Annotated in this window: 50 protein-coding genes; 28 read left to right on the top strand and 22 right to left on the bottom strand. The window is 37.2% G+C overall.

From position 1 onward, the window contains the following. From VIH09_RS03515 to VIH09_RS03495, 5 genes are all read right to left on the bottom strand, one after another. Window positions 1-687: CHRD domain-containing protein (locus VIH09_RS03515; RefSeq protein ID WP_331577938.1), on the bottom strand; the 687-nt coding region annotated here is incomplete at its 3' end. An 858-nt stretch (window positions 688-1,545) separates the two neighbouring features. Beyond that, window positions 1,546-2,019 carry a 23S rRNA (pseudouridine(1915)-N(3))-methyltransferase RlmH gene (gene rlmH / locus VIH09_RS03510; protein WP_331577936.1) on the bottom strand — a complete coding sequence of 158 codons (474 nt, stop codon included), beginning with the start codon at window positions 2,017-2,019 and terminating at the stop codon, window positions 1,546-1,548. Window positions 2,020-2,023: 4 nt separating this feature from the next. Next, window positions 2,024-3,442 (bottom strand): adenosine deaminase, encoded by a 1,419-nt coding sequence (locus VIH09_RS03505; protein ID WP_331577934.1) that lies wholly within the window; start codon window positions 3,440-3,442, stop codon window positions 2,024-2,026. Window positions 3,443-3,655: 213 nt separating this feature from the next. After that, complete coding sequence (locus VIH09_RS03500; RefSeq protein ID WP_331577932.1) at window positions 3,656-5,614, bottom strand: mechanosensitive ion channel family protein; 1,959 nt, start codon at window positions 5,612-5,614, stop codon at window positions 3,656-3,658. Window positions 5,615-5,654: 40 nt separating this feature from the next. Continuing rightward, window positions 5,655-6,917, bottom strand: coding sequence for a DUF2254 domain-containing protein (locus tag VIH09_RS03495; protein WP_331577930.1), 1,263 nt, complete (start codon window positions 6,915-6,917; stop codon window positions 5,655-5,657). Window positions 6,918-7,143: 226 nt separating this feature from the next. Here VIH09_RS03495 and nadC point away from each other — a divergent pair, with 226 nt between their 5' ends. The 5 genes from nadC to priA all read left to right on the top strand — a co-directional run bounded on the left by nadC (window position 7,144) and on the right by priA (window position 12,592). After that, window positions 7,144-8,001, top strand: a complete 858-nt coding sequence (gene nadC, locus VIH09_RS03490; protein ID WP_331577928.1) for a carboxylating nicotinate-nucleotide diphosphorylase — start codon at window positions 7,144-7,146, stop codon at window positions 7,999-8,001. Window positions 8,002-8,086: 85 nt separating this feature from the next. Next, complete coding sequence (locus tag VIH09_RS03485) at window positions 8,087-9,013, top strand: YihY/virulence factor BrkB family protein (RefSeq protein ID WP_331577926.1); 927 nt, start codon at window positions 8,087-8,089, stop codon at window positions 9,011-9,013. A 125-nt stretch (window positions 9,014-9,138) separates the two neighbouring features. After that, a complete protein-coding gene (locus VIH09_RS03480) occupies window positions 9,139-9,576 on the top strand; it encodes a DUF2147 domain-containing protein (protein ID WP_331577924.1) in 438 nt (145 codons plus the stop codon). Window positions 9,577-9,658: 82 nt separating this feature from the next. After that, window positions 9,659-10,090 (top strand): DUF2147 domain-containing protein, encoded by a 432-nt coding sequence (locus tag VIH09_RS03475; protein ID WP_331577923.1) that lies wholly within the window; start codon window positions 9,659-9,661, stop codon window positions 10,088-10,090. A gap of 48 nt (window positions 10,091-10,138) precedes the next feature. Next, window positions 10,139-12,592 carry a replication restart helicase PriA gene (gene priA, locus VIH09_RS03470; RefSeq protein ID WP_331577922.1) on the top strand — a complete coding sequence of 818 codons (2,454 nt, stop codon included), beginning with the start codon at window positions 10,139-10,141 and terminating at the stop codon, window positions 12,590-12,592. A gap of 10 nt (window positions 12,593-12,602) precedes the next feature. On the opposite strand, the gene VIH09_RS03465 is transcribed toward priA, so the two are convergent. Beyond that, window positions 12,603-13,298 carry a LytTR family DNA-binding domain-containing protein gene (locus VIH09_RS03465; protein WP_331577921.1) on the bottom strand — a complete coding sequence of 232 codons (696 nt, stop codon included), beginning with the start codon at window positions 13,296-13,298 and terminating at the stop codon, window positions 12,603-12,605. Window positions 13,299-13,464: 166 nt separating this feature from the next. Here VIH09_RS03465 and rpsF point away from each other — a divergent pair, with 166 nt between their 5' ends. The 7 genes from rpsF to VIH09_RS03430 all read left to right on the top strand — a co-directional run bounded on the left by rpsF (window position 13,465) and on the right by VIH09_RS03430 (window position 21,344). Continuing rightward, window positions 13,465-13,806, top strand: coding sequence for a 30S ribosomal protein S6 (gene rpsF / locus VIH09_RS03460; RefSeq protein ID WP_331577919.1), 342 nt, complete (start codon window positions 13,465-13,467; stop codon window positions 13,804-13,806). A 4-nt stretch (window positions 13,807-13,810) separates the two neighbouring features. Then, window positions 13,811-14,107, top strand: a complete 297-nt coding sequence (rpsR, locus tag VIH09_RS03455; RefSeq protein ID WP_331577917.1) for a 30S ribosomal protein S18 — start codon at window positions 13,811-13,813, stop codon at window positions 14,105-14,107. A 65-nt stretch (window positions 14,108-14,172) separates the two neighbouring features. Beyond that, window positions 14,173-14,610 carry a 50S ribosomal protein L9 gene (rplI, locus tag VIH09_RS03450; protein WP_331577915.1) on the top strand — a complete coding sequence of 146 codons (438 nt, stop codon included), beginning with the start codon at window positions 14,173-14,175 and terminating at the stop codon, window positions 14,608-14,610. A 100-nt stretch (window positions 14,611-14,710) separates the two neighbouring features. After that, a complete protein-coding gene (locus tag VIH09_RS03445; RefSeq protein ID WP_331577913.1) occupies window positions 14,711-17,899 on the top strand; it encodes a TonB-dependent receptor in 3,189 nt (1,062 codons plus the stop codon). 187 nt (window positions 17,900-18,086) lie between these two features. Next, window positions 18,087-18,560 (top strand): DUF6495 family protein, encoded by a 474-nt coding sequence (locus tag VIH09_RS03440; protein WP_331577911.1) that lies wholly within the window; start codon window positions 18,087-18,089, stop codon window positions 18,558-18,560. A gap of 77 nt (window positions 18,561-18,637) precedes the next feature. Continuing rightward, window positions 18,638-20,635, top strand: coding sequence for an NAD-dependent DNA ligase LigA (gene ligA / locus VIH09_RS03435; RefSeq protein ID WP_331577909.1), 1,998 nt, complete (start codon window positions 18,638-18,640; stop codon window positions 20,633-20,635). 16 nt (window positions 20,636-20,651) lie between these two features. Next, window positions 20,652-21,344 (top strand): hypothetical protein, encoded by a 693-nt coding sequence (locus VIH09_RS03430; protein ID WP_331577907.1) that lies wholly within the window; start codon window positions 20,652-20,654, stop codon window positions 21,342-21,344. Here VIH09_RS03430 and VIH09_RS03425 read toward each other — a convergent pair. Both VIH09_RS03425 and VIH09_RS03420 read right to left on the bottom strand, forming a co-directional pair. Continuing rightward, window positions 21,330-22,241: a metallophosphatase gene (locus VIH09_RS03425; RefSeq protein ID WP_331577905.1), complete on the bottom strand. Its 912-nt coding sequence runs from the start codon at window positions 22,239-22,241 to the stop codon at window positions 21,330-21,332. The two genes, VIH09_RS03430 and VIH09_RS03425, sit on opposite strands and share 15 nt — an antisense overlap. Window positions 22,242-22,347: 106 nt before the next feature. Further along, entirely contained in the window at window positions 22,348-23,148 is an 801-nt protein-coding gene (locus tag VIH09_RS03420) for a 5'-nucleotidase (RefSeq protein WP_331577903.1), read from the bottom strand. Window positions 23,149-23,195: 47 nt separating this feature from the next. Here VIH09_RS03420 and VIH09_RS03415 point away from each other — a divergent pair, with 47 nt between their 5' ends. The 13 genes from VIH09_RS03415 to VIH09_RS03355 all read left to right on the top strand — a co-directional run bounded on the left by VIH09_RS03415 (window position 23,196) and on the right by VIH09_RS03355 (window position 35,955). Next, entirely contained in the window at window positions 23,196-23,714 is a 519-nt protein-coding gene (locus VIH09_RS03415) for a DUF6913 domain-containing protein (protein ID WP_331577901.1), read from the top strand. 6 nt (window positions 23,715-23,720) lie between these two features. Next, window positions 23,721-24,602, top strand: coding sequence for a 4-hydroxy-tetrahydrodipicolinate synthase (dapA, locus tag VIH09_RS03410; protein ID WP_331577899.1), 882 nt, complete (start codon window positions 23,721-23,723; stop codon window positions 24,600-24,602). Between the two features lie 136 nt (window positions 24,603-24,738). Continuing rightward, window positions 24,739-25,533, top strand: a complete 795-nt coding sequence (locus VIH09_RS03405) for an outer membrane protein assembly factor BamD (protein ID WP_331577897.1) — start codon at window positions 24,739-24,741, stop codon at window positions 25,531-25,533. 8 nt (window positions 25,534-25,541) lie between these two features. Beyond that, entirely contained in the window at window positions 25,542-25,859 is a 318-nt protein-coding gene (locus VIH09_RS03400) for a DNA-directed RNA polymerase subunit omega (RefSeq protein ID WP_026709525.1), read from the top strand. Window positions 25,860-25,866: 7 nt separating this feature from the next. Further along, window positions 25,867-27,078, top strand: coding sequence for a bifunctional phosphopantothenoylcysteine decarboxylase/phosphopantothenate--cysteine ligase CoaBC (gene coaBC / locus VIH09_RS03395; RefSeq protein WP_331577873.1), 1,212 nt, complete (start codon window positions 25,867-25,869; stop codon window positions 27,076-27,078). Continuing rightward, the gene (locus VIH09_RS03390; RefSeq protein ID WP_331577871.1) at window positions 27,071-27,955 is read left to right on the top strand and encodes a DUF4835 family protein; all 885 of its coding nucleotides are present in this window, start codon (window positions 27,071-27,073) and stop codon (window positions 27,953-27,955) included. Before coaBC ends, VIH09_RS03390 begins: the two co-directional genes overlap by 8 nt. A gap of 48 nt (window positions 27,956-28,003) precedes the next feature. Continuing rightward, a complete protein-coding gene (recN, locus tag VIH09_RS03385) occupies window positions 28,004-29,656 on the top strand; it encodes a DNA repair protein RecN (RefSeq protein WP_331577869.1) in 1,653 nt (550 codons plus the stop codon). A 106-nt stretch (window positions 29,657-29,762) separates the two neighbouring features. Continuing rightward, window positions 29,763-30,953 (top strand): enoyl-ACP reductase FabV, encoded by a 1,191-nt coding sequence (gene fabV / locus VIH09_RS03380; RefSeq protein ID WP_331577867.1) that lies wholly within the window; start codon window positions 29,763-29,765, stop codon window positions 30,951-30,953. Between the two features lie 110 nt (window positions 30,954-31,063). Beyond that, complete coding sequence (locus VIH09_RS03375) at window positions 31,064-31,870, top strand: enoyl-ACP reductase FabI (protein ID WP_331577865.1); 807 nt, start codon at window positions 31,064-31,066, stop codon at window positions 31,868-31,870. Between the two features lie 126 nt (window positions 31,871-31,996). Further along, the gene (locus tag VIH09_RS03370) at window positions 31,997-32,995 is read left to right on the top strand and encodes a glycosyltransferase (protein ID WP_331577863.1); all 999 of its coding nucleotides are present in this window, start codon (window positions 31,997-31,999) and stop codon (window positions 32,993-32,995) included. Window position 32,996: 1 nt separating this feature from the next. Then, window positions 32,997-33,593 (top strand): dephospho-CoA kinase, encoded by a 597-nt coding sequence (gene coaE / locus VIH09_RS03365; RefSeq protein WP_331577861.1) that lies wholly within the window; start codon window positions 32,997-32,999, stop codon window positions 33,591-33,593. 59 nt (window positions 33,594-33,652) lie between these two features. After that, complete coding sequence (locus VIH09_RS03360) at window positions 33,653-35,236, top strand: HAMP domain-containing sensor histidine kinase (RefSeq protein WP_331577859.1); 1,584 nt, start codon at window positions 33,653-33,655, stop codon at window positions 35,234-35,236. Between the two features lie 2 nt (window positions 35,237-35,238). Then, window positions 35,239-35,955 carry a response regulator transcription factor gene (locus VIH09_RS03355; protein WP_331577857.1) on the top strand — a complete coding sequence of 239 codons (717 nt, stop codon included), beginning with the start codon at window positions 35,239-35,241 and terminating at the stop codon, window positions 35,953-35,955. Window positions 35,956-36,081: 126 nt separating this feature from the next. On the opposite strand, the gene VIH09_RS03350 is transcribed toward VIH09_RS03355, so the two are convergent. The 8 genes from VIH09_RS03350 to VIH09_RS03315 all read right to left on the bottom strand — a co-directional run bounded on the left by VIH09_RS03350 (window position 36,082) and on the right by VIH09_RS03315 (window position 44,094). Continuing rightward, on the bottom strand, window positions 36,082-36,822 hold the full coding sequence (locus tag VIH09_RS03350) for an acyl-[acyl-carrier-protein] thioesterase (RefSeq protein ID WP_331577855.1): 741 nt from the start codon (window positions 36,820-36,822) through the stop codon (window positions 36,082-36,084). Between the two features lie 8 nt (window positions 36,823-36,830). Continuing rightward, window positions 36,831-37,757: a tRNA (adenosine(37)-N6)-dimethylallyltransferase MiaA gene (miaA, locus tag VIH09_RS03345; RefSeq protein ID WP_331577853.1), complete on the bottom strand. Its 927-nt coding sequence runs from the start codon at window positions 37,755-37,757 to the stop codon at window positions 36,831-36,833. A gap of 164 nt (window positions 37,758-37,921) precedes the next feature. Beyond that, window positions 37,922-38,749, bottom strand: coding sequence for an ion transporter (locus VIH09_RS03340; protein ID WP_331577851.1), 828 nt, complete (start codon window positions 38,747-38,749; stop codon window positions 37,922-37,924). 9 nt (window positions 38,750-38,758) lie between these two features. Next, on the bottom strand, window positions 38,759-40,120 hold the full coding sequence (locus tag VIH09_RS03335; protein ID WP_331577849.1) for an exonuclease domain-containing protein: 1,362 nt from the start codon (window positions 40,118-40,120) through the stop codon (window positions 38,759-38,761). A 79-nt stretch (window positions 40,121-40,199) separates the two neighbouring features. Continuing rightward, window positions 40,200-40,859, bottom strand: a complete 660-nt coding sequence (locus VIH09_RS03330; RefSeq protein WP_331577847.1) for a YggS family pyridoxal phosphate-dependent enzyme — start codon at window positions 40,857-40,859, stop codon at window positions 40,200-40,202. A gap of 28 nt (window positions 40,860-40,887) precedes the next feature. Continuing rightward, entirely contained in the window at window positions 40,888-42,108 is a 1,221-nt protein-coding gene (locus VIH09_RS03325; protein WP_331577845.1) for a DUF1015 domain-containing protein, read from the bottom strand. A gap of 73 nt (window positions 42,109-42,181) precedes the next feature. After that, window positions 42,182-43,069 carry a 3-hydroxybutyryl-CoA dehydrogenase gene (locus VIH09_RS03320; RefSeq protein WP_331577843.1) on the bottom strand — a complete coding sequence of 296 codons (888 nt, stop codon included), beginning with the start codon at window positions 43,067-43,069 and terminating at the stop codon, window positions 42,182-42,184. Window positions 43,070-43,128: 59 nt separating this feature from the next. Then, on the bottom strand, window positions 43,129-44,094 hold the full coding sequence (locus VIH09_RS03315; protein ID WP_331577841.1) for a Gfo/Idh/MocA family oxidoreductase: 966 nt from the start codon (window positions 44,092-44,094) through the stop codon (window positions 43,129-43,131). 143 nt (window positions 44,095-44,237) lie between these two features. Between VIH09_RS03315 and VIH09_RS03310 the strand changes: the two genes are divergently transcribed. Beyond that, on the top strand, window positions 44,238-44,879 hold the full coding sequence (locus VIH09_RS03310; RefSeq protein WP_331577839.1) for a protein-L-isoaspartate(D-aspartate) O-methyltransferase: 642 nt from the start codon (window positions 44,238-44,240) through the stop codon (window positions 44,877-44,879). Between the two features lie 37 nt (window positions 44,880-44,916). Here VIH09_RS03310 and VIH09_RS03305 read toward each other — a convergent pair whose 3' ends face one another. Together VIH09_RS03305 and smpB are read right to left on the bottom strand one after the other, a co-directional pair. After that, the gene (locus tag VIH09_RS03305; RefSeq protein ID WP_331577838.1) at window positions 44,917-45,963 is read right to left on the bottom strand and encodes a Fic family protein; all 1,047 of its coding nucleotides are present in this window, start codon (window positions 45,961-45,963) and stop codon (window positions 44,917-44,919) included. 89 nt (window positions 45,964-46,052) lie between these two features. Then, the gene (gene smpB / locus VIH09_RS03300) at window positions 46,053-46,505 is read right to left on the bottom strand and encodes an SsrA-binding protein SmpB (RefSeq protein WP_331577837.1); all 453 of its coding nucleotides are present in this window, start codon (window positions 46,503-46,505) and stop codon (window positions 46,053-46,055) included. A 70-nt stretch (window positions 46,506-46,575) separates the two neighbouring features. On the opposite strand from smpB, the gene VIH09_RS03295 reads away from it, so the two are divergent. After that, complete coding sequence (locus VIH09_RS03295; RefSeq protein WP_331577836.1) at window positions 46,576-46,806, top strand: VF530 family protein; 231 nt, start codon at window positions 46,576-46,578, stop codon at window positions 46,804-46,806. Between the two features lie 2 nt (window positions 46,807-46,808). Here VIH09_RS03295 and VIH09_RS03290 read toward each other — a convergent pair whose 3' ends face one another. The 3 genes from VIH09_RS03290 to VIH09_RS03280 all read right to left on the bottom strand — a co-directional run bounded on the left by VIH09_RS03290 (window position 46,809) and on the right by VIH09_RS03280 (window position 48,890). Continuing rightward, complete coding sequence (locus VIH09_RS03290; RefSeq protein ID WP_331577835.1) at window positions 46,809-47,360, bottom strand: DUF3575 domain-containing protein; 552 nt, start codon at window positions 47,358-47,360, stop codon at window positions 46,809-46,811. A 103-nt stretch (window positions 47,361-47,463) separates the two neighbouring features. After that, window positions 47,464-48,015: a GNAT family N-acetyltransferase gene (locus tag VIH09_RS03285; RefSeq protein WP_331577834.1), complete on the bottom strand. Its 552-nt coding sequence runs from the start codon at window positions 48,013-48,015 to the stop codon at window positions 47,464-47,466. 20 nt (window positions 48,016-48,035) lie between these two features. Next, window positions 48,036-48,890: an aldose 1-epimerase family protein gene (locus VIH09_RS03280; protein ID WP_331577833.1), complete on the bottom strand. Its 855-nt coding sequence runs from the start codon at window positions 48,888-48,890 to the stop codon at window positions 48,036-48,038. 180 nt (window positions 48,891-49,070) lie between these two features. On the opposite strand from VIH09_RS03280, the gene VIH09_RS03275 reads away from it, so the two are divergent. Next, window positions 49,071-51,338 carry a M1 family metallopeptidase gene (locus VIH09_RS03275; protein ID WP_331577832.1) on the top strand — a complete coding sequence of 756 codons (2,268 nt, stop codon included), beginning with the start codon at window positions 49,071-49,073 and terminating at the stop codon, window positions 51,336-51,338. A 71-nt stretch (window positions 51,339-51,409) separates the two neighbouring features. On the opposite strand, the gene VIH09_RS03270 is transcribed toward VIH09_RS03275, so the two are convergent. Further along, window positions 51,410-51,742, bottom strand: a 333-nt coding sequence (locus VIH09_RS03270; RefSeq protein ID WP_331577831.1) for an agmatine deiminase family protein, incomplete at its 5' end; no start/stop codon positions are given.

Raw genomic sequence — 51,742 nt, 5'->3', positions numbered from 1 at the left:
TGTATAAGCTATTGGAGAGGTTAAGCTAGTAAGAGGGAATACAATTGGCCCGTTAACTCCTATAGCTCCTATATGAATATGTCCACCAGTGACAGAAACTACGTTGTGGTTTACTGTGATGGTGAATGCCTTTGTGGTGTTATTGAATATAAGTGTGGCAGTTCCAGTTGCTGTTGAAGTATTTGTTGGTACCTCACTTGCACCATTTAATGTAGCGTAAAAAGTTATTAAGTTTGGTGGCGGATTTGTGCTAAGTTGACCTCTTATCTCTCCTTCGGGAAATGCTGTACTGTGTAAATTTACGTAATAGCGGCCTTCTTTAAGATCTGCTTCCTGTGCAGTAGTTAATGCAGGACTTGTATAAGCTATTGGAGAGGTTAAGCTAGTAAGAGGGAATACAATTGGCCCGTTAACTCCTATAGCTCCTATATGAATATGTCCACCAGTGACAGAAACTACGTTGTGGTTTACTGTAATGGTGAATGCCTTTGTGGTGTTATTGAATATAAGTGTGGCAGTTCCAGTTGCCGTTGAAGTATTTGTTGGTACCTCATTTGCACCATTTAATGTAGCGTAAAAAGTTATTGTAGTTGGAGCTGGGGTTGGAGCAGGGTCATCATCATCATCGCAAGAAAGCAAACCTGATAAAATGATAAAAACAGCTAAAAATCGAATGGAACGTTTCATAATATAATATTTTAAAGGTTAAAAAATTGAAACTAATTCTATGAAAAAGTCATGTTATCTCGTAACGTTTTATATTTATTTAGGTTTAGGAGAAAACCTTGCTATTAGAAACTATAAAATTAAATTTTTAAAATTTTAAATTCACCAAATTTAAGTTAAAAGCCTGTTTTTCAACTCATTATGGTTTTGTTAAGAAGATTTACCTGTGTGAAAGCAGAAGAAATTCTACAAGATTATAGTAAATTATCAAGGAGAAACTGAATTAAGATATCTTTTGCTTTGATAAATATTTAGTTTTGGAATTTAAGTATTGTTGCTTAATAATCCCAATAACCTCCAACAAGTTGTCGTCTTATTTCTCCTCCGGGAAATGCTGTACTATGTAAGTTTACATAATAAAGATTAGAGCAAGAGCAGGAGCAGGGGTTGGATTGGGAGTTGAAGGATCATTATTACTATCACATGAGGTAAATAGAAATAGTAAAAATATTATTGCTGAAAATCTAATTACATGTTTCATAATAAAAAGGTTTTAAGTTTTAAAAACCAATTCAGATCAATAAAATATACCTTCCGGTATAACTATTTAACCGACGAAAATAAAATACAAGACAAACCACTGATTAACATATATATAGACGTAATATATGTTGAAAACATTATGGTGTAAAATTTTCATAAATTACTTTTCAAAAAAGGAAAAATGTAACGGTTGTGATTAATCTTCTGATATAGCACATGGCTGAAATTGTTGAAGGGCTTCCAAAACAAATATTGTCTATGGTAATTGTAAAATGAGGGTAAGTGAGTTTTTTTTTGAGTCTAAATTGATAGCAATTAAAACCTAATTAAAAAAGACTATTGATGGTGGTACGGTTCATTTTTCAAAATGGTGAAACCGCGATACAATTGTTCGATAAAAAATAGACGCACCATTTGGTGAGAAAAGGTCATCAGAGAAAGCGAAATTTTGCCTTGAGCTTTGGCATACACCGTATCCGAAAAACCGTAAGGGCCTCCAATGACAAATACTAAAGTCTTTACGCCCGAATTCATTTTCTTTTGCAATTCTTCAGAAAATCCCACACTGGAGAAATTTTTCCCGTTTTCGTCCAATAAAATAAGTTGGTCCGTCGGAGTGATTTTAGCCAATATCAATTCGCCTTCTTTTTCCTTTTGCTGGTTTTCAGATAAATTTTTCACATTTTTGATATCAGGAATGATGTCCAAATCGAATTTGATATAAAAGGACAAACGTTTGGTGTAATCGTCAATTAAAGATTGCAATGCTTTATTATCGGTTTTGCCGATAGCGATTAGTTTGATATTCATTCTTTTATTTTATTGGAAATTTAGATTCAAAAGTTTTGAATCGAAGTTCAAGATCTTTCAATAACTGTTTCTTAACTGATTCATCTTTTATAAAACTGTATTTGATGCTGTTGAATACGTATTGCTTGATGTTCGCGTATGAGACGTTTTGGTACCTTTTGGCCAATAACACATACTGCTCGGTCATATTGGTTCTTAATATGCCCGCATCATCAGTGCTGATTACGATGGGAACTCCAAATTCTTTGTACAGCAAAAAAGGATGGCGGTTTTCTTTTACCTTTAAAATGAACTCATTGCTCACTAAATTGATTTCGATGGCAATGTCGTTTTTCGCCATGTAGCGCAACAGCTCATACGGCTTTTCTTCGTAGGCAAGGTCCACCCCGTGGCCTATTCGGTGGGCTCCCGCCGTATAGACAGCTTCTCGGATATGCCAAGTAAGATCTTCGGGTTGCACCAGTCCTAATGTGAGTTCGCCCGCATGCATCGAGTATTTGACATTAGGATAACGGCTATGGCAATAGTCGAACATAACCATTTGTAGCCAATAGTCTTTCATCGAAGTTTCCCCGTCTTCAGGAGAAACGATATTTACACCCGCCATAAGTGGGCTGCTGTCAGCTGAAATGAAGGCGACTACCAAATTTTTGAACAAATCTACCGGCTCCATAAATCGCAACACAAAATTTTGGTACCGCATCGTAAAACGGGCATCGTCGATTTTATTTTCATTATGGAGTTTGGCAACAAAATTGGCGTTGAAATTTTCCGCACAGGACGGAGCACCTTTTTCAAGCAAATTCCCATAAATGGAATCCAGCAATTGTTTAATTCCATTTTCATCTTTGCTGAGGGCCAAAAGTCTCAATTTCCGGTTGTAATTAGTCAGCCCATCGAGATTGATATCACAAGGTATTGTCGATAATTGTGTTTCAATATAGCTTACATTTTCTTTGATGGCCCTGTTTTTCAATTCTAACAGACCTTCTCCAAAGTGACCAACTAATGCCGGACTAAACTTGTCAAAGGATTCGAAAAACAATTTGTCGGACGGATAATCAACATTGTTATAATCCTTAACGGACCATTTTTCCATTATTTTTTGCTTGTAACGCTCTAATTGTCCCTGACTTTTTAATGTTGAAAACAATTCCCAGTTTCCATTGGACGGTTTTTCCTTAAGTACCTGCATCGTCGTGGTATTCAGGTAAAAATCTTCCGTTATGGCATCTTCCAAAACAGGCTCCGCATAAATGGAACCGCTGTAATGGTGGTGTAAATCGCCCCCTTTAGGCATTTGCGAAAAAAATGCGGTTAGTTTCGCCTCGTTATTTCGGATTTGCTCAAAGTAGGTGTTTGCCGTTTGTGAGTAGCCAAAATTCAGTATAGCGGAAAAAAGGAAGACAAAATATATTTTCATAGGTTAGGTTTGGTGAGCAATAGCTATGTGTTTTTGTAAGGGCGTGGAACTGATTATCTGTTTAGTATAATTCTGTAACTTTCAACTCACTGTAAAAACGGTGGCAAAGATAATGGATTAAAAGATTAAAAAAAATTTAGCGCAAAAGTCGCTTATAAAACGTTGAATAACTAAGTCGCTATTTTAAGTCATTTGCCAATACATTTAGTTCGTTTATTGTTTATCCGGTCCGGAACTTTTGAAGTCCACATTAAAAGAGGGGGCCTTATAATCTTTGCCCAAGTACCTTGCAGGAATCGTCGAAGCGTTGCCGTCTCTGGCGGAACGGTAATGCGGCGACATGATTTCAATGCCTCTTTCATTGCATACATCCTGAATATTTTGGTGCAGCATTGAATAAATTACCGCCTGTTTATTGGATTCTTTTATGTAAGCGTTAATTTCATAGGATACATAAAAATCATCCAGACTGGTTTGCAATACAAATGGTTTTGGCTCCTGCAGAACTAAATCTGTTTTTGAGGCGGCATCAATCAAAGCCTGATGCATATCCTTCCAAGGAACATCGTAGCCAATGGTGACAGTAGAATGAATAATCAAACCTTTTTCAGGGGCGTCACTGCTGTAGTTTATGGTATGACTGCTCATCACCGTTGAGTTAGGAATGGAAATGATTTCGTTTTTAATGGTTCTGATTCTGGTCACCAATAACGATTTCTCGATCACGTCGCCTACCACGTCGCCAATTTTCACACGGTCGCCAATTTTGAACAGTCGCATGTAAGTTAGAATTAAACCGGCAATGATATTAGAAAGGGAGCCGGCTGAGCCAAAAGTAAAAAGAAAACCCAAAAAAACGGAAACCCCTTGAAATACTGGGGAATCGCTTCCCGGTAGATAAGGAAAGATCACCACTACCATAAATGCAAAAACAATCACCCGAATGATTTGGTATGTGGGGTTAGCCCAATCGGGATAAAAACCGGACAATTCCAAATTTCCTTTCTCTATTTCTTTTTTAAGGAAACGAATGCCTTTAAGCACGTAACGGAAAACGAAAATGATGACCAATATTGTGATCAGGTTAGGCAAATAATTCCAAAATCCAAGTAGAATTTTTTTTAAGGGATTTAAGATGTAACCAAAAAGAGTGTTGGCAAAACCTTTTGTCCAGGGAAAAATGCCAAACAGAATTGGTAGAGCGATATAAACTAATAATAGTATAAGTATCCATTTCAATACCGTATTTGCATTAAGTAACGCATTCACTTGTTGATTGGCATCGAACAAAGTGAAATTCCTAATTTTTATTCCGTGGATGCGTTTGCCTTCCTGATTTTTAATTTTGGTTGCCGTCCAAAAGAAAAAATTTCTTACATATTTAATTAAAGCACCCATTATGATCAAAACGAGCAACGTTAATCCAATTTCTTTTGCCAAGCTCGTTAAACTGGTTTCTTTCAAGTACCGGACCACCGCATCACCAATGAGTTTTTGATATTTTTTAGCCACTTCCGCTTTAGTGGAGTTGTTCCACAGGGCATCATTTTCCGAAATACTCATGATGATGGTTTCCCCATATACTAAATCGACCGTTGTTTCTGACTCCGTAATTTTTATGGAATCAGTTTTAAAACTATAATTTTCGGAGAGATTCTTTATTCGTTCACTGATTGCCTCGGCTCTCTCTTTTGCTGAAAAGCTTCCTAATTTGGTGTACACGGTAAACAAAGTATCGTTAAAAAATCCCGTTACGGGATATCCTTTAGCGGTGAGTCTCAATGAATCAATTTCTGCTTTTTTTTCAGCCAAACGTTTGGATTCCTTCTCATTCAAGGTTTGCAATTGCGTTTGCAGTTCCTCCTTTTTAAGATTGTCGGATTTTTTTAAAGACAAGATTTGCGATTCAAGTTCCGCCCTTTTGATTGAATCGCTAATCCGCTGTCTTTCTATTAGACTCAGCTTTTTATTGAATGATTGGATGAGGGAATTGTTAACAGAATCATTTTTTTTGGTGATGCTTTCCTGTTGTGCAAATGAGATACTCGAGAAAAGTAGCGCTAAAAGAAAGATAATAACCCTTTTTTTTCTAGCAAAAAGCGGTGGTCGATTACCAAAATCCGACATAAAACAGCTTCTTTTATTTTGAGAAGGATTGTATTTTTTTTTCATCTAAATATTCAGTTTAAGTGATTAAAACTGGCGTTTGATTTTATAATTCTTTTGTAAATAGACATTCTCTTTCTAATGCTATGATATCATTTTTGTATTTCATTTCCAGTTGTGCCCTTTCAAAGGCTTGACGTGAATGCAGCAAACAAGCTTTTTTCAATTCAAAATTAGCAATAGATGCAATGCTGTTGAATGCTTTTTGAAGACGGATCATGACCTCAATATTTCCCGCTCCGTCACGCGCAATAGGTCTAAAAGCATCCTCAAATAAATCAGGAATGCTTAGCGCAGGAACGGCTATTCGATTAAAAACATTTTTTTCCGAATTACTTATGCTAGTCGATTTATGCCATAATGAAAATATACGAACGTAGCTTCCGATGATTTGGATCGCCGTGCCGGGATCATTCACCGCTGGAGACAAAGCTCTGCTGGCAATTTCACTCAAAGTAATAAGTCCAAAACGGGGATCTTCGTCGAAATAGCGCATATCGCCAATGGTAAATGCTTTTTTGGTTTCTTTAAAATCTGGGATTTCCGAACCTGTATTTTTTAAAATTATGTAATATAACGGTTTGTCTAAAGTTGCAAAATTTCCCGGAACGGTATTTATCGTAATGACAGCATCAAGCGTTTCAGCAATTTTTTGCAGTTTAGACATATTTATTTGCTGCACATAGCCTGAATAATCACTGTAGACAGCTGATCCTTTTTCTTGATTGGGTTTTATCGCAATGCCGTTTAATGTGGGCGATTCTAGCCAGAATTCTATTGCATTGGCAGTTGTATCTTCCACTAATTTTATGGTGTGGCCCATTCGGCCAAGCTTTGAGATTCGTTCGACCCAACGCAAAAAAGTGATAATTACTAAAGCAAAAAAGAGCAAGGTGAAAAGAAAAAGGACAAAGTGACCCGCTTTTCCATAATAACCATTTTTTAATGCAACCATGGCAACAATGCTATAGATAAAGGACCCTATGAAAACAGAAAGTGCGTTTTGGGAAACATCATCGGCTATAATCAGTTTGAAAGAGCGCGGAGTAGCAGTATTGCTCGCTGCCGAAAAAGCCGATATCATTGAGCCTACCGCAAAAATTGAAATTACTAGCATGCTTCCCGAAATGGTACTTAACAATTGTTCCAGTGATTCTGTTTTAATCTGCGGAACTACCTCATACAAATTGCTATCGTCAGATATCTGGGCAAGTAATGCCCCAAAAACAGAAAGGACGCAAAAGATTAATGGTCTGAACCATAGTTTTTCTTTCAAGCGATTCAGAGCAAAAAGGATATTTTGTTTCATGAAATTATGGTTTGGCACTAAATTAATGTTTATTTCTTACAATTACTACAGGATTTTTTTAATATAATGCTTAAAGCAAAGTTTCAGCCCGTGAGTTTTTGCAGAAAGTAACCATGTAAATTTTTAAGCAAATGGAGGCAATCTTACAATCCGAAATGCTTATTAAACAAATTTTCCAAAAGACAAAAAAAAAGCTACTTTAGCATTATATAAATTTCTGATAAAAATGATTAGCGAAGCCCAGTTTCAAGATGAATTACAAATTCTAATATCTAACGCTATCCGCGAAGATGTTGGCGATGGAGATCACAGTTCTTTAGCGTGTATTCCGGTTTCGGCGCAAGGGAAGGCGAAACTGCTGGTCAAAGACGAAGGGATTATTGCCGGAGTGGAATTTGCCAAAATGATTTTTCATTTTGTGGATCCCCAACTTCAAATTGAAACTTTTATTAAAGACGGATCAGCAGTGAAGTATGGCGATGTTGTTTTTCATGTTGCTGGAAGTTCGCAGTCGATTTTGAAAGCGGAAAGGTTGGTGCTGAATTCCATGCAACGCATGTCAGCTATTGCCACAAAAACCAGCAGTTATGTCAAATTATTAGAAGGAACTAACACAAAAATATTGGATACCCGCAAAACGACTCCCGGGTTTCGTGTTGCCGAAAAATGGGCGGTCAAACTGGGCGGGGGTGAAAACCACCGTTTTGCACTGTACGATATGATTATGCTCAAAGACAACCACATAGATTTTGCCGGAGGAATTACTTTGGCCATTGCCAAAACTAAGGAGTATCTCAGGGAGCAGAATCGGGATCTGAAAATCATCGTTGAAGCCAGAGGTATTGACGAAGTCAAAGAAATTATTATCTGTGAAGGGGTTTATAGGATCCTTTTGGATAATTTTGATTATGAGACTACTAGGGAAGCGGTCGCTTTAATAGGCGATAAATGTTTAACCGAATCGTCAGGCAACATCAATGAAGATACGATACGAAAATACGCCGAATGTGGCGTCAATTATATTTCTTCGGGAGCATTGACGCATTCCATTTATAATATGGATTTAAGCCTGAAAGCAATTTAATTTATCTTACATTATCTTTGTGTTGGTTAGCGGCTACGGCTGTACAATTTCCGTACTGAAGATGCTTAATGAAAATGTGTAATCAATGTCAGCAGAGATAGAAGAGCGAATAGAAGAAATTCCAATATTGAGAGATTTGGCCCGTTACCTAAAAGGGGTAAAATTGAAATGGTTAGAAGGATTGTCTCTTTACGATTTACTGGAGTTATATATCATCGGTATTGCCGAAGGGGCTTTGTCAAATAGAGCTGGGTCTATTGCATTTAGTTTTTTCATGGCATTATTTCCCTTTGCGCTGTTCATTCTCAACCTCATTCCGTATATTCCAATTGAGGGTTTTCAGCAGGATTTTTTAAAATTTGTTTCTGAAGGAGTTCCGCCAAATACGTATTACGCCATCGAGAATATTGTAGATGACATTCTGCATAACAGTAATTCAGGTTTGCTGTCTTCTGGATTTTTATTGTCTATTTTATTGATGGCAAACGGACTAAATGCCATTTTAGGGGGATTTGAAACCTCGCGGCATGTTTTGGTAAAAAGAGGTTTTTTTCAACAGTATTTTGTGGCATTAGGAATGTCGATAATATTGAGTTTGTTGTTGATTTTAACCGTTGCTATTATTGTGGTATTTGAAATTTTCATTCAAAAATTCACAGTTCATAGTGTGCTAAATGAGCAAATCCCCTTAATTGTGGTAGGCCGCTATGTGTTTTTGCTGCTGATGATTCTTGTCACAACCTCGATACTTTTCAAATTTGGAACTAAACATGACAAAAGCAGGTCTTTTATATCTATCGGTTCCGTGTTTACGACAATTTTGACGATTATAATTTCCTATTTTTTTGGTATTTGGGTAATACGATTTTCCCAATACAATCAACTTTATGGTTCTATAGGGACGTTGCTGATAGTGATGTTTTACATTTGGATCAACTGCATGATTTTGCTTCTTGGTTTTGAGTTAAATACAGCCGTAAACCGCTTGAAAAAGCAAAAGAAATTGGCGTAAACTAAATGATTTCACTAATTTTATAGTAAGTTTGGTAAAAATTAGGAGCTATTTCCTGCTGTTCGCTATATCCACGCAAAAAAAGCGTGGGATGCCGCTACCATCAGGGCTAAAATATATGGATCATGAAAAAGATTGTTACTTTAACAGTATTATTCTTCTTTACGATTATTTATGCCCAGGGTCAGGCAGTTATTGGGAAATGGAAAACTATCGACGACGAAACGGGAAAGCCCAAATCAATCGTGGAAATTTACGAGGAATCCGGGAAAATCTATGGAAAAGTAGTCGAGATTCTGGACGAAGAGCATAAAAATAGCGTTTGCAGCGAATGTACAGGAGCGGATAAGGGCAAACCCATTTTGGGGATGATTGTCATAAAGGGACTTTCAAAAGTGGGTAATGAATATAGAAAAGGCAAAATATTGGATCCCAAAAACGGAAAGATGTACCAATGTTTCATAACCTTAGCGGGAGATAATAAACTAAAAGTTCGCGGATATATCGGTATTTCTTTATTAGGACGGACGCAATATTGGTATAGGGTTGATTTTTCAAAATAAGGTGTAACTAATGATTATCTGATTGTTTGGGAATGATGCGCTGAAATGGAGTAATTAAAAACATATTTTAATTTATAAAAAGATGAAGAAGAGTAATATATTAGGTCTGGTGTTATTTTTCATGGCGACTCTCTGTATGGAGAGTCAAAATGTTGTTGGAAAATGGAAAACTATAGATGATGAAACCGGCCAGGCTAAGTCAATTGTTGAGATTTACGAAAAATCGGGAAAAATTTATGGAAAGGTATTAGAAATTTTTGATGCTGCGCATAAGAAAGACTTGTGCCGTGACTGTTCCGGTGAAGATGCCAATAAACCAATTTTGGGGTTGACCATTATAAAAGGGCTTTCTAAGGATGGAGATGAATACAATTCCGGAGAGATCATGGATCCTAAAAATGGACGTCATTACAAATGCACAATCGTGTTGCAATCCAAAGACAAACTGAAAGTTCGCGGATATATAGGGTTTGCATTATTGGGCAGAACTCAATACTGGTATAGAGTTAAATGATTTTTTCTGCTCCCCAAAAACTAATTCTATTCACACAATATTCAAAGAATGCCTTTTTTTGCTGAAGTAATTTTACCGCTTTCTCTTGCCAAAACATTCACTTATAGGGTTTCGGAAACCGAATATAATTACATAAAAAAGGGAATGCGTGTCGCAGTGCCTTTTGGCAAAAGCAAAATTTATACGGCATTAGTTATTGATACCCATCAAAACCAACCCACATTATATGATGCCAAGGAAATTCATCAAATTCTTGATGAAAAACCTATTGTAACCGAAGTCCAGATTGCGCATTGGCAATGGATTGCGTCCTACTACATGTGCGCAATCGGTGATGTGTATCGCGGCGCTATGCCAAGCGCACTATTGCTGGAAAGTGAAACGACAATTACCCAAAAAACAGATGTTTTCGTTGATGAAAGTCTGCTTTCTGACGACGAATACTTGATTTATCAGGCATTGCAACAGCAATCTTCGTTAAAAATACAAGATATAATCGCTATTCTTAATAAGAAGAATATTTTTCCGGTCATTCAAAAACTGATAGACAAGAATGTGTTGGTTCTTCAGGAAGAAATGCAGGAAAGCTACAAACCCAAATTGATCCGATACATTCGATTGCATGCTAAATATGAATCGAATCAGGGATTAAGTGAATTGCTGGAAAAATTAAAAAGCGCCAACAAACAAAAGGAAATTGTACTGACATTTTTTCAATTGACCGCCTCTGAAAAGAAACCGGTCACCGTAAAAAAATTGGTAGAATCCGCCAATTCCACTTCGACAACCGTAAAAGCTTTAATCGAGAAAGAGATATTTGAAGATTATTTTATACAGGAAGACAGAGTGAATTTCTTTGGGAATTCTAAAGAGGAGCAATTGCAATTAAGCGAAGCGCAACAAAAAGCTTTTGATGGAATTAAGGCCAGCTTTATCCAGAAAGAAGTTTGTCTTTTGCATGGGGTGACATCAAGCGGTAAAACGGAGGTATACATCAAATTGATTGAGGAACAGCTCATCACTGGAAAGCAAGTGTTGTATTTGTTGCCTGAAATAGCGCTAACGACCCAATTAGTGGCAAGATTAAGTTCTTATTTCGGAAACAAAGTCGCCGTTTACCATTCGAAGTACAATAATAATGAACGTTTGGAAGTTTGGAAGCAAGTGTTGCAAAATTCTGAAAAGGCACAAATTGTAATAGGGGCAAGGTCAGCCTTGTTCTTGCCCTTTCATAACCTCGGACTTATAATTGTCGATGAAGAGCATGAGCAGACTTTCAAACAAGTTGATCCCGCACCACGGTATAATGCCCGAGACGCCTCTATAGTTTTGGCGAATTTCCATAAAGCAAAAGTTCTGCTGGGCTCTGCAACACCAAGTATTGAAACCTATTTTAACTCCAAATCAGGCAAGTATGGCCTTGTGGAAATTAGCGAGCGTTATGGAAAAGTGATGATGCCCGAAATCGAATTGGTAGATTTAAAAGACAAATATTTTCGAAAAAGGATGAAGGGGCATTTTAGCGATTCCTTGATTGAGGGAATAGCCAATGCCTTGTCCTTAGGGGAGCAGGTGATCTTGTTTCAGAATAGGAGAGGATACTCGCCTTTGTTGGAATGTATGACTTGCGGGCACGTTCCGCATTGCCAGCAATGCGATGTCAGTTTGACCTATCACAAACATAAAAATCAATTGCGCTGCCATTATTGTGGTTACTCGATTGCAAAACCTACGCATTGCCACAGCTGTTCCAGCGTCGATTTGACAACCAAAGGATTCGGTACAGAGCAAATCCAACAAGAATTGATGGAGCTTTTTCCTGAAAATAAGGTAGGCAGAATGGATCAGGATACCACCCGAGGTAAATTTGGGTTCGAAAAAATCATTGAAGGTTTTAAAAACAGGGAAGTTGACATTTTAGTGGGAACTCAAATGCTGGCCAAGGGACTTGATTTTGATAATGTAAGTTTGGTGGGAATAATGAATGCCGATAATATGCTGTATCATCCCGATTTTAGGGCTTTCGAAAGAAGCTTTCAGATGATGGTGCAAGTGTCGGGCCGCTCGGGCCGTTCTGAAAAGCAAGGAAAAGTGATTATCCAGACCTACAATCCAAATCACAATACGATACAGCATGTGACAAACAATGATTATCAGGGTATGTATAATGAACAATTATACGACAGACAGATTTATAAATACCCCCCTTATTTTAGAATCATAAAATTGACGCTTAAACAGCGCGATTTTAACAAATTAAAGGAAGGCGCGATGTGGTTGTATCAGGTGATGAGCCTGAATTTGAATATGCCTGTCCTTGGTCCTGAGGAGCCGGCCATAAGCAGAATTAGAAATGAATATATAAGAACCATCATTATTAAAATTCCGCAAAACGTTTCAGTGGCAAGCACAAAAAAAACTATTCAGAAAATGTTGAATAGTTTTGATTCAGTGGCTCAATATCGAGCTATAAAAGTTTCGGTAAATGTCGATTTTTATTAAAAGTAGTTTTTTATGCAAATGATAGGGCTTTTACTAGGTCTTCTTTTTTGTTTCTGCTAAGCGGTATTTTGGTGACACCAATTTCTGCGAATTTGCTGTTGAAGCGTTCCACTTTGTCTACATTTATGATGTACGATTTGTGTACCCTGACAAATTTCTTTTTCGACAGGTCATTTTCAAAAGATTTCATCGTCGAAAGGACCAGGTTGCTGTCGTCATCGGTAACAACTCTTACGTAATCGCCAAAAGCTTCGATCCATTTGATTTTGGAAGTGAAAACTTTTAGTTTTTTTAAATTACTTTTAATGAAAATATGTTCTCCTTCTTCTTCCTTGGTGTCTTTTTTCAGCAGATATAAATCGATGGCTCTTTTTACGGAAGCATTAAATCGATCAATGGCGATAGGTTTTTGAAGATAGTCAGTGGCGTCATAATCAAACGCTTTCAGGGCATACTCTGCTTTAGAAGTGATAAAAATGATTTGCGGTTTTATTTTTAATCCATCCAGAAAATCAAAACCACTAATTACGGGCATCTCAATATCAAGAAATATTAAGTCTACATTATGGATAGACATACAACTTCTGGCTTCAATTGCATTCGAAAAATCCCCTATTAAATGTAAGTTAGGGTGATTGTTAACTAACTTTGCGATGATCATTCGTTGAATCGAACTATCATCCACTACGACACAGTTTAGTTTCATGACATTACCATTTAAGATTTGGATTAGTAAATATATTGTTTATTTTTCGATTTAACAAAAAATTACAATGAGATTTTTGTAGTTCAACGATTAAATCGAAAAAAACATTGGTAATTAAAAAATATTGGTTATTTTTGCAGCCAAATTAACAAATAAATAAATATTTATGAATCATTATGAAACTGTTTTCATTTTAAATCCCGTTTTATCTGAAGTCCAGGTAAAGGAAACAGTAAGCAAATTTGAAGATTTTCTTACTACTAGAGGAGCCGAAATGGTGTCGAAAGAGGACTGGGGCCTGAAAAAAATGGCTTACGAAATCCAAAATAAAAAAAGTGGTTTTTATCACTTATTCGAATTCAAAGTACCGGGAGAAGTTCTTATTGCTTTTGAAACTGAATTTAGACGTGACGAAAGAGTTATGCGTTTCTTAACTGTAAGTTTAGACAAACACGCTATTTCTTGGGCTGAAAGAAGAAGAACAAAATTAAAATCTCAAAAAGCTTAATATCATGGCTACATTACAACAATCTGCTTCAGGAAAAAAAGACGGGGATATCAGATATCTTACGCCTTTAAACATAGAAACTAACAAAACTAAAAAGTATTGTCGTTTCAAAAAATCAGGTATCAAATATATTGATTATAAAGATGGTGATTTTTTATTGAAATTTGTAAATGAGCAAGGAAAAATTCTTCCTCGTCGTTTAACCGGAACTTCATTGAAGTACCAAAGAAAAGTGTCTGTTGCCGTAAAAAGAGCACGTCACTTAGCGTTAATGCCATATGTGGCTGATTTACTAAAATAATATTTTAACTCAGTTGTTGGTTTTCTGAAATACGAAACCTAACTTCTATAAAAAAGGACAACAACATGGAACTTATACTTAGACAAGACGTTCAAAATTTAGGATTTAAAGATGATGTAGTAACTGTGAAAAACGGGTACGGTCGTAACTTTTTGATTCCACAAGGTCACGCACATTTGGCAACTTCTTCTGCAAAGAAGGTGTTGGCTGAAAACCTAAAACAAAGAGCGCACAAAGAAGCTAAAGTGGTAAGCGATGCACAAGCATTGGCTGAAACTCTAAAAGCGATCGAAATCAAAATTACTGCAAAAGCTGGTGGAGAAAAATTATTCGGTTCAATCACGAATATTGACATCGCTGATGCATTAGCAAAAGGCGGTCAAGTAATTGATAGAAAATTCATCACTAGCGGTATCGTTAAACGTACCGGTAAATACGCGGCTAGCGTTCGTTTGCATAGAGATGTAATTATAGAATTGCCTTATGAAATCGTTGCTGAATAATAACAATTTGTTAATAATTAGTTAATAAAATATTAAAATCACCCTCACGGGTGATTTTTTTTTGTCTATTTTCGCCGGATATAAACTCATATCTAAAGAAATGAAAAAAATTATTGTTTTATTGTTTTTTGTTTTTGGTCTTCATACGGTGACAGGTCAAACAACAACTTCCAGTATTAAGGGAATTGTAAAAAGTTCTGACACGGAGTTGCTTCCAGGAGCGATCGTTTATGCAACCCATACTCCAACAGGGTCTAATTATTCGGCACTATCAAATGCGGACGGTAGGTTTAACATTTTGAATATGAGAGTTGGAGGGCCATACAAAGTCACAGTGACTTATGTTGGGTTTCAAACGCAGGTTTTTAATGATATTTACCTAGAATTAGGGAAATCATTTAGCTTAGACGTTTTGTTGAAAGACGAAAGTCAACAACTAAGCGAAGTTAAAATTACAGGTTCAAAAAACAAAGTTTTCCAAAGCGGAAGAACAGGTGCTGAAACTACAATTGGTAGAAGGGAATTGACGGCTTTGCCAACTATCTCAAGATCAGCCGAAGATTTCACACGTTTGGAGCCTTCAGCTAGTGGTGGTTCTTTTGGTGGTAGAAATGACCAATACAACAGCTATTCGTTAAACGGAGCTGTTTTTAATAATCCTTTTGGATTAGACGCGGCCACTCCAGGTGGACAAACTGGTTCTCAACCAATTTCATTGGACGCAATAGACCAAATTCAGGTTGCAACCGCTCCTTATGATGTTACGTTGTCGGGATTTACGGGAGCTTCTGTAAATGCGGTAACAAAATCAGGTACGAATGAATTTCACGGTACTGCTTATGCTTTTTTTAGAAATCAAGATTTGACAGGAAGTAAGGTTAAGGGAGAAAAGATATTTGTTCCTTCATTAGAGCAAACCCAAGCTGGTTTCAGTATTGGCGGTCCAATTGTGAAAAACAAATTGTTCTTCTTTGCCAATTATGAAATTGAAAAAAGAAGTGATTTAGGATCTAATTTTGTTGCCAATGATGGTAACGGTACAACAGGAATTAATGAATCAAGAGTTTTAGCTACTGATTTAATTGCAGTTTCTGATGCTTTGTCATCTTTAGGTTATGATACAGGTGCTTATCAAGGTTTTACTCATAATTCGAACTCCAATAAAGGGATTATTAAATTTGATTGGAATATAGATGACAACAATAAATTAGCTGTTATATATAATTTCTTGGATGCTTCGAAAGACAAACCTGCACACCCAACTGCCCTTGGTTATAGAGGTCCTAATGCTTCTATACTTCAGTTTGAAAAGTCAGGATACCAAATAAACAATAAGTTAGATTCATTTTTACTTGAATTAAATTCAAAATTTAGTGAAACGGTTTCAAATAAATTGCAAGCGGGTTATACTCATTTTGATGATTTTAGAAATCCATTTTCTGGTCCAGCCCCAATTATTAACATTCAAGATGGAGCAGGTTCAAACTACATTATTGCTGGACACGAGCCATTTTCAATCCACAATACTCTGGATCAGAAAGTATTTCAAGTTACTGATAACTTAACTTACACTACAGGTGATCACGTTTTTACTTTTGGAGGTTCATTTGAAAAATACCAATTCAAAAATTCATTTAACTTAACTGCTTATGAAAATTTTGGAACTTTTGGTACTCTATTCAATTATTACGGAACATTTAGTCCATATCCTAGTGTTAATGCATTTTTACTAGATGCGGCACAGCCTATGGCAACAAGTTTTATTAAGCAAAATCTTGCTTACGCGCAAAACCAAAATAATTCTTTGAATTCATTTCCAGTAGGCGGAGATAAAGGTTGGAAGTTGTCTGAGTTAAATGTTGGACAGGTTGCATTTTATGCCCAAGATGACTGGAGTATTACTGATGATTTTAAATTGACTTTAGGTTTGAGAGCAGATAAACCTTTATATTTCAATACTTCTGATTTAATTCAAAAATATATTGATACGGATAACGGTGCTTCAAGAAATAATGCAACTCTTTATTATAACCCACAAACGGAAGCTAATGAGACTTTGATTTCTACAACATTGCCAACTGATAAGTTGCTTTGGTCTCCAAGATTAGGTTTCAATTGGGACGTTACAGGAGATAAAACGACGCAAGTACGTGGTGGAACTGGAATATTTACAGGAAAACTACCATTTGTATGGTTAGGAAATCAAGTAAGTGGCGCAGACGATGGTTTCTTTCAAATTATGGACAAAGATTTTAAATGGCCACAAGTTTGGAGAACTAGTTTGGGTGTTGATCACAGATTCGACAACGATTACATCATGACTGTTGATATGTCTTATAATAAAGATATCAATGGTGTTCACGTACAGAACTGGGGATTAAAAACTCCAAGTGGTACTTTAGGTGGTGTTGATGGTAGAGCAATCTATCTTGATTCTGACAAAGGGAGTAATAGTGCTTATGTGATGACAAATTCAGATAAGGGAAGAGTTTTCAACACTTCGGTTAAAATGCAAAAGAACTTTGATAATGGATTGTTCGCTAGTTTAGCGTATAACTATTTAGTTTCTAAAGATGTTAACTCTATTGAAGCAGAAATTACTGGAGATGCATTTGCTTTTAATCCTGCTTTAGGAAACGTAAATGATGCAGTTTTGTCTAATTCTAAATATGGTGACACACATCGTTTTATTGGTGTAGCTTCAAAGAAATGGAAATATGGTACTAACGACAAATGGTCTACTACTGTTTCTACATTCTTCGAATATGCTCAAGGTGGTCGTTTTGCTTACATCTATGGTGGTGACATCAATAATGACGGTTCAGGAACAAATGATTTGATCTATGTTCCTACTTCAACAGAAATTAACGCAATGGTATTTACAGGTGGACCTTCTCAAGGAGATGCGTTTGACGCCTTTATTGGTCAAGACGAATATTTGAATGGAAGAAGAGGGCAATATGCAGAACGTTACGGTGCTTTATCTCCTTGGAGAGGAAAATGGGATCTTAAATTAATGCAAGATTATAACTTCAAACCTTCTTCTAGTTCTAATAAAACAAACACAATTCAATTTAGTGTTGATGTGTTGAACTTAGGTAATTTACTTAATTCTGATTGGGGATTGGTTCAAGTGCCAACAAGTATACAACCAATTGGAGTTTCTGTAAATCAAACTACAAAAGAGCCGATATATACTTTTAATGGTTCACAAACTAAAACGTTCAATTACGATGCTAGTTTATTGTCAAGATGGCAAGCGCAATTTGGAATTAGATATATTTTCTAAATCCAAGTAATTAATAAATTTGAAAGCCTTCTTGAAAAAGAAGGCTTTTTTTATTTTAAAATTTTAAATTTGCAGTCCGGTTTTCAATGTTAGTTAGATGTTGGGAATATAATTAATGAAAATTGAATTCACAGGAAAAAAGAATTGAAATAGATTCTGACTGAGGATTATAAAATTTAAAACTAGTATGAAATATACAAGATTGACAAAGGAGCAATTTGAAGAGCTAACGCAGGAATTCAGTACATTTTTGGCAACGCAAACTATTGACAAAGCGGAGTGGGATACCATAAAAGCCGAGAAACCGGAGGTTGCCGAGCAAGAACTGGACGTTTTTTCTGATCTGGTTTGGGAAGGAGTACTTACAAGGGCTGAATATCTGGAGCATTTTTCAAAAAACCATATTTTTCTTTTCCAAAGTTTCGATACACATGTTCAGTCGATAGTTCTTAAATCGTTGGTTCCTGAGGTTGACTTTTTGACTAAAGAGGGATTGCAATGGCTTAGTGACAATATGTTTACTGAAACCATCGAAATGAAAACGGGAAAAAAAGAGTTTTCAGAAGATAGAAACAGATCCCTTTTTGCATTAATTCAACAAGGTGCTTTCTTGAGTGACGGTCAACTGTACAAGCAAATAAATTCGATTATTGAATCGTAATTCGGTTGATATTTATTTTTAATTGGCTATTTTAGTACGCGATTTTCAAGTACTAAAGTAGCCAATTTTTATTTTCTATGGACATTCAAAATACGATTCAAAAATTAAGGGAAGAACTTAATCTTCACAATTATAATTATTATGTCCTGGACAATCCAACCATATCTGACTATGAATTTGATTTAAAATTAAAACAGCTCCAAGACTTAGAAAATCAATATCCGGAATACTTTGACGAGAATTCCCCTACGCAGCGAGTGGGTGGAGCGATCACGAAGAGTTTCAAAACGGTCCCTCACGAATATAGGATGTATTCGCTTGACAATTCCTACTCAAAAGAGGATCTTGTGGAGTGGGAAAAACGCATTCAAAAAGTATTGGGCGATGTGCAACTGGAATACACTTGTGAATTAAAATATGACGGGGCATCGATTAGCATAACTTATGAAAACGGAAAATTAAAGCGAGCGCTGACTAGGGGAGACGGTTTTCAGGGTGATGATGTGACGAATAACATTAAAACCATAAAATCCATTCCATTACAGTTGCAGGGCGATTTTCCTGATAAATTTGATGTTCGGGGTGAGATCATCCTCCCATTTGCAGGTTTCGAAAAAATGAACCAAGAATTAATCGAAATTGGGGAAACACCTTATTCTAACCCCAGAAATACGGCATCAGGAAGTTTAAAATTGCAGGACAGTGCCGAGGTGGCCAAAAGGCCGCTTGACTGCTTGTTATATTTTATAATTGGAAATAAATTGCCTTTCGACACCCAGTTTGGAGGCTTGGAAAAGGCCAGAAAATGGGGCTTTAAAGTGCCTAAGGAAGCCAAACTGGCCACTAGTCTAGCTGAAGTTTTTCAGTATATCGATTATTGGGATGTTCACAGACACAAACTGCCATACGAAACGGATGGAGTGGTGGTTAAAGTGAACAGTCTTCATTATCAGGACGAATTAGGTTTTACCGCCAAGTCTCCGCGTTGGGCAATGGCCTATAAATTCAAATCGGAACAGGTTTCAACTAAGCTAAACTCGATAAGCTATCAAGTGGGGAGAACTGGGGCGATTACGCCCGTGGCAAATTTAGAACCGGTACAGTTGGCTGGAACTATCGTCAAAAGGGCTTCGTTGTACAATGCAGATCAGATTGAAAAACTGGACATTCGCGTGGGCGACACCGTTTTTGTGGAAAAAGGGGGCGAGATTATACCTAAAATAATAGCGGTAGATTTGAGTAAACGTCCAGAGAATTCTGAACCGACGCAGTACATTAGCCATTGTCCGGAATGTAATACTGAATTGGTTAGAAATGAAGGCGAAGCCAATCATTATTGTCCAAATTTTTATGGTTGTCCTCCTCAAATTATCGGAAGAATACAGCATTTTATTTCGAGGAAAGCCATGGATATCGAGGGTCTTGGAGGGGAAACGGTGGCTTTGCTTTTCAATAATGGACTGGTGCACAATTATGCGGATTTATATGAGCTTAGCGTAGACCAAATTCGTCCTTTGGAACGAATGGCGCAAAAATCAGCCGAAAATTTGGTTAAAGGAGTTTCCGATTCTAAAAATATTCCATTCGAACGTGTTCTGTATGCGCTGGGAATACGTTTCGTAGGAGAAACGGTTGCCAAAAAATTGGCCAAACACTATAAAAATATCGATGCATTGAGTCAGGCTAGCTTAATGGATTTAGTTTTGGTGGATGAAATCGGGGAGCGGATCGCACAAAGCGTCATTGATTTTTTCGAAAATAACGAAAACAGAACCATCATAGAAAGACTGAAAAGTTACGGAGTCCAATTCGAGATCGTTGAGAAAGTAAATCCTGATGCCACGGATAAATTGGCTGGTAAAACATTCGTGGTTTCGGGCGTTTTCGAACAGTTTTCAAGGGACGATTTGAAAAAGGCAATTGAAGACAATGGCGGAAAGGTGGGAAGCTCTATTTCTTCCAAGACCGATTATGTTGTTGCAGGAGATAACATGGGGCCAGCCAAATTGGAGAAGGCCAATAAACTCAATATTCCAATACTCTCAGAAAGTGATTTTATGAAGCTGATTAGTTAGAATTTTAAATAAAAAAATGAAGGTTATTAGTAAAAAAACTGATTTGGAAAAACCTTTAATCACATTGTATTTTTTAACTGGATTGATTGAGGTTATAACCGAGGTCTCTTTGGATAATAATATTCAGTATGTGATTAAGCCTCTGCTTGCAGTATTAATATCGGTATTGTATTGGTATTCTTCCACGCGTAGAAACTCGCTCTTTTTTATCAATATTGTTTTTTTGTTGATTGGCAGGATGTACTTTATATCAGGTGAAATTAGCATGCTTTTTTATGCTTTAATAGCTGTTTTTTTTCATCGTATCGTTGAGATATATTATACCGTTAAGTTAATCAAACTCCAAGATTATATTCCGTCCATTTTAGCTTCGATACCCTTTCTGATTTTTTTCCTGTATTTGGTATCTATTCCTGAAGGTATTTTGATCAGAAGCTATGTGATTTTGATAGTTCAAATCCTCTCAATTTCACTGCTTAGCGGAATTATTCTATCTCAATATCTGTCGCCGTTTAATAAAAAAAACAGTTGGCTATTTGTTTTTGGACTGATGTCCTTGATGCAAACTTTTGTGATATTTTTGGAGAAGTTTTACCTTTCAGGGTCTAATTTTATAAGCTTGAGACCTATGGCATTGTTGTTAAATACGATGGTTTGTTTTTCTTTCTATAAGTTTGTCCTCGCCACCGAAAGATTAAACGACGATTGATTTCCCTTCGGAAGCCTTTCTTTTGTTCGAGTCAAAATAAAAATCAATGCGGCCCAAATTTATCCCATAACAGCCTACCTGATTCACAAGGACTTCCTCGCCAATAAGGTTTTTAATGACAGTTGGTTTGTCAAGAAAAGTATGCGTATGTCCACCAATTATTAAATCAATATCCTGCGTCAACGCCGCTAACTGTAAATCACAAATTTTATTGGGTTCGTTTTTGTAACTGTAACCAAGATGCGAAAGGCAAATAATCAAGTCACATTTTTGCTCTTTTTTTAATATTCGAATCATTTCTTGGGACGCTTCAACAGGGTCGCTATAAACGGTTTCTTTGTACATTTTCTTATCGACCAAACCGTCAAGTTCGATCCCTATTCCGAAAACGCCAACCTTGATTCCATTCTTATTGAAAATTTTATAGGGTTTTACCAAGCCGTCCATCATCGTGTTCTTGAAGTCATAATTGGCCGATAAAAAGTCAAATTTCGCATGAGGCGTTTGTGCGTACAGGCCCTCAACGCCGTTGTCAAAGTCATGATTACCTATTGTAGAGGCATCGTATTGCATCATGCTCATTAATTTAAATTCAAGTTCCCCACCATAATAGTTGAAATACGGAGTCCCCTGGAAAATATCGCCCGCATCAAGCAATAATACGTTAGGGTCTTCTTTCCTGATCGTTTCGATCAATGAAGCTCTTCTCGCTACACCGCCCTTATTTGGATTTCTGGGATGATCGGCAGGAAAAGGATCAATGTGACTGTGTACGTCGTTTGTATGCAAAATAGTAATTTTTTTTACATTTGCCGAAGTAAAACTGCTTAACGACAGCCCTAAACCCAGCATCGCAGTGCTCGCAACGGTCTTCTCTATAAAATCTCTTCTTTTCATTTGTGTGTTTTTTGGAGCTAATTCCCGCTTTCCGCTACAATCTTTTTTGTCTCGTCAAAAAACGATACAAGAAAAGGATTTACGCTCCAATCGGGGCTATGGTTATTTAGTACACTACAACGTCTTGTTTAGCAACTGTAATTCTAATGTCATGCAGAACTGGGATTGTGTCTATTTCTTTAAAATAGTCAATCAATATATTTCTCAACTTGTAATCTAAGTCATAGGTCTGTATGCCCTTCTTAAAGAAAGACATATTGTCCCCACCATTTGCGAGATAATCATTGGTGCCCACATAGTAAACTTTGTTGATTTCTATGGGCTTGCCTTGAACTAAAATATTTTCCGGTTGATTGTCTTTATCAATGGTAAAAGTCATTCCTGAAAGGGGATGGGGTTGCTTTTCATGAATGAAGTAGCTGACCATATCCAATACTTGCTCTCCTTTTAATGCCACGACGACAAGACTGTTTTCAAAAGGCATGATTTCAAAAGCATTTCTGGCAGTTACATTGCCCTTTGGTAGAATAGCGCGAATGCCACCTTGATTGAGTAAGCAGATGTCGATAGTTTTGTTTGCGCGTGCCTTAAAAACAACATTTGCACGATTTAGTATCACGTCCGACATTAGATTGCCAATAGTCGTTTGCCATTTACCCGAACTTTTAGCCAAAGTTTCGGGACAGTATGCTAAAACACTGTCTAGGTCCTGGTTTATGCGCTCACGGTATGGTTTGATAAATCGTTCTATTTCAGTTGCCCGACCAATTTTTTCGGTGATAGCTAACTGTTCCCCTTCTATTTTTGTAAGATGTAGTGTTTTAGTACTGCAGGAAACGACTGTGAAAAATGTTAAGAATATAACAAAAAGTTTTAAAAATTCGTTATACTTTTTTAGATTTACCATTTATAATATGACTTAATTAATTAATTTTGTAAGCGAGTAAAAATAGTATGTTTTTGAATTATATAAAAGATTTTTCTGTAAAAAAAAGATTAAAAATCAATCTGCAGCACATAAAAAGTGCTTTAGCTAATGATTCTATAAAGACAGTTGGTTTGCTTATAGACGAAAGCTATTTTTGGGAAACGAAGGCTTTATTAAAGGGGCTTGCTGACAATGGAATTTTAGAGGAAAACATAGAGGTTATCATTTACAGGGATAAGTTAAAGAAAAACAGGACCAACACAAAACCGGCTTTTACTGATGCTCATTTAAAATGGAATGCCGCAATAAGTAACAGTGCCGTAAATGACTTTATAAATAAAGAGTTCGATTTGCTGATCAGCTATTATGATGTGGAAAAAGCAATTTTGCTTGTCGTGACGCACGACTCAAAAGCTTCTTTTAAAGTTGGTTTTTCTTCTGTCGACAAAAGATTCAACGATCTCATGATAAATACCACTGTCGAAAATTACAAAGTCTTCACCAACGAATTATTTAGATATTTAAAAATTTTAAACAAAATATAATCCAGTATGCAAGCATTAATAGGAACTGGCGTTGCCTTGGTAACCCCTTTTAAAGAGGATTTCTCAATCGATACGGAAGCATTGAAAAGCATCGTGAATTTCTCTGTCGATGGGGGGATTGAATATCTTGTAATTTTAGGTACAACTGCAGAAAACGCGACATTATCCCAAGAGGAGAAGGAATTGGTTATAAAAACGGTTGTCGACAGTAATAATGGAAGATTGCCATTGGTGCTCGGAGTAGGAGGCAATGACACCATGAAGATTGTTGAAGAATTGAAAACAAGAGATTTCTCTGCTTTCGTCGCGATACTTTCGGTTTCTCCATTTTACAATAAGCCCACCCAAGAAGGTATTTACCAACATTTTAAAATGGTGGCTGAAGCTTCCCCGATTCCCGTGATTTTGTACAACGTTCCGGGAAGAACCGCAAGTAATATGTTGCCGTCAACCGTGCTGCGTTTGGCAAATGATTTCAAAAATATCGTAGCCATAAAAGAAGCAGCTGGAGATATGGTGCAGGCCATGCAGTTGATAAAAAATAAACCGGACAATTTTCTGGTAATATCTGGGGACGATATGATCGCTTTGCCAATGGTTTTAGCGGGCGGTTCGGGTGTGATTTCAGTGATTGGACAGGGTTTCCCAAAGGAATTTTCCGAAATGATACGCTTGGGGTTGAACCGTAAGGTAAATGATGCCTATAAAATTCAATACGTATTGGATGATTGCATCGATATGATTTTCGAGCAAGGGAATCCTGCCGGAATCAAACAAGTGTTTAAATCACTTGGAATAGCCGAGAATTTCGTGCGTCTGCCATTAGTGACGGTTGATGAATCATTACGGGACAGGATAGATCAATTTGTGAAAAAAAATGACAAATAAGACTGTAAAACCTTACTTTTTTTTAAAGTAAGAAATATTTTGTAGTAGCTAAATTAATAACTAAATTTGCCACCGAAACTGTGGTATGATTTTTTGTGGATTGTATGCAATCCAAAGATTAAATAAAATAAATAAAATGAAGAAAATTATATCTCTATTGTTTTTCGCGATTCTTTTCAATTCCTGTGGTGAATACCAAAAAGCATTAAAAAATGATGACGTTGCCGTAAAGTTTGAGATGGGAACTAAATTATATGAAGCTGGAAGCTACACTAAGGCAATTCGCCTTTTTGAACAAATTGCACCCGCGTACAGGGGGAAGCCACAAGCAGAGAAATTATTCTACATGTTTGCACAATCCTATTACAAAACGAAACAATATTATCTGGCGGGATATCAGTTTGAGAGTTTCGTTTCCGGATATCCAAAAAGCGAAAAAGTTCAAGAAGCTGCTTACTTGGGAGCAAAAAGTTACTCAATGCTGTCGCCGGTGTATAGTCTGGACCAGTCGGACACCGTCAAAGCAATTGACAAATTACAGGCTTTTATCGATGCTTATCCCAATTCGGAGTATTTGGCCGACGCCAATCAAGCCGTAAAAGCTTTGAGTGAAAAAATCGAGAAAAAAGTGTATGAAAATGCCAAAGGATATAATACGATATCTGACTACAAATCGGCAATAGTGGCTTTAGATAATTTTATAGCTGATTATCCTGGAACACCGTTCAAAGAGGATGCCTTATTTTATAAGTTTGATTCTGCATATCAATTAGCCATAAATAGTGTTGCCGAAAAAATGGAGGAACGTTTAAATGTTGCGGTAACCGCTCATTCGAACCTTATGAAATTTAACGCCGATACCAAGTATAAAGGGCAAGCCAACGAAATGCTAGCTCGTGTTGAAAAAGATTTACAAAAATTTACTAAATAATTAAAGTCATGGATTTAAAAAAGACGAATGCTCCAGTAAATACAATAACATACAATAAAACTGTTATTGAAGAGCCTACTGGTAATGTGTATGAAGCGATAACCATTATGGCTAAAAGAGCAAACCAAATCAATTCTGAAATCAAAAAAGAATTGACTGAAAAACTGGAAGAATTTGCTACATATAATGACAGTCTTGAAGAAGTTTTTGAAAATAAAGAACAAATTGAGGTTTCAAAATTCTACGAAAAATTGCCAAAGCCTCATGCTTTAGCTGTTCAAGAATGGTTAGACGGTAAAATTTACCACAGAGATTCAAATAAATAATAGTACCATGTCAGTTTTAAGTGGTAAGAAAATTTTGCTAGGAGTCTCCGGTGGAATTGCCGCCTATAAAACAGCGTCTTTAGTACGACTTTTCATAAAAGCAGGTGCACATGTCCAAGTGATAATGACACCTGCTTCTAAGGATTTTGTAACTCCGCTCACCTTGTCCACCTTATCTAAAAACCCGGTGCATTCCAGTTTTTACAATTTGGAAGATGAAAATGAGGAATGGAATAATCACGTAGAACTGGGATTATGGGCTGACCTGATGGTAATAGCCCCCGCTACGGCAAATACTTTGTCAAAAATGGCAAATGGAATTTGCGATAATCTTCTTATTGCAACTTATCTATCAGCAAAATGTCCCGTTTATTTTGCACCCGCAATGGATTTGGATATGTACAAACATCCTTCAACAATTGCCAGTTTTAATTCTCTGAAACAATTCGGAAACACCATAATTCCCGCAGAAAGTGGCGAATTGGCTAGTGGACTTTCCGGTGAGGGAAGAATGGCTGAACCCGAAAATATAATTGCTTTCTTGGAAGCTGATTTGGAAAGTAGATTACCCCTAAAAGGAAAAAAAATTCTAATTACTGCCGGTCCTACATACGAATCAATAGATCCTGTACGTTTTATTGGGAATCATTCCTCCGGTAAAATGGGGTTTGATATAGCCAATAGCGCTGCAAATCTGGGAGCATCTGTGATATTAGTGTCCGGACCTTCCACTTTCAAGGCAGATCATTCTTTGATTGAAGTCGTTAACGTGGTTTCTGCCCAAGAAATGTATGATGCCTGCCATCAGTATTTTGATGATGTGGATGTTGCGATAGCGGCAGCTGCCGTCGCTGATTACAGGCCAAAGCATGTGGCCAACCAAAAAATAAAAAAAGCGGCAGATAGTTTTGTCATTGAGCTCGAAAAGACCAAAGATATTTTGGCGTCTTTGGGAAACATCAAGAAAAATCAGTTTTTAATTGGGTTTGCATTGGAGACCGAAAATGAAATTGAAAATGCGAAGGCCAAAGTCCGGAAAAAAAACTTAGATTTGATTGTTCTGAATTCTTTGCAAGATCAAGGAGCTGGTTTTGGAAAACCAACAAATAAAGTTACCTTTATTGATAAGAATTTCAAAGTGGAACCGATGGATTTGAAATCTAAGGAAGCAGTTGCCGACGATATCTTAAATAAAGTAATAGCACATTTTTATGAATAAGATTCTTAGCTTTTTCTTACTTTTAACATTTGGGCTTACTCAAGCGCAACAGCTAAATTGTACGGTTACGGTAAATTCTGATAAATTGAGTAACGCCAACCAGCAAGTGTTCAAGACCTTGGAGAGTTCCCTGAATGAATTTGTCAATACAACGGACTGGACAGGGAAAAGTTACAAGCAAAATGAAAAAGTAAGTTGTTCGATGTATATCACCATGCTGTCAAATAATTCGGATCAGTTTTCCGCTACGATACAGGTACAGTCCTCAAGACCAGTTTATAATTCATCCTATTCCTCTCCCGTTTTAAACTATAACGACAAAGATTTTAGCTTTAGATACACGGAATTTGAAAATTTACTTTTCAATCCCACGGCATTCGAATCAAACCTGGTTTCGGTCATTTCCTTTTACAGTTATATGATCTTGGGAATGGATGACGACACTTTCGTTCTGGAGTCAGGAAACACAAATTTTGAAGTGGCACAAAACGTTGCAAATGTTGCGCAACAAGGTGGCTATAAAGGTTGGAGTCAGATTGACGGAAACCAAAACAGGTATTTTTTGATAAACGACATGTTATCGGGCTCATTTTCTGAATTGCGTAAGACAACAGTTGATTATCATGCGGGCTTAGACCTTATGTCCAAAGATTTAAAATCTGCCAAAGAAAAAATAAAGTCATCCCTAATTAATTTGAACAAATTACATGCTTCAAAACCCAATTCTTTTTTGACTCGCGTGTTTTTTGATGCCAAATCGGATGAAATTCTTTCCGTTTTTTCTGGAGGTCCAAGCGTATCTATAGCTGATTTGGTGGAAAGTTTGAATAAGACTTCCCCTTTGAACTCAGCTAAATGGGAATTGATCAAATACTAGGCTGCCCATTCATTTCCAATTTTAAATCTTCATTATAAAAAAATATAGATGATAACCACACTATCGATAAAAAACTATGCCTTAATAGAAAAATTATCCATTGATTTTTCAAAAGGTTTTTCAATTATCACTGGAGAAACCGGCGCAGGTAAATCGATAATATTAGGGGCTTTGGGATTAGTGTTGGGAAAAAGAGCGGACTTGACATCTTTGAAAAACAAAGACGAAAAGTGCATTATAGAGGCTCATTTTGAAATTTCCAAATACAATCTGACTGCTTTTTTTGAAGCCAATGATTTGGATTATGAACCGGAAACCATCATTCGACGTGAAATTCTTCCATCGGGAAAATCGAGGGCTTTTATCAATGATAGTCCCGTAAATCTTCAGGAACTCCAAGAATTGGGTCTGTTTTTGATTGACATACATTCACAACAGCAGACACAAGAACTTTCGGACGAAAAGGTCCAGTTCGAAATTATAGATGCCGTTTCCAACAATCAGGAAATCGTTTTGGAGTACCAATCGCTTTTAAAAAGCTATAAAGCGGACAAATCCAAAATGAATGCTCTTTTGAAAAGGCAAGCTGAATCCGCCAAGGAGCAGGAATACCATGCTTTTTTGCTAAACGAATTGCATGAGACGCAATTGAAATCCGGTGAGCAGGAACTTCTTGAAGCTGATTTCGAAAAATTGAATAACGTTGAAATTATTAAGGAATCACTCGATAAATCTTTGGCCATTGCCAATGAGGAGCAAATTGGCGTTTTGAATAATTTGAAGGAAATTAAAGTAGCGTTGCAGAAAATTGCTTCCTTTTCGACGGATTACAGTTCATTATTGGAAAGGACAGCAAGTCTCGCCATAGAATTTGATGACATTACGGATGAACTGAATAGATGTTCTGACAAGCTGATCAATGACCCAGAACAATTGGATTTAATCAGCCAGAAACTACAATTGATTTATAATTTGCAAAAGAAACATCAAGTTTCTACTGTCGATGAATTATTGGAAATTCAAACCAATTTGGAAAACTCAGTTTTTGAATTGGGCAATTTAGAAGCTGAAATTCTAAAATTAACAAAATCGATAGAAGAAAAAGCAGCCGGATTGGATGTGCTTTCGGATGCTATTCATGGAAATAGAGTAAGCGCCATTCCTGTTTTGACGGAGAAAATGATCCAAATTTTAGAAACTTTGGGGATGCCTAATGTGCGTTTTAATATTGAAATTAATAAAACGGTAACCTATTTCAATAACGGAAAAGACGAATTGCAGTTTTTATTTTCAGCCAATAAAGGGTCTGATTTTGGTTTGCTGAAAAAAGTCGCGTCCGGGGGTGAAATGTCGAGAATTATGTTGGCGGTAAAGGCGATACTAGCGCAGTATTCAAAACTTCCCACTTTGATTTTCGATGAAATTGACACCGGTGTCTCGGGAGAAATTGCGATCAAGATGGGGGAGATTATGAAAGAGATGAGCCAGGATATGCAGATTTTTGCCATTACCCATTTGCCGCAAATTGCAGCCAAAGGTGACGCACATTTCAAGGTGTTCAAATCAACGATAGGGGATGATACGCAATCGGAGTTGAAACTTTTATCGGAGGATGAACGCGTCGTTGAAATCGCACAAATGTTGTCAGGGACTGTCATCTCAGATTCGGCCTTAAATCACGCAAAAGCCTTGTTGAACTAAATAAATGCCTTATATTTGTCGATCAAAACGACTGGTTTCATTAGATAAAATCATTGTTTTGGTCACTTTTTTGCATTAAAAAAAATATAAATATATTTTAGATATTATGATTATAGAACCTAGAACGAGAGGATTTATTTGCACGACATCTCACCCTAAAGGATGCGAGCAAAATGTTAAAAATCAAATTGAATACGTTAAATCGAAAGGGCACATAAATGGGGCTAAAAAAGTATTGGTAATCGGCGCTTCAACCGGTTTCGGTTTGGCTTCGAGAATTGCAAGTGCTTTTGGTTCCGATGCGGCAACGGTTGGCGTGTTTTTTGAAAAACCTCCTACGGAAGGTAAAACGGCTTCTCCAGGCTGGTATAATTCTGCAGCTTTTGAAAATGAGGCCCATAAAGCGGGGTTGTATGCAAAAAGTATCAATGGGGATGCGTTTTCCAATGAAATTAAAAAACAAACATTAGATCTTATAAAAAGCGATTTGGGACAAGTTGATTTAGTTATCTACAGTTTGGCTTCCCCTGTTCGCATGCATCCGCTTACCGGTGTATTACACCGTTCCGTATTGAAACCGATCGGAAGCGTTTTTACCAATAAAACGGTTGATTTTCATTCAGGAAAAGTTTCCGAAATTTCGATACAGCCTTGCACTGACGAGGATATTGAAAACACGGTTGCAGTTATGGGAGGCGAAGACTGGGCTATGTGGATAGACGCTTTGAAGGCGGAAAATTTATTGGCTCCCGGGGCAACAACTGTCGCTTATTCCTATATTGGGCCGTCATTAACTGAGGCCGTATATAGAAAAGGTACTATCGGAAGGGCTAAAGATCATCTTGAGGCTACCGCTTTTAGCATCACTGACAGCTTGGCTGATATTAACGGGAAAGCTTATGTTTCTGTCAATAAAGCATTGGTTACCCAGGCTAGTTCGGCGATTCCGGTTATCCCGTTGTACATTTCGTTATTGTATAAAATAATGAAAGGGGAAGGGATTCATGAGGGATGTATTGAGCAAATCCAGCGTTTGTATCAAGACAGATTGTTTTCTGGCTCGGCTGTTCCTACGGATGAAAAAGGACGAATTCGTATCGATGATTTAGAGATGCGCCCTGACGTTCAGGAAAAAGTGGCAAAGTTGTGGAATGAAGCAGTTACCGAAAACTTGTCCGAAATATCGGATTTGGAAGGGTATAGAAAAGATTTTTACAATTTATTCGGATTTGATGTCGAAGGCGTGGAATACAAAGCCGATGCAGATGAAATGGTAAATGTTTCAAGTATAGTATAATCTGGTTTTACGAGATTGAAAATTTTTATATAATGCATCTTAATTTCATAATGGTTTTATTCATTTAGAAATTAAGCTGCATTTTTTTATTGACTTTAAACTAGTTCACTATGTACAATTTATTAAAAGGAAAAAGAGGAATCATATTTGGAGCATTGGATGAAAATTCAATAGCTTGGAAAACTGCCGAAAGGGTACATGAAGAGGGAGGCGTTTTTGTGCTTTCGAACGCTCCCGCCTCAATACGAATGGGGACAATCGAAGAACTTGCCCAAAAAACAGGCTCGCAGATTATTCCTGCTGACGCAACATCCGTAGCTGATTTGGAAATTTTGGTTGATAAAGCAGTGGAGGTATTGGGAGGCAAGATTGATTTTGTGCTGCATTCGATAGGAATGTCCGTGAATGTTCGAAAGGGGAATCATTACACCAACCAAAATTATGATTACACGGAGAAAGGTTGGAACGTCTCGGCTGTTTCTTTTCACAAGGTGATGCAGGTACTGTATAAAAAAGATGCCATGAACGAGTGGGGGAGCATTGTGGCGCTGTCTTATATGGCTGCGCAACGCGTTTTTCCGGATTATAACGATATGGCCGACAATAAGGCGTATTTGGAATCCATTGCCCGCAGTTTCGGCTATTTCTTCGGACGGGATAAAAAAGTGAGGGTAAATACCATATCACAATCCCCAACGGCAACAAAGGCAGGTCAGGCGGTCAAAGGTTTTGGCGGGTTTATTGCTTTTGCAGAAAAAATGTCTCCTCTCGGTAATGCAACCGCTTTGGATTGCGCCAATTATACGGTGTCCATGTTTTCAGATCTAACCAGAATGGTTACGCTTCAAAATTTGCTGCATGACGGGGGGTTTTCAAATATGGGAGTCAGCCAGGAGGTCATGGAAATGTTTGAATAAAAACAATTTTTGCACTAATATATTTTTAGAAACCATCAATTATTTATTGATGGTTTTTTTATTGATAAAGTATATCTTTGTTGAAAATTTGCCTACCATCTTCTAATTAATTCTCCTGACAAGACTATGTTTTATTCGTTAATTATTCCAGTTTATAACCGCCCAGATGAAGTAGATGAACTTTTAGAAAGTTTGTCGAAAAGCGACTATAAAGAAGATTTTGAAATAGTTATTGTGGAAGACGGATCCTCGGTAAAATGTGAGGATGTGGTACACAAATATGACAGTAAATTGTCTATTTCCTATTATTATAAGGAAAATTCAGGTCCAGGGGATTCCAGGAACTACGGAATGAAAAAAGCCAAAGGGGATTACTTTATCATATTCGATTCCGATTGTATTATTCCGGCGGAGTATTTGACCGAAGTTGATAAAGCCCTGAAAGAATATTATGTGGACTGTTATGGTGGACCTGATAGGGCTCTTGACAGTTTTTCTGATATACAAAAGGCAATCAATTTTGCGATGACTTCTTTTCTTACCACTGGTGGAATTAGGGGAGGTTCTGAAAAAATCGATAAATTTCAACCAAGGAGTTTCAATATGGGTTTGTCCAGAAAAGCTTTTGAAGCTTCGAAAGGCTTCGGAAACATCCATCCCGGCGAAGATCCCGACTTGTCGATACGGCTATGGAATCTAGGTTTTGAAACCAAACTCTTCCCAAATGCGTATGTATATCATAAGAGAAGGATTGATTGGGATAAATTTTCGGTTCAGGTTAATAAATTTGGCAAAGCACGACCTATTCTTAACAGCTGGTATCCAAAATATAATAAGCTTACCTTCTTTTTCCCGTCGGTCTTCATCGCTGGATTTGTGGTGGCCGTATTGCTATTGATTTTTAACTCTGATTTATTGCTGCAGTTGTATTTTGTTTATTTTTTGGTCTTGTTTTTGGTTTCAAGCTATCAAAACAAGAGTCTCAAAATTGGCTATTTATCGGTAGTTGCAGTCTGGAAACAGTTTTACGGGTACGGTATCGGATTCATGGAATCGTATTTGAAAGTTATAATACTGAAACAAAAACCTCAAATCGCTTTTCCTGAATTATTTTTCAAAATTTGATATGACAAAAATTATTGGTTTAACAGGCGGGATTGGAAGTGGAAAAACAACCATTGCCAATCATTTCAGATCCTTGGGTGTCCCCGTTTATATTGCTGACGATGAGGCAAGAATAATAATGCAATCAGAGGAAGTTATAAGTAGTATTAAAGAATCGTTTGGCGGCACAATTTTTGAGGATGGTATTTTGAATAGGGCACGTCTGGCTGAAATCGTTTTTGGCGACCCGGTTAAATTGAAACTCCTCAATGAGATTGTGCATCCCGCGGTAAAAAAGCATTTCAAACAATGGCTTTTGGATCATGAAAAATTTCCTTTAGTCGTTTATGAAGCGGCAATTCTATTTGAAAGCGGTAACTATAAAGATTTTGACTGGATTATAACCGTATCCGCCCCGCTCGAATCAAGAATTCAACGGGTAATTGAAAGGGACGGAGTCACAAGGGAACAGGTTTTGGAACGAATAAAAGCGCAATGGTCTGATGAACAGCGCGTTTCAAAAAGCGATTTTGTTATTGAGAACATTGATCCTGAAATTGCCAAAAGAAAAACGGAAGAAATTCTTAAAATTTTGAAGATAAAACAAAAGGAATCTTAAATGTTAATGTTTGGTTAATAGATTGTCATCCATAATGTTAAAATGTTAATTTTGTCCTGATGAATAAACTTTTTTTTAGATTACTGGTTTTGTTAATGAGCTTGTCCTTAGTGGGCATAATTCTTGTTCAGGTATATTGGTTTAATACCTCGTTCAAGAATAACAACGAGCAATTTAAATTTCACGTAACTCAGGTGATTGGTAAGGTTGCAGATAAACTTCAAAAACAGGAAGCTTACAGTTTTTATGATAAGTACAATCATTACAAAGACAGCACAGGAAAAATACCTCAAAAAAACGATTTATTAGAGTTTTATTATGTTCAGAAAAACCCGCGAACAAATGAAACTATTGTTTATTCAAATAGTATTATATCAGAAGATTACAATATTTCATCCACGTTCTTTGATAAAAAGTTTAATAACGACAGATTTAAAAATTTTAGTTCCAAGCGTGTAACTGAGATTTATAATGATAATATCATTGATAAATCAAATTTGCAACAAAGTCTGATACCGGATGTGAAGATTGAGAAGTCTGGAAATTTGGATGTCTTGGACAATGCCCAATTTGAAATTTTCTTTAAGGACATTGCTTCGGCAATGCCAATTCAAGAACGAGTTTCAAAGGAAATGCTACAAAAGCTAATCAAAAAGGAATTAGAAGAATATGGCGTAAAAACAAAATTTGAATTTGGCATATACAGTAATGGTTTGGCTACGAAAATTAAGTCAGATGAATTTACCTATGACAAGGAAGCAACTTATTCCATCCCGGTTTTTACCGATAACGAAGGGAATGAAAGATATAAATTATTAGTCACGTTTCCGCACAAGAAAAAGTTTTTGTTGTCTGAACTGATTAGTATTACGATTCTGTCGATTATTTTCACGTTAATTATTTTAGTGGCCTACACGAGTGCATTAAATCAATTGATTCGTCAACGTCAAATTTCTGAAATCAAAACAGATTTCATTAATAATATGACCCATGAGTTTAAAACGCCTATTGCCACTATTAATTTGGCCTTGGATGCGATAAAAAACCCGAAAATTATTGACGACAAGGAAAAGGTGTTGAAATACCTGCAGATGATTCGTGACGAAAACAAACGCATGCATGCACAGGTCGAAAACGTTTTGAGGATTTCCAAACTTGAGAAAAAAGAACTTGATATCGAAAAGGAATCAAGTGATGTAGAAGAGGTTATAAATGATGCGATCGAGCATGTTAATTTAATTTTGGAAGATAGAGGAGGAAGGATTACAACTCATTTTGACGCCACTAGAACAACAGTTTTAATAAATGAAGTTCACTTTACAAACGTGATTGTAAATGTACTGGAAAATGCGATAAAATATTCTCCAGGCATCCCCGAAATTAAAGTTTTTACAGAAAATGTAAAAGACATGATTCTTATAAAAGTGACGGACAAAGGATTGGGTATGAGTAAGGTGGCCCAAAAAAGAGTTTTTGAGAAATTTTATAGAGAACACACAGGAAACATACATAATGTCAAAGGGCATGGTTTAGGTTTAGCCTATGTTAAAAGAATTGTTGAAGACCATAATGGTCAGGTCTATGTAGAAAGTGAAAAGGGAAAGGGAAGTACCTTCATAATAAAAATACCATTAATAAATTAGATATGGAAAATATAAATAAAAAAATACTTTTAGTAGAAGACGACCTTAACTTTGGTGCAGTGCTTAAAGATTATTTAATGCTAAATGATTTTGACGTCACTCTTGCCAAAAATGGTATGGAAGGCTTTGAAAAATTTAAAAAAGACACCTATGATCTATGCATCCTTGATGTTATGATGCCATACAAAGATGGCTATACATTAGCCAAGGAAATAAGAGAAAAAAATAGCGAAGTGCCAATTATCTTTCTTACCGCAAAATCCATGAAGGAGGACGTCTTAAAAGGGTATAAAGCTGGTGCTGATGATTACTTGAATAAGCCGTTCGATTCCGAAGTACTGCTGATGAAAATAAAAGCGATCATTCAAAGAAAATCATCCGATACCAAAAGTGAACAAGTGCAACACGAATTCAATATTGGGAAATTTCACCTTAATTCAAAGTTGAGATTCTTGACTTTTAATGGGGAAGAGCCTATAAAATTGTCTCCAAAAGAGAATGAGTTGTTGAAAATGTTGATTCTTCACGAAAATGATTTGATGCCGAGAGAATTGGCATTAACGAAAATATGGAGAGACGATAATTATTTCACCTCAAGAAGTATGGACGTATACATCGCCAAGCTAAGAAAATATCTTAAACTGGACGAGGATGTTGAAATTCTTAATATTCATGGCGAAGGATTTAGGTTAGTGGTCAAAAACAAAGTTGAAAAATAAAAGTATAAGAAAAAGGCTTCGAGAAATCGGAGCCTTTTTTTATGCTTTAATGGGAAGGTACAGTAATTAGGAATTGTTAAAATTTTGTTTCAAAAGGCATATGCAGTAACTGAGCTTTCCAGGAATTCACCCAAGATTCAACTGTAGCGCGAAACAATTTTTGTTTTCTTTTGTAATGCTGAAGATGATGGAATCTTCAGACAGATTTTCATGAATTATAACTTTGTCATTTAGGGATAACTCTTTCAAAAAATTCATTTCAAAACTTTTAATTTTTTGACCGAGAATTAAATCTACTTCAAGATGGTCCAAGCACCATTCTAGATACTTAACATTGTTGACGTGGTTTACGATGTCCAAATCGGACAGATACACCGATTTTTCAAACAGCTGCTCTTTCTCGGAGTTGATGTTTATTTTTGAAAAGCTTTCGCTGGTAGCTTTCAACTCGGGATACAATTCGAAATGCTCGTATGGCAATGCCAATCCTTCGGGACGCCTTTTTTCGGTGTTGAAAACGGCCCAAAAAGTTTCCGAACCCACTATTTTCTTTCCGTTGACATACATTTCCAAAGCACGCACCGATCGGGAATTCTCTAGCGTATTTATCCAAGTTTTTACCGTGACAATGTCTCTCCATTTTGGCAATGATGTAATCTCGACACGCATCCTGCTCAAAACCCAGGCTTGATCAAATTCCTGCATATCTGAAAAACTGATGCCTCCCATATCAGAATGGGCGGCAGCAGTCAGTTGCAAAATATTGCACAAATCCGTATATTTTAAATAGCCGTTCGGCATGCATTGCGTAAAATTGATTTCCCAATCCTTGCTTAAAACAGAAGTAAAATTTGGAGCTATAGGCATATAAATAATTATGAATTATAAATTTTTGATTTTATATAACTGAAAATATCTTGGTAAGGAGTTTCATAATCAAACCATTTTGTGTTTTCGTATCTTTTGAACCAGGTGAGTTGGCGCTTGGCAAATCGTCTGGTGTTTTTCTTGATTTCTTCGACTGCAAATTCCAAGGTGAAATCACCGTCGAAATAGCTGAACAATTCCCTGAATCCTACGGTTTGCAAAGCGTTCATTTCCTTATTGGGGTATAGAGCTTTGGCTTCCGCCAGCAGACCTTCCTTTATCATGATGTTAACGCGCTGGTTGATTCTATTGTACATGATGCTTCTTTCGGCTTCAAGTCCAATAAGGATAGGGGTGAAGCTTCGGCTATTTTTTTTCTGGTTTAGGAAGGAGGAATAAGGCTGTCCCGAACCGATACATACTTCCACAAAACGCATCATGCGTTGCGGATTCAGCAGAGTCTGCGGGTTTTCAGCCGTAATTTTTTCGAAATATTCAGGATCACCTTTTCTTAACTGTTCTTGTAAAAAAGCAATTCCCAATTTTTCGTAATTGGCATTGACGCTTTCACGAACGCTTAGATCAATTTCAGGGAATTCATCAAAACCTTTTAAAAGGGCATTGACATACAATCCAGATCCGCCAACAAGGACTGCATAGTCATTAGTCAAAAACAGTTCGTCAATTTTCGCAACGGCTTCCTTCTCGAAATCGCCTACTGTATAGTTCTCTAGTATGGATTTGTTTTGGATAAAATGATGTGGGGCAGCGGCCAGTTCCGTTGTGCTGGGAACCGCCGTTCCAATAGTCATTTCCTTGAAAAACTGACGGCTGTCGCAGGAAACGATTTCGCAGTTGAAATGATTCGCAACCAGAATGCTTAAGGAAGTTTTTCCTATGGCGGTAGGGCCAATAATGGTAATTAGGTATTTCATAATTTATTTTGCCCAGATAGAAACGAAAACCCCGGACGAGTGCAAGTTACTATTTCTTGACGTAAAAGAGCGCCCTTAGAAGCTGCTTTTATGTCTTAGAAATACAACTGGCAGCAGGAGGAGTTGAAGTGCATAGCTGGAAATTGCTCCCGCGCCAGATTATTTTAAAGCGAACTGCCACAGTTATGGCAAAAGTTGGCATTATCAGGATAGTCTTCGGCACCGCAATCTTTGCAGGGAATTTGAGGAAGGGAAGAAGGCTTCTGAACCGTTTTGGCTATTTCTGCGGTGACAATTCCTGTAGGCACGGCAATGATACCATATCCCAGAATCATTACGAAGGAGGCAATAAACTGTCCAAGGGGAGTTACGGGGGAAATGTCGCCATAGCCCACGGTCGTGAGCGTCACGATGGTCCAATAAATGCCTGCGGGAATACTGGTGAAGCCGCTTTGTTTGCCTTCGACAACATACATGACCGAGCCTATTATGATGGTGATTATCAGCACAAAGTAGATGAATACCACGATTTTTCCGCGGCTGGCATTGATTGCCTTTTTTAGCTGGACTGATTGGCTGGTAAACTGAGGATGATTTAGAATTTTGAACAAACGCAATAATCGGAACGACCGAACCACACTTAATATGCTAGTGCCTATGAAGAAAAAGGATAGATACATGGGTAAAATGGCGAGTAAATCAATAATGCCGTAAAAACTGAAGATGTATTTCCATGGCCTATTGATGGAAATTATGCGTAAAAAATATTCGATAGTAAAGAATCCGGTGATGATCCATTCAAGAAAAACAAGCTCATAATGGTATTTGAAATCAAACTCAGTTACGGTTTCCATCATTACTAAAAGTACGCTCAGCAAAATGAGAGCCAGAAGGATTAAATCAAATAAACGCCCCCCTCTAGTGCTTGTGCCATAGATTATGATATGGGTTTTTTGTCTGAAAATGTCGTATTTCGATTTGATTTTTTGCATATTCAAGCACTAAAATTTTATAATCTTAAAGCCTTTGTTTTTCCGAAGGTATCCTTGAATCATATTTCGAGTATCACGGTTGCTCTGCATAGGGATTATGATGTTTTTCAGAATTGCTATATTGTGAACCTGATAGTTTAAATCATAAAAAGTATAGCCCTTATAGATTCCGTTTTCAACCAGGACGGCACTGCGTTCATTGATGTTACGGCCTTTGTCTATAATGACGATGTTTGTGTTGTCAAAACTGTTTTTATCAATGAAAACCTGGACCCTTTGATTGTATTCTGAAACCGATATTTTGCCGACGCAGGCACCGTCGCATTCGTTATTGGTGTGTTGGGGACAATTTGTTTTTGATTGGGACAAACCGGTAAGCTTCTGACACAAATTAAATTCGGAAGTGATTTGTAATAAGGCATTTTTCCCTTCAAGCGCGTTCACATAAGATAAAACCTCTTTTTTCCTGCCGTCTGACTTTTGCAGTTTTAAATTTAAATAACCATCAGCGTCCTTTTCGGCATAAATTGCCCACGAATAGTTACTCTTGCGAGACATTCTGTTGTATAGGGGTTTGTTTATTTTAATCTCTTCCGTTTCTTTCAAAAGAGCGATCAATTCAGTTCCTGTTTCCTCGTAAGTAACCGTAAAAACCTCCGCCTGGATTTTTATGGCGCTCCGCGTTATTCCCGTGAAATGCTGATTTACCCTTTTCTTGATGTTTCTGCTTTTGCCGATAAAAATTATTTTTCCCGCTTCATTATGGATGTAATAAGTACCGGTTCTTGAAGGCAAATTTTCGATAATGTCCTGCAATTTTGGCGCTATCCCTTTTTGAATTTCGGTCTTGATCAGATCTTTGACTATTTCTTTCTCCAAGTCCTTGTCCAAAAGCATTTTAAAAAGCTTTACAGTTGCCATTGCGTCGCCACTAGCTCTGTGCCTGTCGGCCATCGGAATCCCTAAGGCACGGACCAATTTCCCTAAACTGTGCGAGGGCTGTTCCGGCATTAATTTTTTAGATAATTCAACGGTGCAAAGCGTTTGTTGGTTGAAATCGTAGCCCAAGCGTCTAAACTCGGTGCGCAATATTCGATAATCAAAATCGGCATTGTGTGCGACAAGAACACAGTCATTTGTCATCTCGATGATGCGCTTGGCCACTTCAAAAAACTTGGGGGCAGATTGTAACATGGCATTATTGATCCCTGTCAATTTAACCACGAATGGTTGAATCGGAATTTCAGGATTGACCAAGCTGATGAACTGGTCCACGATTTCATGTCCGTCAAATTTATAGATGGCGATTTCCGTGATTCCTTCTTCGTTGAATTGTCCTCCTGTGGTTTCTATGTCAAGTATTGCGTACAATTATTTTTGTTTAAAGTTTAAGGTTGGATGAGATCCTAAATCAACATTCGTTGATCATTCGATCATAAATCCCTGTTTGCTATCTTCCTCCAAAGATACTACTTCCTATGCGAACCATGGTGCTCCCACATTCGATGGCGAGTTTATAATCTCCTGACATCCCCATCGAAAGAGCGTTCAGTTTACAGTTTGGGGTTTGCAGTCGTTGTAAACGGTCAAAAATAGATTTCAAATGCATGAATTCTTTTTTGATTTGGTTTTGATTTTCGGTAAAGGTGGCCATTCCCATTAATCCTACAATTCGAATGTTTTTCAATTGCTGAAATTCGCTTGAAGCCAGCAGACTGTCAAGTTCCTCTTCATCAAGGCCAAATTTCGTTTCCTCTTCTGCAATATGTATCTGCAACAAACAATCTATAACTCGGTCGTTTTTGGCAGCCTGTTTGTTGATCTCTTTTAATAATTTAAAACTGTCGACTCCATGAATTAAGCTCACAAATGGTGCCATAAATTTCACTTTGTTCGTCTGAACGTGTCCAATCATATGCCATTGGATATCTTTGGGCATTTGTTCCCATTTCTCGGCCATTTCCTGGATTTTATTTTCGCCAAAAATGCGTTGACCCGCCTCATAGGCTTCCATCAAATCAGGAATGGGTTTGGTTTTTGAAACGGCGACCAGCGTGACTTGTTCAGGTAAATTGTTTTTTATAGAAAGTAAATTTTCGGCTATTGACATGTTTTGTTTTTTGAAGGTTCTTTCGAATTTAGAGCTCATAGATGACAATACCACTTCTGAACTTTGGTTCGATATAGGTGCTTTTTGGCGGCATAATCAAATTATTATCGGCCAAAGCTTTTATCTCGTTGATGTTTGAAGGGAAAAGAATGAAGCCCAGCTCGAATTCGCCTTCATCGATGATTTGTTTGAGTTCCAAAATGGATTGTTTGCCCGAAAGATATTCAATGCGTTCATCATTGCGCAAATCTTCGATGGCCAAAAGGGGAAGGAGCACCATTTCATATAGTATCTGGGTATCCAGGCTTTCCAAAGCTGTTTCAAAAAGGCGTTTTTCGTCCCTTAAAATCAGGCTGTAAAATTCATTGTCGAGATACATTCCGAATTCGTGTTTTTCAGAAGGCTGGAACGGTTGTTGGTTTTTATTTTCGACAATAAAATGCTCATTTAATTTGTTGATGAATTGCTCTTTTTGCAGGCCGTTCAAGTCCTTAATCAAGCGATTGAATTCATATATTTTGACGTTGTTTTCAGATATTAAATAGCTCAACAAATAATCTTTTGCGCTATTTTCGGAATCATCATTTTCTTCCGACAATAATTTGGCGGCTTCTGAGCGATGATGCCCGTCTGCAATATAGAGCGTATTTGTCTTTTCGAAAATTTTCTGAATCCAACTGATTTCTAAAGCATCATCAATTTTCCATAAATAGTTGATTTCTTTTTTGGTTGTCGAGAACTCAAAGTCGGCTAATTTTTGGGTACAATTAAAGATCCAGTTTTCTATTGTCTTATTGTCGGGGTAAGTCATTAAAACCGGTTCCGTGTTGAACTCGGAATGCTTCATGTATTCTTTCAGTAATCGCACTCTAAACGCTAGGGTTTCCTCATGTTTTTTGATCACGTTATTGCGGTAGTCTTCAATGCTGGTCCCTACGATTATTCCTGTGAAAGCTTGGTTTTTAGTTACGATTTTATGAATATAGATCGTCGGTTTTTTATCCTTGACCAAAATATTTTCGGTTTTAAAATCTTGGTATTTTTGGTACACCTGGCGGTACCTTTTTTCAAAAGAAACGGTATCCTGATTAGTATAGGCTGGTTTTAAGACATGCAAAAATGACAGCGGATTAAAATCCAACTGTGCCGCCAATTCCGCAGTGGCATACTCTTCATAAGACCGGCAGGTTACAAGGCAAACTTTATCACGAGTGGGGCGAACGGCTTGAAAAGGAATTATTTTTGCCATTTGGTATAGTATTCAGCAGTCAGTTGCAGTTTGAATCGCCAAGGACTTAAACCGCAACTAAACACTGTGCCTTTTAAATAAATTGTTTAGAAATCTTCTCAGCTTTTTTACTTTCGGCATAATCGTAGAAACCTTCACCGGACTTCACGCCCAGTTTTCCGGCACGAACCATATTTACCAATAATGGGCAAGGGGCATATTTTGGGTTTTTAAACCCGTCATACATCACGTTTAATATTGCCAAACATACATCAAGTCCAATAAAATCAGCTAATTGAAGGGGACCCATTGGGTGTCCCATACCCAGTTTCATCACAGTGTCAATTTCATAGACACCTGCCACTTTGTTGTATAAAGTCTCGATGGCTTCATTGATCATCGGCATCAAAATTCTGTTGGCCACGAAGCCGGGATAATCATTAACCTCTACGGGCGTTTTTCCTAATTTTTCGGATAATGTCATAATGGTCTTCGTCACCTCGTCGCTCGTGTTGTAACCACGGATGATTTCGACCAATTTCATGATGGGCACCGGATTCATAAAGTGCATCCCTATAACGCGCTCCGGATGTGTAACCACTGCTCCTATTTGAGTGATGGAAATAGAAGAGGTGTTTGTGGCGAGAATGGTGTTGTGAGAACAGGCATCGTTCAATTGCTTGAAAATGCTCAGTTTTAACTCCACATTTTCGGTGGCCGCTTCCACCACTAAATCAGCCCCAACAACGCCATCTTTGATGTCAGTATAGGTTATAATGTTCGTGATTGTTTTTGCTTTGTCTTCTTGTGTAATGGTTCCTTTTGTTACCATTCTGTCCAAATTGGCTGCTATTGTAGCCATTCCTTTGTCCAAGGATTTTTCGGATAAATCAATTAATTTTACGGTGAAACCGCTTTGGGCAAAAGTGTGGGCGATTCCGTTACCCATTGTTCCTGCTCCGATTACTGCTATAATTTTCATTTAATATGTGTTTTTATTTTAAAGTTTTCTCGTTTAACTTTTAAATCCGAATCATTGGTCTATTTTTTAAAACAATCTATAATTTGGTAGGCCACCCTTAATGCTTCTGTTGCTTGTTCCAATGTTACAACAGGAGTAGAATTGTTATTTATTGCAGCAGCAAAAGTTTCCAGCTCCTCCAGGATTGCATTGTTTTGCTGCACCTCAGGATTAGAAAAATAAATTTGTTTTTTTATTCCTTCGGCATTTTGCAAGATCATGTCAAAATCCCCTGGAACTTCCGGTGCGTCTTTCATTTTGACCACCTCACATTTTTTTTCCAAGAAATCAACTGATATGTAAGCGTCCTTTTGAAAGAAACGTGTTTTACGCATGTTTTTCATCGAAATTCGGCTGGCTGTCAAATTGGCTACGCAACCGTTCTCGAATTCGATTCGCGCATTAGCAATGTCTGGAGTATCACTGATAACGGAAACGCCACTGGCGCTGATGTTTTTCACTTTAGATTTTACGACACTCAAAATGACGTCAATGTCATGTATCATTAAATCCAATACTACAGGAACGTCAGTGCCTCGTGGATTGAATTCTGCCAGACGATGCGTTTCAATAAACATGGGATTTTCAATCATGTTTTTGGTGGCAATAAATGCGGGATTGAATCGCTCCACATGCCCGACTTGACCTTTGACATTATATTCTTTGGCCAAGGCGATAATTTCCTCGGCTTCCGCCAAGGTATTTGAGATGGGTTTTTCTATAAATACATGTTTGCCTGATTTGATGGCAACCTTAGCGCATTTGTAGTGCGAAAGTGTAGGGGTGACAATGTCAATGACGTCTACCGCATGAATAAGGGTGGCTATAGTACTAAAATGTTTATAGCCAAATTCCTTTGATATTTTATCGGCATTCTCTTGATTAGGGTCGTAAAAGCCAACTAATTCATATTTTTCAGATTGTTGTAATAAACGCAAATGTATTTTTCCAAGGTGGCCAGCACCCAGTACTCCAATTTTCAGCATAATGATGTTGTTTCCACAAAAATAACAATTAATTGATTAAACCCTTAAGGATAAGGGACAATTATTTGATGTTTTAAAAATTAAAATTTGACAATTGGAATTAGAATTTGTTTTCTATTTTTACCGAAATAAAATAATAAACTTTGAAAGACACAGCCAAACATCAAGGACTTCGGAATCAATTAGTAAGCGTTTTACAGCAAAAAGGAATCACCGATGCAAATGTTTTGGAAGCCATAAAAAAAATCCCGAGGCACCTGTTTTTGAATTCCAGTTTTGAAGATTATGCCTATCAGGATAAGGCTTTCCCAATCGGTGCCGGCCAAACCATTTCGCAACCTTACACTGTTGCTTTCCAGTCCCAACTATTGGAAATAAAAAAAGAACACAAAGTTTTAGAAATAGGAACGGGTTCAGGGTACCAAACTGCGGTTTTATGTTTGATGGGGGCCAAGGTTTTTAGTGTAGAAAGACAAAACGAATTATTTAAGCAGACATCCGTATTATTGCCCAAATTGGGAATCCGTCCAAAACATCTTTCTTTTGGGGATGGCTACAAAGGCTTACCAAGTTATGCTCCCTTTGACAGTATTATTGTTACCGCCGGAGCCCCTTTTATCCCAAAACCTTTGATGGCACAATTGAAAATTGGAGGTAGGCTGGTTATTCCTTTGGGAGACGACGTGCAAATAATGACACTATTGATTCGGAAAAACGAAACCCAATTTGAGAAGCATGAATTGGGAGAATTTCGATTTGTGCCCTTGTTGGAAGATAAAAATTAAATAAAAACCCATTCAAACATGAGAATGGGTTTTTTTATTAGCGAAAGCCGTCGATCTGACGAACCAGGCTTTCTTGTTCGGTTTGGGCAATAAATAGTAAAAAACTTTCTCTATCATTTCCCGTCAACGCATTTTCCAACTTTTGGTAGTATTTCATTCTGTTTTCTGAGCCACCATTAACATTGGCAACAATATAGCCGTTTTGCAACAAAACGAAATTCATAATCAATCGGGAAACTTTTCCGTTTCCATTAATAAAAGGATAAATAGCCAGCATACGTAGCTGCATTTCCGTCGCTGAAATAACGGGATGCAAAGTGCTTCTATTTATTTCGTACCAGTTAAAAAGAGCTTCCATTTCTTTTTGGATTATTGAAGGATCGGCAGGAGTGAAGCTATTTTCTTTTATTGCAATAGCTGCTTTCCTGTATTGACCAGCTTCCTTCGGAAGGATTCCTCTTAAAATAAGACCGTGAATGGAAATAAACTCCCTTTCATTAAGCACAAGGTTCTTGTCAATCATATTTTTGATATATGCTATCGCTTCGATATGGTTTAGCGCTTCCATGTGTTCGCGCATGTTTTTTCCTGAAATCGTTTGGCCTTCATTGACAACCAAATCAGTTTCTGATAGCGTCAATGTGTTTCCCTCGAGACGATTGCTTTCAAACGTATATTCCAGTTCGAAGTCTTGGCTTATTTTAAAATTATCTATTGGACGGAACGTTTGCAATTTCAGTTTTAGTGCATCGATGTCATCCAACAGTTTTTGAAGCTGAGGCGAAATTTTATTTGCAGAGGAAATTCGCAGGGATTTAATTTCGGCCTCGGCATCTTTGATCGCTTGTAAGGCGAATTCTTCCTGGCCGATTTCATAAATTATTTTCTCCTTTAACCAAACGGTCATCAAGGTTTCGAAATTGATCTCAAGGAGCGCTGACAATTTCGTTATTTGTTCCTTGGTGGGTTTTCTCGTTCCGCTTTCAAATTTACTCACCAAGGCTTGGTCAATGCTTAAAAGTTGGGCTACTTCCCTAGTTTTCAATCCTTTTTGTTCGCGGGCGTTTTTGAGTAAACTTTTCATTTCAAATAAACGGATTTACATTGTCTTGACAAATTCAGTCATTAATTTTTGAATAAAAAAGATCGAATTTCTCGACCCTATTTTATACCTTAAAACTCCTTTTTTATTCTGGCAAGATCACGCTTGGTGTCTTGTTCTTTAAGAGATTCCCGTTTGTCATAAGTTTTCTTTCCTCTGCAAAGCCCTATTTCGAGTTTTGCCAAACCTTTTTCGTTGGTGAACAACTTCAAAGGAACGATGGTTAATCCCTTCGCTTGAACACTTTTTGCCAAACTCTTTAATTCTTTCTTGTTCAGCAAAAGTTTTCTTTCACTTCTAGCTTTATGATTGAATTGGTTCCCAAAAGTATATTCCTCAATGTAGGTATTGATGGCAAAAAGTTCCGTGCCACTAAATTCGCAAAAACTTTCGGTGATATTGGCTTTCCCTAAACGGATTGATTTAATCTCCGTTCCCGCCAAAACGATTCCAGCGGTGAATTTTTCGATTATTTCGTAATCGTATCGGGCTCTTTTATTAAGTATTTTGACTGTTTTTAACATAGGATTACAAATGTAGGAACAAATCAATGAATCCACACTATTTTTTGAAAAATTGATATAAATTTGCACTATGGAAAAGCAGCAATCGAAAGACCCTCTACACGGAATTACCCTTAAAACAATTTTGGAAAAACTAGTGGACCATTACGGATTCGATACGATGGGCGAATTAGTGAACATCAAATGTTTTAATGAAAATCCAAGTATTAAATCGAGCCTTAGCTTTTTGCGCAAAACGGAGTGGGCAAGGAAAAAAGTGGAAGAATTATATGTAAGCACCGAATTTAAGTTTGAAAATTAGAATCAGTTCAATTTATAAGAAACCATAACTCCACCTCTATACGGCAACCATTCACCACTTTTATTGTAATGTTCGGCTCCATCATAACGCTCTCCGGAACTCAATAAATAGCCTTTATAAAACCCCTGTTGATTTCCGCCTCCAAAAAAACAATCTAACATAAACTTGTCGTTTATTTTAGTTTGATAACCTATGGTCGCACCCACTATATAACCAAAGCCTTTTTGATATTTATCGGTATTTAAATAATTCCACTTCTGGAAATTAAATTTTATGGCACCAATATGTGTCCCAATATAAAAGCCATTGTTTTTTTCGTGGAAATGGTACCTATATTCTGGTATAAACATGTAAAACTGTTGAGGCTTTCCATTTATAGATTTCCAAGGTGATGCTAAAATATCGAATTGAAAGGTTGATTTCTTACCGATACTGGTTTCAATTCCTATATTTGGAATAGTCAATAGTGTGGTTAAAGCATTTACTTTTATGTAGGTTTGGCTTTGGGATTGGATTGAAAATAGAACGACAAGAGAAAAGAAAATTTTTTTCATGGTAAGATTGCGATTCAATGTATAAGTTTATTTTTGGCTTTTTATGCCTCTAAAAGTAAAATACAAAAACTTATAATTGTAATATATTTATTATAATTTAAAGCTATGAATTATTTATTAGTGAATAGATAACGGTATCCAGAAACCGCCCTTCATAAAATTCATTTTCCTTTAAATGAGCTTCTTTTACGAATCCATTTTTTCGCAATACTTTTTCTGAGGCTATATTGTCCGGATCTATAATTGCTTCGATAGAATGTAATTTCATTTCCTCAAAACCGTATTTTACCACCTCTTTTATAGCTTCCGGAATAATTCCTTTTCCGTGAAATTGAGGGAGTAACATATAACCTAGTTCCGCCCTGTAATTTTCTGGTCGTATCCTGTAATGGCCTATTATTCCAATCAGTTTTGGGCTGCCCTTTAATGTAATAGCCCAATTTATCCCTTCTTGGTTTTCTATTTTGGCATCAATCATTGCGATATGTTCCAAAGCGTCTTCTTCAGTTTTTAGCAATGGTCTTGGAATGTATTTCATTGTCTCGGCATTGGAACGCAATTCGAGAATCTCTTTTACGTCAGCATTGGAGACTCGCCTTAAAAGCAAACGCTCCGTTTCAAGATTCGGAAACGGTTCAAAATTAAGTTGTAACATATTTTGGTCAATTAAATGAATTATAGGATTTCGATACTAAATTTGGATTTAAAAGTTTCATCGGCTTCCAAAATCTGGATGCCTTCTTTTTTCAAAAGATTTCCGGAACTTTTAACAGAATCCGAATAGCCAAACCAAGGTTCGATGCAAAGAAACGGCGCGTCTTTCTTCGTCCAAAGTCCGAGATGCGGAAAGTCATCATAATGTACCCTTAGGATTGGATTTCCGGTCAGCAGTATTGTCAAATAATTGGATTTTAATGATTTAAATATCAAGGCGTCGTTTTCGAACAATTCATATTTTAAAGGGATTACGTTATTTTCGGTCGCCAAAGTTTTGGTTTCATTCGAAATTAGATCATTGTCCAGCAGGTTGTAAACCAGAGGTTCCTCTTTTTCAAATTGGATGCTATAATTTTCAAAATTTCCGGCCAAAGAAAAGGCGGGATGCGCGCCAATGGAGAAAGGCATTTTGGATTCCCCCTTATTGATGACTTTATAATTAATAATTAAGCTGTTGTCTTCGAGAGTATAGCTGATTTGCAGTTCAAAACGAAACGGATATACTTTTAAAGTTTCTTCGGATGATTGCATCGAAAAAGTGGCGCCATTCTCTTTTTTTTCAATTAATTCAAATACCCCATCCCTTGCGAACCCATGTCTGGACAAGCGGTATTGAACAGAATTATAAGTATAGCTGTTGTCTTTTAGCGTTCCTACAATAGGGAAAAGAATAGGAGAGTGTTTGCCCCAGAAATCGGGATTTCCTTCCCAGACATATTCGGTATTGCTGCTATTGGCTATAAGTGAAAACAGTTCCGCGCCAGAATGCTTTATTTTTGCCGTTAAATACGAGTTGGTTATTGTTGTGGTCAAAATGATCAGTTTTTTGTTTTAGAATGAAGCTGTAAATATATTTCTAAATTTTTATTTTAGACAGAGAATAAGAACTAATTCCGTTTTTGATAAAATTTTCCCAATTTTTGATTAAAACATGGGATTTATTTTATTGGTAGGCTTCTTTTTCATTAATTTGTTACACAAACAGTGAAAAACATGAAAAATATTCGGTTCAAGGCCATGCTTCATTTGGCTTTAATGTTGGGAATTTCTTCCCTATGGGCACAGCAAGTTAATACTGCTGCTACGATTGCCCCAACTTCAAATTACAATTATCATGATGCCTTTGCACCATTTTTCTATTCGAAAAATGGAACGGCAACGCGTTCCGCAAGTGGCCAGCCAGGTGCAGAATATTGGCAAAATAGGGCCGATTATCAGTTGACCGCCCAATTAAATGAGAAAAACAATGAAATTGTTGGTACGGATATAATTACTTACACCAACAATAGTCCAGACAAAATGTCTTTTGTTTGGATCAATGTGGACCAAAACTTATTCAAGGCTGATTCACGCGGAAATGCCGTTATTCCTTTGACAGGCAGTCGCAATGGTGCCAGAGGACAAATTTTTGACGGTGGTCATAAAATTAAGGCCGTTAAAATTATTTCCGCAACTAAAGGAAAAATTACGGAAGTTGAGACTAAATATGTAATTACTGATACTAGAATGCAGGTGATGCTTCCACAGGAATTAAAGGGCAAAGGCGGTTCGGTAAAAATCAAAATCGATTTTTCTTATATTTCACCTATGGAAGGTTCGGACCGTACGGGCGTTCTTGAAACTAAAAACGGGAAAATATTCACCATTGCGCAATGGTACCCGCGTATGTGTGTGTATGATGATGTGCAAGGATGGAATGTCAATCCCTATTTGGGAGCATCGGAGTTCTACTTGGAGTACGGGGATTTTGATGTAAATATTACTGCGCCATCAAATCATATTGTGGTGTGTTCAGGAGAATTAGTAAATCCAACAGCAGTCTACAGTAGTGTTGAACAAAACAGATTGGCACAAGCCAAGAAAAGTGATAAAACGGTATTTATACGCACAGCTGACGAAGTTTCCGCTGCGGCAAACGCCAACGTTTCATCGACTAAAACATGGCATTTTAAACTGAAAAATGCAAGGGATATGTCTTGGGCATCTTCAGCGGCATTTATTTTAGACGGTGCCGAAATCAATTTGCCAAGCGGTAAAAAATCATTGGCGCTATCAGCGTATCCGGTGGAGAGCGCAGGTGATGAAGCTTGGGGCCGCTCCACGGAGTTCACTAAGGCTTCAATCGAAAATTATTCCAAAAGATGGTTCGAATATTCCTATCCGGCGGCGATAAACGTGGCAGGAAATGAAGGCGGAATGGAATATCCGGGAATCGTTTTTTGTAGCTGGGAATCTAAAGGCGAAGATTTATGGGGAGTTACGGATCATGAATTTGGCCATAACTGGTTTCCGATGATCGTGGGCTCAAACGAGCGTTTATTTGGATGGATGGATGAAGGTTTCAACACTTTTATCAACTCATTAAGTTCAGTTGATTTCAACAACGGCGAATACAAATCAGAGGCAATTGATTTTCATAAGATGGCGGAAACGTTCACCAGACCCGATTTAGAAACGGTAATGAGTTCTCCAGATAATATGAAAGAGGCAAACATTGGCGTTTTATGTTATTTTAAGCCGAGTTCAGCTCTTATCGTTTTGCGTGAGCAAATATTGGGTGAAGAGCGTTTTGACCGGGCTTTTCGCAGCTACGTGGAACGTTGGGCATTTAAGCATCCCACTCCGGACGATTTTTTCAGAACAATGGAAAATGTGGCCGGTGAGGATTTAGGCTGGTTTTGGAGAAGTTGGTTTGTGAACAACTGGCGACTTGACCAAGGAATAAATGGAATCAAATATGTGAAAAATGACCCGAAACAAGGTGTTGTTATCACTGTAGAGAATTTCGACAAAATGGCTATGCCAATAGTCTTGGACGTAAAAACTAAAAGCGGAAAAGTGAGTCGTATAAATTTACCAGTTGAAGTATGGCAAAGAAATAAAGTATGGTCGTTTAAGCATGATTCTACCGAAGAAATTGAGAGCATTACATTAGACCCAGACCATGCTTTCCCGGATAATAACGAAGGAAATAATATGTGGACTGCAGATAAAGGAACAATTGAGAAAGACGTTATTTTAGATGGCTATTTGGGGACTTACTCTAATGATAAAGCCCCAATAAAGATTATTTTTAGTGAGAAAAACAGCGTTCTAAATGTGGAAATTACCGATTACCCTAAATTTACAGTGGAACCAATTGGTAAAAACCTTTTTGAATCTGAGCGTGCTGGACTTAAATTCCAATTTAACGATAGCCAAACCGGATTTGACATGATTATAAATGATAGTCAAAAGATACCTTTTACGAAGGACAAATAGTTTTTTCAGTACCATAAACAAAAACGCCGGCGTAACGCCGGTGTTTTTTTATGCAAAATATTTAAGTATTTTTAAGATGGAATTTGTTGGCTTAGGCAATGGAGAGTTCCAAAACCCCAAATCAAATCTATGGCACTAATTCCGATGATTTCCCTGTCCGGAAAACATTCGGCAAGAATGTTCAGGGCTTTGCGATCGTTAGGGTCGTTAAAAGTGGGAACCAGAACGCATTTATTCAAAATCAGAAAATTAGCGTAACTCGCCGGCAATCTCAAATCTTCAAAATCCAGGCGTTTCGGCATTGGTAAGGCCACGATTATCGGTGACTTTCCGTTTTCCAATTTTGCGTTTTGCAAACGCTTTAGGTTGTCTTGTAATGGAAGATAGTTGTTGTCTTCAGTATT

It is taken from the genome of Flavobacterium sp. (assembly GCF_036515215.1).
In the GTDB taxonomy this organism is placed as follows: Bacteria; Bacteroidota; Bacteroidia; order Flavobacteriales; family Flavobacteriaceae; genus Flavobacterium.
The sequence above is the reverse complement of the archived record's forward strand: the minus strand, read 5'-3'. Positions and strand labels throughout refer to the sequence as shown.

Coding starts and splice junctions, on each gene's coding strand:
- rlmH (WP_331577936.1), bottom strand. CDS start 2,019: ATGAATATCAAACTAATCGCTATCGGCAAAACCGATAATAAAGCATTG.
- VIH09_RS03505 (WP_331577934.1), bottom strand. CDS start 3,442: ATGAAAATATATTTTGTCTTCCTTTTTTCCGCTATACTGAATTTTGGC.
- VIH09_RS03500 (WP_331577932.1), bottom strand. CDS start 5,614: ATGAAAAAAAAATACAATCCTTCTCAAAATAAAAGAAGCTGTTTTATG.
- VIH09_RS03495 (WP_331577930.1), bottom strand. CDS start 6,917: ATGAAACAAAATATCCTTTTTGCTCTGAATCGCTTGAAAGAAAAACTA.
- nadC (WP_331577928.1), top strand. CDS start 7,144: ATGATTAGCGAAGCCCAGTTTCAAGATGAATTACAAATTCTAATATCT.
- VIH09_RS03485 (WP_331577926.1), top strand. CDS start 8,087: ATGTCAGCAGAGATAGAAGAGCGAATAGAAGAAATTCCAATATTGAGA.
- VIH09_RS03480 (WP_331577924.1), top strand. CDS start 9,139: ATGAAAAAGATTGTTACTTTAACAGTATTATTCTTCTTTACGATTATT.
- VIH09_RS03475 (WP_331577923.1), top strand. CDS start 9,659: ATGAAGAAGAGTAATATATTAGGTCTGGTGTTATTTTTCATGGCGACT.
- priA (WP_331577922.1), top strand. CDS start 10,139: ATGCCTTTTTTTGCTGAAGTAATTTTACCGCTTTCTCTTGCCAAAACA.
- VIH09_RS03465 (WP_331577921.1), bottom strand. CDS start 13,298: ATGAAACTAAACTGTGTCGTAGTGGATGATAGTTCGATTCAACGAATG.
- rpsF (WP_331577919.1), top strand. CDS start 13,465: ATGAATCATTATGAAACTGTTTTCATTTTAAATCCCGTTTTATCTGAA.
- rpsR (WP_331577917.1), top strand. CDS start 13,811: ATGGCTACATTACAACAATCTGCTTCAGGAAAAAAAGACGGGGATATC.
- rplI (WP_331577915.1), top strand. CDS start 14,173: ATGGAACTTATACTTAGACAAGACGTTCAAAATTTAGGATTTAAAGAT.
- VIH09_RS03445 (WP_331577913.1), top strand. CDS start 14,711: ATGAAAAAAATTATTGTTTTATTGTTTTTTGTTTTTGGTCTTCATACG.
- VIH09_RS03440 (WP_331577911.1), top strand. CDS start 18,087: ATGAAATATACAAGATTGACAAAGGAGCAATTTGAAGAGCTAACGCAG.
- ligA (WP_331577909.1), top strand. CDS start 18,638: ATGGACATTCAAAATACGATTCAAAAATTAAGGGAAGAACTTAATCTT.
- VIH09_RS03430 (WP_331577907.1), top strand. CDS start 20,652: ATGAAGGTTATTAGTAAAAAAACTGATTTGGAAAAACCTTTAATCACA.
- VIH09_RS03425 (WP_331577905.1), bottom strand. CDS start 22,241: ATGAAAAGAAGAGATTTTATAGAGAAGACCGTTGCGAGCACTGCGATG.
- VIH09_RS03420 (WP_331577903.1), bottom strand. CDS start 23,148: ATGGTAAATCTAAAAAAGTATAACGAATTTTTAAAACTTTTTGTTATA.
- VIH09_RS03415 (WP_331577901.1), top strand. CDS start 23,196: ATGTTTTTGAATTATATAAAAGATTTTTCTGTAAAAAAAAGATTAAAA.
- dapA (WP_331577899.1), top strand. CDS start 23,721: ATGCAAGCATTAATAGGAACTGGCGTTGCCTTGGTAACCCCTTTTAAA.
- VIH09_RS03405 (WP_331577897.1), top strand. CDS start 24,739: ATGAAGAAAATTATATCTCTATTGTTTTTCGCGATTCTTTTCAATTCC.
- VIH09_RS03400 (WP_026709525.1), top strand. CDS start 25,542: ATGGATTTAAAAAAGACGAATGCTCCAGTAAATACAATAACATACAAT.
- coaBC (WP_331577873.1), top strand. CDS start 25,867: ATGTCAGTTTTAAGTGGTAAGAAAATTTTGCTAGGAGTCTCCGGTGGA.
- VIH09_RS03390 (WP_331577871.1), top strand. CDS start 27,071: ATGAATAAGATTCTTAGCTTTTTCTTACTTTTAACATTTGGGCTTACT.
- recN (WP_331577869.1), top strand. CDS start 28,004: ATGATAACCACACTATCGATAAAAAACTATGCCTTAATAGAAAAATTA.
- fabV (WP_331577867.1), top strand. CDS start 29,763: ATGATTATAGAACCTAGAACGAGAGGATTTATTTGCACGACATCTCAC.
- VIH09_RS03375 (WP_331577865.1), top strand. CDS start 31,064: ATGTACAATTTATTAAAAGGAAAAAGAGGAATCATATTTGGAGCATTG.
- VIH09_RS03370 (WP_331577863.1), top strand. CDS start 31,997: ATGTTTTATTCGTTAATTATTCCAGTTTATAACCGCCCAGATGAAGTA.
- coaE (WP_331577861.1), top strand. CDS start 32,997: ATGACAAAAATTATTGGTTTAACAGGCGGGATTGGAAGTGGAAAAACA.
- VIH09_RS03360 (WP_331577859.1), top strand. CDS start 33,653: ATGAATAAACTTTTTTTTAGATTACTGGTTTTGTTAATGAGCTTGTCC.
- VIH09_RS03355 (WP_331577857.1), top strand. CDS start 35,239: ATGGAAAATATAAATAAAAAAATACTTTTAGTAGAAGACGACCTTAAC.
- VIH09_RS03350 (WP_331577855.1), bottom strand. CDS start 36,822: ATGCCTATAGCTCCAAATTTTACTTCTGTTTTAAGCAAGGATTGGGAA.
- miaA (WP_331577853.1), bottom strand. CDS start 37,757: ATGAAATACCTAATTACCATTATTGGCCCTACCGCCATAGGAAAAACT.
- VIH09_RS03340 (WP_331577851.1), bottom strand. CDS start 38,749: ATGCAAAAAATCAAATCGAAATACGACATTTTCAGACAAAAAACCCAT.
- VIH09_RS03330 (WP_331577847.1), bottom strand. CDS start 40,859: ATGTCAATAGCCGAAAATTTACTTTCTATAAAAAACAATTTACCTGAA.
- VIH09_RS03325 (WP_331577845.1), bottom strand. CDS start 42,108: ATGGCAAAAATAATTCCTTTTCAAGCCGTTCGCCCCACTCGTGATAAA.
- VIH09_RS03320 (WP_331577843.1), bottom strand. CDS start 43,069: ATGAAAATTATAGCAGTAATCGGAGCAGGAACAATGGGTAACGGAATC.
- VIH09_RS03315 (WP_331577841.1), bottom strand. CDS start 44,094: ATGCTGAAAATTGGAGTACTGGGTGCTGGCCACCTTGGAAAAATACAT.
- VIH09_RS03305 (WP_331577838.1), bottom strand. CDS start 45,963: ATGAAAAGTTTACTCAAAAACGCCCGCGAACAAAAAGGATTGAAAACT.
- smpB (WP_331577837.1), bottom strand. CDS start 46,505: ATGTTAAAAACAGTCAAAATACTTAATAAAAGAGCCCGATACGATTAC.
- VIH09_RS03295 (WP_331577836.1), top strand. CDS start 46,576: ATGGAAAAGCAGCAATCGAAAGACCCTCTACACGGAATTACCCTTAAA.
- VIH09_RS03290 (WP_331577835.1), bottom strand. CDS start 47,360: ATGAAAAAAATTTTCTTTTCTCTTGTCGTTCTATTTTCAATCCAATCC.
- VIH09_RS03285 (WP_331577834.1), bottom strand. CDS start 48,015: ATGTTACAACTTAATTTTGAACCGTTTCCGAATCTTGAAACGGAGCGT.
- VIH09_RS03275 (WP_331577832.1), top strand. CDS start 49,071: ATGAAAAATATTCGGTTCAAGGCCATGCTTCATTTGGCTTTAATGTTG.